47 protein-coding genes, 2 tRNA genes and 1 riboswitch (1 of these 50 only partly in view) are annotated in these 57,671 nt (G+C 45.5%); of the genes, 29 read left to right on the top strand and 20 right to left on the bottom strand.

Annotated features, from left to right (window positions below):
- Positions 1-1,307, top strand: the 3' portion of a protein-coding gene (locus JJ941_RS07430) for a DUF5686 and carboxypeptidase-like regulatory domain-containing protein (RefSeq protein WP_290963337.1). The gene continues 1,135 nt to the left of window position 1, outside the view; the window shows 1,307 of its 2,442 coding nt (coding positions 1,136-2,442); the start codon falls outside the window, past its left edge; the stop codon is at positions 1,305-1,307.
- A 402-nt stretch (positions 1,308-1,709) separates the two neighbouring features.
- Here JJ941_RS07430 and JJ941_RS07425 read toward each other — a convergent pair whose 3' ends face one another.
- Positions 1,710-2,615: an OmpA family protein gene (locus JJ941_RS07425; RefSeq protein ID WP_290963335.1), complete on the bottom strand. Its 906-nt coding sequence runs from the start codon at positions 2,613-2,615 to the stop codon at positions 1,710-1,712.
- Positions 2,616-2,765: 150 nt separating this feature from the next.
- On the opposite strand from JJ941_RS07425, the gene JJ941_RS07420 reads away from it, so the two are divergent.
- The 5 genes from JJ941_RS07420 to JJ941_RS07400 all read left to right on the top strand — a co-directional run bounded on the left by JJ941_RS07420 (position 2,766) and on the right by JJ941_RS07400 (position 9,913).
- Positions 2,766-2,839 (top strand) — tRNA-Ala (locus JJ941_RS07420).
- 167 nt (positions 2,840-3,006) lie between these two features.
- The gene (locus JJ941_RS07415; RefSeq protein WP_290963332.1) at positions 3,007-4,194 is read left to right on the top strand and encodes a hypothetical protein; all 1,188 of its coding nucleotides are present in this window, start codon (positions 3,007-3,009) and stop codon (positions 4,192-4,194) included.
- 8 nt (positions 4,195-4,202) lie between these two features.
- Entirely contained in the window at positions 4,203-4,946 is a 744-nt protein-coding gene (locus JJ941_RS07410; RefSeq protein ID WP_290963329.1) for a FecR family protein, read from the top strand.
- Positions 4,947-5,025: 79 nt separating this feature from the next.
- On the top strand, positions 5,026-7,752 hold the full coding sequence (locus tag JJ941_RS07405) for a hypothetical protein (RefSeq protein WP_290963327.1): 2,727 nt from the start codon (positions 5,026-5,028) through the stop codon (positions 7,750-7,752).
- Between the two features lie 4 nt (positions 7,753-7,756).
- Positions 7,757-9,913: an adenylate/guanylate cyclase domain-containing protein gene (locus tag JJ941_RS07400; RefSeq protein ID WP_290963324.1), complete on the top strand. Its 2,157-nt coding sequence runs from the start codon at positions 7,757-7,759 to the stop codon at positions 9,911-9,913.
- Between the two features lie 14 nt (positions 9,914-9,927).
- Here JJ941_RS07400 and JJ941_RS07395 read toward each other — a convergent pair.
- The 3 genes from JJ941_RS07395 to tilS form a co-directional block, all read right to left on the bottom strand.
- Positions 9,928-10,016, bottom strand: a tRNA-Ser gene (locus JJ941_RS07395).
- 137 nt (positions 10,017-10,153) lie between these two features.
- On the bottom strand, positions 10,154-10,723 hold the full coding sequence (hpt, locus tag JJ941_RS07390; RefSeq protein WP_290963321.1) for a hypoxanthine phosphoribosyltransferase: 570 nt from the start codon (positions 10,721-10,723) through the stop codon (positions 10,154-10,156).
- 1 nt (position 10,724) lies between these two features.
- A complete protein-coding gene (tilS, locus tag JJ941_RS07385; RefSeq protein WP_290963318.1) occupies positions 10,725-12,065 on the bottom strand; it encodes a tRNA lysidine(34) synthetase TilS in 1,341 nt (446 codons plus the stop codon).
- Between the two features lie 195 nt (positions 12,066-12,260).
- Here tilS and JJ941_RS07380 point away from each other — a divergent pair, with 195 nt between their 5' ends.
- The 4 genes from JJ941_RS07380 to JJ941_RS07365 all read left to right on the top strand — a co-directional run bounded on the left by JJ941_RS07380 (position 12,261) and on the right by JJ941_RS07365 (position 17,078).
- On the top strand, positions 12,261-12,785 hold the full coding sequence (locus JJ941_RS07380; RefSeq protein WP_290963315.1) for a DUF1643 domain-containing protein: 525 nt from the start codon (positions 12,261-12,263) through the stop codon (positions 12,783-12,785).
- A gap of 182 nt (positions 12,786-12,967) precedes the next feature.
- Positions 12,968-14,428, top strand: coding sequence for a serine hydrolase domain-containing protein (locus tag JJ941_RS07375; RefSeq protein ID WP_290963313.1), 1,461 nt, complete (start codon positions 12,968-12,970; stop codon positions 14,426-14,428).
- A 601-nt stretch (positions 14,429-15,029) separates the two neighbouring features.
- On the top strand, positions 15,030-16,328 hold the full coding sequence (locus JJ941_RS07370; protein ID WP_290963312.1) for a M24 family metallopeptidase: 1,299 nt from the start codon (positions 15,030-15,032) through the stop codon (positions 16,326-16,328).
- Positions 16,329-16,682: 354 nt separating this feature from the next.
- Positions 16,683-17,078, top strand: coding sequence for a hypothetical protein (locus tag JJ941_RS07365; protein WP_290963311.1), 396 nt, complete (start codon positions 16,683-16,685; stop codon positions 17,076-17,078).
- A gap of 295 nt (positions 17,079-17,373) precedes the next feature.
- Positions 17,374-17,490: riboswitch (SAM-I-IV-variant riboswitch) on the bottom strand.
- A 26-nt stretch (positions 17,491-17,516) separates the two neighbouring features.
- Here the strand turns inward: JJ941_RS07365 and JJ941_RS07360 are convergent.
- A complete protein-coding gene (locus tag JJ941_RS07360) occupies positions 17,517-19,493 on the bottom strand; it encodes a DUF2075 domain-containing protein (protein ID WP_290963310.1) in 1,977 nt (658 codons plus the stop codon).
- Positions 19,493-20,488, bottom strand: coding sequence for an HNH endonuclease (locus tag JJ941_RS07355; RefSeq protein ID WP_290963307.1), 996 nt, complete (start codon positions 20,486-20,488; stop codon positions 19,493-19,495). Before JJ941_RS07355 ends, JJ941_RS07360 begins: the two co-directional genes overlap by 1 nt.
- A 301-nt stretch (positions 20,489-20,789) precedes the next feature.
- On the opposite strand from JJ941_RS07355, the gene JJ941_RS07350 reads away from it, so the two are divergent.
- Entirely contained in the window at positions 20,790-21,614 is an 825-nt protein-coding gene (locus JJ941_RS07350) for a dienelactone hydrolase family protein (protein ID WP_290963304.1), read from the top strand.
- Positions 21,615-22,309: 695 nt separating this feature from the next.
- Positions 22,310-22,603, top strand: a complete 294-nt coding sequence (locus tag JJ941_RS07345; RefSeq protein WP_290963301.1) for a GIY-YIG nuclease family protein — start codon at positions 22,310-22,312, stop codon at positions 22,601-22,603.
- A gap of 236 nt (positions 22,604-22,839) precedes the next feature.
- Here JJ941_RS07345 and JJ941_RS07340 read toward each other — a convergent pair whose 3' ends face one another.
- The 5 genes from JJ941_RS07340 to JJ941_RS07320 form a co-directional block, all read right to left on the bottom strand.
- Positions 22,840-24,405: a Na+/H+ antiporter NhaC family protein gene (locus JJ941_RS07340; RefSeq protein ID WP_290963298.1), complete on the bottom strand. Its 1,566-nt coding sequence runs from the start codon at positions 24,403-24,405 to the stop codon at positions 22,840-22,842.
- A gap of 236 nt (positions 24,406-24,641) precedes the next feature.
- Positions 24,642-24,878, bottom strand: a complete 237-nt coding sequence (locus JJ941_RS07335) for a hypothetical protein (protein ID WP_290963296.1) — start codon at positions 24,876-24,878, stop codon at positions 24,642-24,644.
- 292 nt (positions 24,879-25,170) lie between these two features.
- On the bottom strand, positions 25,171-26,802 hold the full coding sequence (locus JJ941_RS07330) for a DEAD/DEAH box helicase (RefSeq protein WP_290963293.1): 1,632 nt from the start codon (positions 26,800-26,802) through the stop codon (positions 25,171-25,173).
- A gap of 407 nt (positions 26,803-27,209) precedes the next feature.
- Complete coding sequence (locus JJ941_RS07325; RefSeq protein WP_290963290.1) at positions 27,210-28,139, bottom strand: CPBP family intramembrane glutamic endopeptidase; 930 nt, start codon at positions 28,137-28,139, stop codon at positions 27,210-27,212.
- Positions 28,140-28,253: 114 nt separating this feature from the next.
- Positions 28,254-28,631 (bottom strand): GxxExxY protein, encoded by a 378-nt coding sequence (locus tag JJ941_RS07320; protein ID WP_290967728.1) that lies wholly within the window; start codon positions 28,629-28,631, stop codon positions 28,254-28,256.
- Positions 28,632-28,776: 145 nt separating this feature from the next.
- Between JJ941_RS07320 and JJ941_RS07315 the strand changes: the two genes are divergently transcribed.
- Complete coding sequence (locus tag JJ941_RS07315; RefSeq protein WP_290963285.1) at positions 28,777-29,460, top strand: SOS response-associated peptidase family protein; 684 nt, start codon at positions 28,777-28,779, stop codon at positions 29,458-29,460.
- Positions 29,461-29,529: 69 nt separating this feature from the next.
- Here the strand turns inward: JJ941_RS07315 and JJ941_RS07310 are convergent, their stop codons facing one another.
- Entirely contained in the window at positions 29,530-30,453 is a 924-nt protein-coding gene (locus tag JJ941_RS07310; protein ID WP_290963282.1) for a mechanosensitive ion channel domain-containing protein, read from the bottom strand.
- 97 nt (positions 30,454-30,550) lie between these two features.
- On the opposite strand from JJ941_RS07310, the gene secG reads away from it, so the two are divergent.
- The 3 genes from secG to JJ941_RS07295 all read left to right on the top strand — a co-directional run bounded on the left by secG (position 30,551) and on the right by JJ941_RS07295 (position 32,677).
- Positions 30,551-30,928: a preprotein translocase subunit SecG gene (secG, locus tag JJ941_RS07305; protein ID WP_290963279.1), complete on the top strand. Its 378-nt coding sequence runs from the start codon at positions 30,551-30,553 to the stop codon at positions 30,926-30,928.
- A gap of 276 nt (positions 30,929-31,204) precedes the next feature.
- On the top strand, positions 31,205-32,098 hold the full coding sequence (locus JJ941_RS07300; protein WP_290963276.1) for a carboxypeptidase-like regulatory domain-containing protein: 894 nt from the start codon (positions 31,205-31,207) through the stop codon (positions 32,096-32,098).
- 171 nt (positions 32,099-32,269) lie between these two features.
- Complete coding sequence (locus JJ941_RS07295; protein WP_290963273.1) at positions 32,270-32,677, top strand: SRPBCC family protein; 408 nt, start codon at positions 32,270-32,272, stop codon at positions 32,675-32,677.
- Positions 32,678-32,685: 8 nt separating this feature from the next.
- Here JJ941_RS07295 and JJ941_RS07290 read toward each other — a convergent pair whose 3' ends face one another.
- The 4 genes from JJ941_RS07290 to mnmE all read right to left on the bottom strand — a co-directional run bounded on the left by JJ941_RS07290 (position 32,686) and on the right by mnmE (position 36,437).
- Positions 32,686-33,450 carry a hypothetical protein gene (locus JJ941_RS07290; protein WP_290963271.1) on the bottom strand — a complete coding sequence of 255 codons (765 nt, stop codon included), beginning with the start codon at positions 33,448-33,450 and terminating at the stop codon, positions 32,686-32,688.
- Positions 33,451-33,543: 93 nt separating this feature from the next.
- Positions 33,544-34,281, bottom strand: coding sequence for a tetratricopeptide repeat protein (locus tag JJ941_RS07285; RefSeq protein ID WP_290963268.1), 738 nt, complete (start codon positions 34,279-34,281; stop codon positions 33,544-33,546).
- Positions 34,282-34,381: 100 nt separating this feature from the next.
- Complete coding sequence (locus tag JJ941_RS07280) at positions 34,382-34,942, bottom strand: hypothetical protein (protein ID WP_290963266.1); 561 nt, start codon at positions 34,940-34,942, stop codon at positions 34,382-34,384.
- Positions 34,943-35,072: 130 nt separating this feature from the next.
- Complete coding sequence (mnmE, locus tag JJ941_RS07275) at positions 35,073-36,437, bottom strand: tRNA uridine-5-carboxymethylaminomethyl(34) synthesis GTPase MnmE (RefSeq protein WP_366069245.1); 1,365 nt, start codon at positions 36,435-36,437, stop codon at positions 35,073-35,075.
- Positions 36,438-36,684: 247 nt separating this feature from the next.
- Here mnmE and JJ941_RS07270 point away from each other — a divergent pair, with 247 nt between their 5' ends.
- Genes JJ941_RS07270 through glpK form a run of 3 tightly spaced genes read left to right on the top strand, consistent with a single transcriptional unit; the run spans position 36,685 to position 39,766 of the window.
- A complete protein-coding gene (locus tag JJ941_RS07270; RefSeq protein ID WP_290963263.1) occupies positions 36,685-37,455 on the top strand; it encodes a hypothetical protein in 771 nt (256 codons plus the stop codon).
- Between the two features lie 3 nt (positions 37,456-37,458).
- Positions 37,459-38,247, top strand: coding sequence for a transporter (locus JJ941_RS07265; RefSeq protein WP_290963262.1), 789 nt, complete (start codon positions 37,459-37,461; stop codon positions 38,245-38,247).
- A 19-nt stretch (positions 38,248-38,266) separates the two neighbouring features.
- Entirely contained in the window at positions 38,267-39,766 is a 1,500-nt protein-coding gene (gene glpK, locus JJ941_RS07260; protein WP_290963261.1) for a glycerol kinase GlpK, read from the top strand.
- 58 nt (positions 39,767-39,824) lie between these two features.
- Here the strand turns inward: glpK and JJ941_RS07255 are convergent, their stop codons facing one another.
- The gene (locus JJ941_RS07255; protein ID WP_290963259.1) at positions 39,825-41,504 is read right to left on the bottom strand and encodes a peptide MFS transporter; all 1,680 of its coding nucleotides are present in this window, start codon (positions 41,502-41,504) and stop codon (positions 39,825-39,827) included.
- A gap of 235 nt (positions 41,505-41,739) precedes the next feature.
- Between JJ941_RS07255 and hutH the strand changes: the two genes are divergently transcribed.
- On the top strand, positions 41,740-43,227 hold the full coding sequence (gene hutH, locus JJ941_RS07250; protein WP_290963257.1) for a histidine ammonia-lyase: 1,488 nt from the start codon (positions 41,740-41,742) through the stop codon (positions 43,225-43,227).
- Between the two features lie 34 nt (positions 43,228-43,261).
- Positions 43,262-43,738, top strand: coding sequence for a DUF456 domain-containing protein (locus tag JJ941_RS07245; protein WP_290963255.1), 477 nt, complete (start codon positions 43,262-43,264; stop codon positions 43,736-43,738).
- Between the two features lie 306 nt (positions 43,739-44,044).
- On the opposite strand, the gene JJ941_RS07240 is transcribed toward JJ941_RS07245, so the two are convergent.
- Entirely contained in the window at positions 44,045-46,090 is a 2,046-nt protein-coding gene (locus JJ941_RS07240; protein WP_290963253.1) for a S9 family peptidase, read from the bottom strand.
- A gap of 147 nt (positions 46,091-46,237) precedes the next feature.
- On the opposite strand from JJ941_RS07240, the gene JJ941_RS07235 reads away from it, so the two are divergent.
- From JJ941_RS07235 to JJ941_RS07205, 7 genes are all read left to right on the top strand, one after another.
- Positions 46,238-47,665 carry an amidohydrolase family protein gene (locus tag JJ941_RS07235; RefSeq protein ID WP_290963251.1) on the top strand — a complete coding sequence of 476 codons (1,428 nt, stop codon included), beginning with the start codon at positions 46,238-46,240 and terminating at the stop codon, positions 47,663-47,665.
- Positions 47,666-47,893: 228 nt separating this feature from the next.
- Positions 47,894-49,360 carry a hypothetical protein gene (locus JJ941_RS07230; protein WP_290963249.1) on the top strand — a complete coding sequence of 489 codons (1,467 nt, stop codon included), beginning with the start codon at positions 47,894-47,896 and terminating at the stop codon, positions 49,358-49,360.
- An 81-nt stretch (positions 49,361-49,441) separates the two neighbouring features.
- A complete protein-coding gene (locus tag JJ941_RS07225; protein WP_290963247.1) occupies positions 49,442-50,230 on the top strand; it encodes a hypothetical protein in 789 nt (262 codons plus the stop codon).
- A 13-nt stretch (positions 50,231-50,243) separates the two neighbouring features.
- Positions 50,244-50,576, top strand: coding sequence for a TraR/DksA C4-type zinc finger protein (locus JJ941_RS07220; RefSeq protein WP_290963245.1), 333 nt, complete (start codon positions 50,244-50,246; stop codon positions 50,574-50,576).
- Positions 50,577-50,648: 72 nt separating this feature from the next.
- Entirely contained in the window at positions 50,649-51,554 is a 906-nt protein-coding gene (locus tag JJ941_RS07215; RefSeq protein ID WP_290963244.1) for an EamA family transporter, read from the top strand.
- A 95-nt stretch (positions 51,555-51,649) separates the two neighbouring features.
- A complete protein-coding gene (locus tag JJ941_RS07210; protein ID WP_290963243.1) occupies positions 51,650-52,093 on the top strand; it encodes a MarR family transcriptional regulator in 444 nt (147 codons plus the stop codon).
- A 65-nt stretch (positions 52,094-52,158) separates the two neighbouring features.
- Positions 52,159-52,536 carry a VOC family protein gene (locus JJ941_RS07205; RefSeq protein ID WP_290963242.1) on the top strand — a complete coding sequence of 126 codons (378 nt, stop codon included), beginning with the start codon at positions 52,159-52,161 and terminating at the stop codon, positions 52,534-52,536.
- Positions 52,537-52,539: 3 nt separating this feature from the next.
- Here the strand turns inward: JJ941_RS07205 and ppgK are convergent, their stop codons facing one another.
- Together ppgK and secA are read right to left on the bottom strand one after the other, a co-directional pair.
- Complete coding sequence (ppgK, locus tag JJ941_RS07200) at positions 52,540-53,301, bottom strand: polyphosphate--glucose phosphotransferase (protein ID WP_255134533.1); 762 nt, start codon at positions 53,299-53,301, stop codon at positions 52,540-52,542.
- 114 nt (positions 53,302-53,415) lie between these two features.
- The gene (gene secA, locus JJ941_RS07195) at positions 53,416-56,811 is read right to left on the bottom strand and encodes a preprotein translocase subunit SecA (protein WP_290963241.1); all 3,396 of its coding nucleotides are present in this window, start codon (positions 56,809-56,811) and stop codon (positions 53,416-53,418) included.
- A 543-nt stretch (positions 56,812-57,354) separates the two neighbouring features.
- Here secA and JJ941_RS07190 point away from each other — a divergent pair.
- Positions 57,355-57,654, top strand: coding sequence for an isoamylase early set domain-containing protein (locus JJ941_RS07190; protein WP_290963240.1), 300 nt, complete (start codon positions 57,355-57,357; stop codon positions 57,652-57,654).
- The last annotated feature ends 17 nt before the right edge of the window (positions 57,655-57,671 follow it).

Raw genomic sequence — 57,671 nt, 5'->3', positions numbered from 1 at the left:
AAATGGCCTATGAAAAAGTGGACAGCAACGCCACCCTTGAAAAAGCATTTAAGCCCACCGGTTTCTTTACCCGCTTTATTGACTGGGAAGAGGAAACGGAATCAGATGGTTCATCAACCACGGTAAGTGCCGGCAGTTCGGGTAGCTCAGGCGGTAATAATGGTTCTTTCTTTGCTAAACTGACTCGTAATCTTAGTCCACAGGCAAGGTTTAACCGTGTGGATGTTTTTTACGGCGGTATCAAGCATGAAAGGCGATATGTAGATAACCGGCTGTCATCAGAAGTTTTTGGCGGGTACAGTACCGGCTATGGCGATGGTACTTTCTCGTACGGGGCAAAAATGGGATGGTGGCCGCTTAAGAAAACCCGGAGGTTTGCGATGTCGCTGGCCTATAGCGCAACCACAGAAACCCGCTACAACTCCGACATGTACATGCCTTTAATGACCAGCATCCCCAATCTATTCGGCTACGCTGATTATTTTGACTATTACCGGAATGAAGGAATTGATTTCGTGGCTGCATATCGCCCAAGCGGAGTGAATGGTTCCATACGCTTTAATTATATGTACGAAAATCACGAAGCCATAAATTTCAGCAGCAGTTATGATATTGTAGGAAGAAACTTAATACAACGCCCCAACAGCTATATCGATGAAGGAACGTTGAGTGCAGTCAGGCTGACTTTCAGTAATGGAGAGGATAGAAAAGCGTTGGGTGCTATCGGTGCTGACGATTTCTCACTCAGTGTAGAACAGTCAGCGAAAGCAATCGGGAGTAGTTGGGATTATACCCGGTTCAAGATCGATCTGTATCGCAGGTATGAAACCTTTTATCAACGCCGGTTCTTTCCGAATACGCTGGATATGAGATTGAACGCCGGAACCTATATCGGAGATCTGCCCATCCAAAAAAATGAAGCTCTTGATGTTGCCCTGGGCGTTGTCACTCCATTTGGAGCATTCCGGGCCAAGCGATTTATTCCTTACGAAGGAGCGAGCTATGTATCACTGAATGCCGAGCACAACTTTAAGAGCGTACCGCTGGAAATGCTGGGGTGGAGAAAAGCCACTCAAACCGGGCTTAGCATTATCGCTTTTGGAGGAATCGGACGAACGTGGGTGCAGCAGGAGCAGGTGGATGAATTCAATACCCGTTACGGATTCCCCCCGGTTACTACCGACGACTGGCATATGGAAGCAGGACTTTCCCTGAGTAATATATTTAATCTCTTCCGCGCCGATGTTGCCTATCGTATTGACAACCCGGGAATTTATGTGGGCGTTAGTGTAGCCAGATTCTTTTAAGGCTACATTCGGTTTTTGTATTAACAAGTGTCTGTTGAAAAATTCGTCATTGCGAGGAGCCCGTGAAGTGATGAGGTTCCATTGGTTTAATCGACGAAGCAATCTCCATGACTAGTTCAGGATATTAATTCGGGGAGATCGCTTCGTCGGCATACATAACGACATACACTGACATTTGTACTCCTCGCGATGACAGATATGTTTTTATAATTAATCAAACAGAACGGTCAATTAAGATTAGGCGTGTCATCTATATATAATCTCCTCCGTGAAACACTTTCAGAACCGGTAGGTGCTGAAAGGTTGTCCAGATAGGGGCTAATTTTTCAAAATCACCCCAATAAAAAAGGCTCGCTGCATAAGCAACGAGCCTTAAATTTGTTGTCTGAAAATCAGCTCAGATTACATTCCCGGCTGGTATTTCAGGGTACTTACAGGATGTGATTCTGCACGTCGGTTTCTTTCGCAACCGGGTGTATTGGCATCCATTTCAGCTTCGGTACACTCAACAGGTGCTTTACCTAAACCACGAGATTCGATGCGGTCTTCAGAAATGCCGTTTTCTGTGTAGAAATCTACAACAGAAGTTGCTCGACGAAGGCTGAGTCGTAAGTTATACTGATCGCCACCCACGTGGTCAGTGTAAGCGTCAACGCGTACACGGAAAGCAGGAGCGTCTTTAAGAACTTCAACATTATCCATCAGTGCTTCGGCTGCATCAGCTCGGATATTAGAGCGGTCAAAGTCGAAGTTGATAGTAGTGAAAGAATCTTCAGTCAGGTAAACAGGGTCGCTGTCGTCGGTAGGGTTGGTGCCCATATCGATTTCCTGCATGTCGGTAAATCCGTCGCCGTCAGAATCTGCGTTGTTAGGATTCGTGCCATGAGTCATTACTTCATCATAGTCATTGAGTCCGTCACCGTCAGAGTCGGCATTGTTAGGATCTGTTTCGTGCTCGTTGATTTCATCGCCATCGCTGAGCCCGTCGCCATCAGAATCTGTACTGTTAGGATCGGTGTTATAAGAGTTAACTTCGTCACCGTCACTCAGGCCATCGCCGTCAGTGTCAGAGTTCAGAGGGTCTGTTTCGTAAGTGTTGATTTCGTCCGCATCAGTAAGTCCGTCGCCATCAGAATCCGCTGAATTAGAATCAGTACCTAATTCTGCTTCTTCGGCATCGGTAATTCCGTCGCCGTCAGTGTCTACAGGTTCCTGGACAACGGGTTCGTCAGAACCACAGCCATACTGTACTACGGTACCACCTACTAAGAAAAGTGTGAGAACGAGAAGATGGATAGTTCGCTTCATATTAAGATTTCTCCAATTCAATTAATTATTAGGGTTATAATATACACTATTTTGAATGAAAATAATGATACTGGGGTGTGTATCAAAAGAAAAATTAGCTAAAAAAAGTTAGCATAAGTTTCATACTACCGGTATCTTTGATATTCGTTTGGGGCTATAGCTCAGCTGGCTAGAGCGTCGCGCTGGCAGCGCGAAGGTCCGGGGTTCGAATCCCCGTAGCTCCACATAAGCCTTTTTCGCTTTGGAAAAGGCTTTTTTTATGCAATTCAGTAAAATATTAGGGTTTTTAATAAGCAGGTTCATAAACATTAGAGTTAACCGGATCGCTTGTTTGTATGCTGCTTATCCTTTAAAATGAGCATGATTTATAAAAACGGGAGTTACAATGAAAATGAACAAGAGATCATTAAAAATTTGTCTTGCACTTTTTGTACTTGCACTCATAGGTGTTGTTCCCAATAAATTTGCCTCAGCACAGGACGTCGCCTTAAATGTTGAGCCGAGTCCAATTTTGGATAATGCTCAAACACTCAGCCTTACCGGTTTAGGTATTGATACAGAAGGTAATGGGCCGGTATTGATATCCGCTACCATGGAGAATCTCTCCGATGAAACCATAGACAATCTGTACTTTGAACTGATTGTGTCGGCCGGCAAAATAGGGAACATCGTTGAAGTAACTCAAAATGCCTCCCGTCCGTTTTCCCTGAAGCCATTTCAGTCGGTTTACTTTACTAACAATGATTTAGCGAACGAACGCATTCCCGGGATTAACCAAACATTTTCTTTTACAGGGGGATTAACAACAGAAGGTGAAGATTTTCTGAGTGATTTATCCGGCTCTACTACTCTGCCCCGTGATACATATACGCTGGAACTGATTTTGTTCAGAGTAACGGATGCACAAGGAAGACAGAACCTGGCCAGGGATATAGCCGAAATTGGCGGGGGCAGTATGACCGGAGCTTCTTTTGAGGAAGGAAACATTTATCTGAAAACACCGGGCGATGTGGTGGGGACGGAAAGCGAAATCACAAACCCCTTTCCTCAATTCAGCTGGGAAGGAGAAAATAATGTTTCTTACCGGCTGCTGGTGGTAGAGCAGCGAGGACAAGACAGTCCCGAGTCGTTGCTTGCCAGCGCCAAAAGTTCGGCTCCCGTAGGTAATGGCGGCTCACTGCTTTCCTTCGAAAACCTGGATGTAATCGTTCAGGCCAATTCCTATCAGTTTCCTTCATCGGGCGTGCAGCCTTTGGAGAAAGGCAAAACCTATTACTGGCAGGTTGTAACCACGGTGCAATCCAGTGGAGACAGCGAGGAAGTATCATCAGAAATATGGAGTTTTGTACTGAAAGATGCCGGCCAAGCTACAGCAACAGCGCCTATTTCCACAGAAGTACGACGTGCAATTGAGCGATTAATCGGGCAGGATGCGTATCAAAGGTTGAAAGACAGGGGATTTACCCTGGAATCGATACAGTACGACGGGCAGGAGTTTACCGGTCCTGCTGCCTCATTAAAACTGGAAGAGTTGCTCCAGAAAATAAGAGATGAAGAAATTATCGTGGAAGGAAACTGAGGGATCACATGAGTATCATTAAAAAGAAATTGTATGCTTTTATCGTACTGCTTGTTGTAGCAGGGTTTGCACTGCCGGAAATTGCCCGTGCTCAATCGGAACGGCCAATTGCCATCGTAAAACGGTTCAAACCTGATGTTACACTTCAAAATCTTGAAGTTGATAAGTACATTGAGCTTAACCTCGAAGAGAACAAAGGTGAACGTCTTTTTGACGGGGACTCACTTACAACAAACGAAGAAGGTTTTGCACTGGTCGTATTTATGGATGCCAGCGTGGCTAAGGTGAAACCCAGTTCATTGTTGATTTTGAACGGTTCCGTAGCCACTGCTTCGAAGGCCATGAATACCCGGATTAATTTGAAGAACGGGGAAATATTCTTAAATGTGGAACCACAGGGAGGCAATGATTTTGAAGTGGCCACCAGCCGCTCGCTCGCTTCGGTTCAGGGAACTGATTTCGGTAGCCGCTTTGATGGTTTTGTATGGGTTGAAGAAGGACAGGTTGATGTAATGGCACTCAACTCCGGGGAAACCGTTTCGCTGTTTGATCAAATGTTTGCCCAGGTAGATGAGCAGGGAAACAGTGTTGAGTCGGGCACGCTGACATCGGAAGAATTGAGTGACCTGGGAGAAGGGTACGATGAAATGGAGAACGATCTCGTTCAGAAAGAAATCATCCTCAGGTTCAGAGACCAAAACGGACAGCTTCGGGAAGTAAGAATTGATGTGTTTGAGGAAAGTGATAATTAAATAGAGTTGTGCGTGGGTTTCGGATAGTTTAAGATTAATAAATACATATACAGTGATTGGGGTAGTAAAAAAAGGACTAATGCTATTGCTGTTTTTAACAGTATCAGGGGACGTGTGGGCACAATTCACCATACAGCACCAGGCGCCGGTAGCCGTTGAAAGAAATGTACAGAATATGCTGGAATTTCGGGTTCCCGGGATTTCGGAAGCTGATTTTCAACGAGCAAATCTATTCTATAGGTATGATGGTGATTTTGGATATCAGCAGCAGGAAGTGGAGTACAGAAACGGGGTTTTTCAGGCCTTATTCACCGTCCGAAATTCCAATGCCAGTTCACTGGAATACTATTTTGAACTGACACTTAATTCCGGAGAGCAACTTTACTATCCCAACAACCTGCCATCAGAAAATCCGGTTGAGGTAGAAGTTGTTGAAAGCCTGGAGGAGCAAAAGCCAAAGCTGGAAGGGGTCGATTATACGATTCTTTCTCCCCGGCCGGGTAATGGTGTTACAAGAGATGATGTAGTAATAGCCATCGCCCTTTTTTATGAGAAGTCGGACCTGGAGCCCGGAGAATTTCAGTTGCTGATTGACGGGCAGGATGTGACCTCAGAAGCCGACACCTCCGCATATTATATATCCTATGTGCCGGATGATTTATCCCCCGGTCCGCATACCATATCCCTTGAATATAAAACGGAAGATCAGAGCTATTCAGTTACCGACTGGAGATTTGCAGTGGTTGCACCGGGGCAGGCTTCCTTTAGGGGATTTGGCCCGAGCCGTGTTCCGCAAGGTCAGGTTGAGCTGACGGCCAGAAACCAGGTGATAGCCGGTGACATAAACAATGCCTACACCGGAAGGACAAGCATTTCAGGAGCGTATGGAAAATTCCGGTATTCAGTGAATGGGTACCTGACTTCCCAAGAATCGGTGCGACTTCAGCCCCAAAACCGGTATGGTATTGATTTAGCCTATGGAGACTGGTGGGACTTTGAAGCCGGGCATGTATATCCGGTATTGAGTCAGTTTACAATTTCTGGCCGGCGGGTTCATGGGCTGAATACATCACTGCATTTGCTGAATGATAAACTGAATCTGCAATTTATATATGGGGAACTGGATCGGGAAATTACCAATCAGTACGACAGTCTCGTTGTTGAAGAGGTAACCATCGGGGCTGATTCTGTGGTTGACCGTAATTATTTGTTGACCTATCAGGATGGTGGAAGAGGAACGTTTCAGCGAAGGGTTGTGGGGGGAAGAATTGGAATTGGAAACGAAGAAAAGTTTCAGCTTGGGTTCCACCTGTTAAAGGCACATGATGACACCACATCCATATTTAATGTGCGGGATTACATGGACCTTGTTAACTCAAATGTGCTTCTGAACAGCAATCTCGATCAGCCTGCAAGGGATACACTCCTGGCTAACCCGGATCGGCTGGATGTACGTGGTGGAAATATCAAACCTCGCGATAACCTGGTGGCCGGAACTGATTTAAAATTAGGCTTCAACAATAACCGAATTCGGTTTGAGTCGGAAGCGGTGATCAGCGCACTGAATAACAATATTTATGACGGTCCGCTTACTGTGGAACGAGCGGAGGAATTAGGATTTGATGTTGATCAGGGTATGGCAGATTTACTGGAACAGCTGTCATGGCTCATCATCGTCAATGAAAACATGAACACGCTGCCCTTCAGAATTTCCGAAGATGAAAACGGGGATATTTCAGGAGATGCTTTTTTTCCAACCAGTATTTTAGCGGGCAACAGCGAGCTTTCATTCCGCTACCCCAATAACAATTTCAGAGCGCAATACCGATGGATTGGTCCCGGTTTTAATTCCCTGGCTAATTCTACCATCCGAAAAGATGTGGCTGGGTTCACCCTCACCGACCGGATGAACTTCTTGGCTAACCGCTTGTACCTGACGCTGGGATATGAAAACCTGAACGATAACGTGAGCGGCACCCGCGATGCCACCACCAATACCATCACCTACCGAACCAATGTAAGCTGGTACCCGGTTGACCGTAAACTGCCGAGGGTTAGTGCCGGCGTACGGTATAGAACACGAGACAATGGCATTGAACGCCAGAATTTCTTACTCCCCGATGATTTAGTGAAAGCCGCCGTGCAAAATATACGGCAGGAAACCAGAACCATTAATGGTCAGGATACACTGATCACCCTGGTTACTCCAACGCCACGATCAAATTATACCGTCAATATCAATACATCGGTGACACAACAGTTTAACTGGATGAATGCCCGAAATGATGTATCTCTAAGCTTTTCGAACCTCAAAACCACGGACGAAGTATTTGCCTACGGAGATGTATTAAGTACCTCATTTTCATTGAGCCTGAACTCCCGCTTTTCTGAATTGCCACTGGAAACACAGTTTGGTATCACCACCAACAGTACGGAAGCGGGCACAGGCCAAAACGATATAAATATATTCGGAATTTATACTTCCGGTAACTACCGGCTGATGGAAGACAATCTGATTTTGAACGGCCGGCTGGCCATCACCCAGAATAAAACAGCATCACGAATGATTGAAATTCGGGATGACCCTAATTCCGAAGTCCTCAACGACAATCCGCGCGATAACTATTTTGTGCTGAGTGATGAGGTTACCAAAAACACTTATTCTACATTTGTTTTACAGGCTGGAGCACGCTATAATTTCAATGAGTATCATGCTTTGGTTTTTGATGCCAATCTTACCAATGTAAGCGGCCAAAACCGGGCAAACGATCGCATTGTACAGCTCAGATATGTATTCAGCTTTTAACTAAATGGCCCCCAAGAAGAAAAGACTTACTTCCGTTGCTCTTATTGCCATTGCTGCGTTTGTTGTGTCTTTTGTGCTCATGCTGATCAGGCCCATTCAGGTAACAGAGCTCAAGTATTATGATCAGCTTTTTGAGTGGCGCGGTCCTCTGGATGTGTCGGACTCTCCTATCGTTTTGGTAGCTATTAGTCAGAAAGCCGATGAGGATATCCCCCAGAAATTTCCATGGCCTACCAACCTTCATGCCCGGCTTGTTGAGAACCTGAACCGTGCCGGAGCCAAAGTGATCGCCTTTGATGTGGTATTTAATAATCGGGATTTATACGACTATAAAAATGATACCACCTTTGCGGAGGCTATCAAAAAGCATGGAAATGTGATTCTGGCCGGCGACCTGCAGCGAACGGTTTCTGAGTTCTCGGACGAAATATCCACCTTGTTTCCAACACCGGTGCTGCGCGTCAATAATCCAAACCGGGTAGCGCTGGTGAAAGTGCATCCGGACATAGACGGCGCTATCCGTTCTTACCGCTTTGGGCAGGAGCATCAGGGGGAAGACTATTACCGGTTGGGACTTGAAGCACTGAGGTTATACCATGGAATTCCCTATGAAGAGATTGACCCCATCGGGCCAAATCCTGGCAGCGATTACTTTACATTTGGTCCTTACGAAATTCTGAAAGACCGGCCGAACTCTTTTCTCATCAATTATTATGGGCCGGAAAGTACATTCCCGGAAATTTCTTATGAGGAAGTGATTGACGATACCGGCTACACCACCGTATTTGAATCTGAACTGGGTGGGGTGAATACCTTTGATGATCCCGACTTCGGACATTTAGCCAAGGGTACTTTCGAAGATAAGATTGTGATTGTAGGCGCCACTATGCCCTTGCTGAAAGATTTCTATACCACTCCTTTTGCGAACGAAGGCAACAATCCGCGGCCGGGATATCAGGTTCATGCCAACGCTATTCAAACCGTTTTAGATGGCAACTATATCGAGCGGTTTCGAGGATGGTACACGCTGCTAATTATGTTTTTTCTGTGCCTTGGAATTACTTCTGTGAACCGGGTTGCGGGAGCTTCCTGGGGCATTACGGCTTCGGTGGTATTGGCGGCCGGTTATTTTGGGATTACGTACTGGGCATTTATGAGCCACAATGTGTTGATGATGATCACCGGTCCGCTGATTGCCGTTATTATAACCCAGGGTGGTATGGTAAGTTATGAATATTATATCGAGCAGAAGGAGAAGCGGCGGATTAAAGGGATGTTTGCTTCCTATGTTTCTCCGGAGTTGGTTGACCGTATGATTGCCTCGGGTGAAGAGCCTCAGCTTGGGGGCGAAGAAACGCACATGACCGCCTTTTTCAGTGATGTGGTAGCCTTTTCCACCTTCTCCGAGCAGCTGGAAGCCAAAGAGCTGGTAACCCTGATTAATGAGTACCTGAGCACTATGACAGACATCCTGAACAGTCGTGGCGGTACGCTCGATAAATATATCGGCGATGCCATTGTGGCCTTTTTTGGCTCGCCCGTCCCGATGAAAGATCATGCTTACCAGGCGTGTGTGGCTTCTCAGCTCATGCAAAAAGAATTGAGTGAACTGCGGAAGAAGTGGGAGAAAGAGGGATGGTCGGATTTAGTGGCGAATATGCATCAGCGTATTGGCATGAATACCGGGGTGATGGTAACCGGAAATATGGGTTCGTCCCGGCGCTTTAATTATACCATGATGGGAGATAACGTAAACCTTGCTGCCCGTTGCGAAAGCGGGGCCAAGCAATACGGAGTGTACACCATGGTAACGGAATCGACCAAAAAAGAAGCCGAAGAGTACGGGGATGATTGCCTGTTCCGGCTGCTGGATAACATTGTGGTGAAAGGAAGAACCCAGCCGGTGAAAGTGTATGAAATTGCCGGCTTACGCGCTGATGCCGGTCAGGAGCAGCACGACTGTATAGGGTTGTATGAACAAGGATTGGAGTACTACTTTAAGCAGGAATGGGATGCAGCAATAGAGAAGTTCAAAGAGTCCCAAACGCTGGAGCGCTATGAGAGAAATCCGTCGGGAATATTTATTCGGCGTTGCGAATTGATGAAGGAAGAATCACCGGGCGATGACTGGAACGGCGTGTTTATTATGAAGAGAAAATAGACAAGCAAAAAATGCGGAGAGGGAGGGATTCGAACCCTCGATACCTCGTTAGAGGTATACTCCCTTAGCAGGGGAGCGCTTTCAGCCACTCAGCCACCTCTCCGTTTTTGAAGGGCAACAAATATAGCGACCTTTCCACACTAATAGCAACCCTGATAAAGCTTTAATCTGAGTGTTTTCGGGAAAGGTTTTTTTGCTTTTGAAGCCTTGTTTCAAAGTTGAAATACGATGATAACTACTCTACTTCTCGTCAGAATCTAACACATAAATTTGAGAGAGATTTCTCCCTTCCTGTGCATAATCGAGTCCATACCCCAACACAAAAGCATTTGGAATCTCGAAGCCCACATAATCGAGCTGAACATCGTGATGGGTGGCTTCCTTTTTGTGGAGAAGCGTACAGACAGCCACTGAAGCCGGGTTGTTTTCTTTAATCCGCTTCACCATATAGTTCATGGAAAGACCGGTATCCACAATGTCTTCTACCAGGATCACATGCCGCCCTTCGATTTTGGCATCAATGTGCTTCAGCTCCGTTACCTGTCCGGATGAAACCTTCTTATCGCCATAGCTGCTGAGCTTCATGAAATCCACCTCACAGTCGATGCTCACATGTCTCATGACATCAGCAAGGAAAATAAAAGCCCCGTTCAGGATGCCGATAAAAATAGGTTTCTTACCCTCATAGTCCTTATCCAGCTGATTGCCAAGTTGGTTCAGGCGTTCATCGATCTGGTCTTTGGTAATAAAAATTTTGAATTGTTCACCGTTACAAGTCACTGTATCCGGTTGGTAAAAAGTAGAACTCATACTAACTGAAATTTATCGTCAAAAAAGTAGTTGATGTGGATTCGCATTTAGCCAATTCAGAGATGGCTCCCTGCTCATTATTAGTCGCGGGAACAGGATATAGAATAGCATAAATAGTACTATCTGATCCGCACAATACCAAAGCTTTTTCTTTAAAATGTGAGGGGATTTTCCGGTTTGTCAGATGGTCGGATACTTTCTGATGCCCGGCCATCCCCAAAGGCTGTAAGGCATCGCCATCGCTCCAGCTTCTCAGCGTCAACGGCCAGGAAAGTTTGGAGGCATCCAGCTTCAGCGCGGATTTGACGGACGGCTTCTTTGTTTTTTTCAGGGTGACGCCATTCAGCCTATAGCCTTCTCGTGCATTTTCTTTCGAGATTTTTTGGGAGACGTCGTCAATGCTTTCATCTTTCTGAAGGTGAATCCCGTTCCGTTCGCGAGTCAAAACGAGGTTTCCGACTTTCATGCTTTTTCCGGGTTGCAGAAATTCAAGTTCCGTTAATGTTTCAAGCTGACCTTTGGAATAGACGCCCTCCAGCCCGAACTGATCAAGCAGTGTTTTGAGCACAGCCGGCTTCAGGATTTGCGGAAGCTGAGCGTATTTCTTCAGGTTGATGCTGTTGTTGTTCGTCACCTGCTCAGTGATTTCCGTGATACTGGCTTCAAATAATTTGCCCTGTTCCGGGAGGTTCAGAATGTTTTGCTTCCAGCCGGGGAGCAGGTTGTCCATTTGTTGGGCGAATTCATTTCGGATAAAATTTCGCGCATAATCAGAACTTTTATTGCTTTCATCGGTGCGGTAGGGAATAGCTTCTGCTTCGCAAAAAGCGAGAATATCTTTTTTATCAAAATTGAGCAGGGGGCGAAATAGCTTGCCATCCCACTCTCTCATACCCTGCCAGGCAGCCGGACCGCTTCCCCGAAACAGCTTCTGTAAAATAGTTTCCACCTGATCATCCTGATGATGAGCCGTAACAATAGCTTCAGCTTTAAAGTCGCCCTTCAAATCCCGAAAAAACTGATACCGTTGTGTGCGCGCCCAGTTCTGAAAGTTCTCGCCTTCTGCCTCTTTTGGATTCAGCCGAATGGAACAGCACTCAAATCCCCACTGAAAAGCCAGCTGCTCTACCAGTTCCTGATCTTTGTCTGCCTGCTTCCCGCGCTTGCCATAATTGACATGAACCACCAGCGCCTCCCGCTCCAGCAGATGAAAAAGATAGAGCAAAGCCATCGAATCGGGCCCGCCGCTTACACCCAGAATGAAAAAGGTATCCGGTTCAAAATAATCGGCGAGGCTCTGAGAAAGGTGCTTCTGAATTTTTTTGGAAATAGATTTTGCCATAGAAAAAAGTAGGAAGAAATTAGGAAAGATGAACACCCAACAAGGAACATCCAACTTAGAAGTTCAAAGGCTTGTATGAAGTTATCTTCTCTTTAAACGTTCGGTGTTCCTTGTTGGGTGTTTCGCACAGGCTTGGAACTTGGAATGTAAAACATCGATATTCCCATCTTCAAAAATCAAATTCAAACCCGACCAATGTACCCCAACCGCCCCTGGATTTACCATCACGATGAACCACTGACCCGTTACTCGCTGGGACAGGAAGGCGATAATCCGCTGATTTGTTTTGGGGTGAATCCCTCCACGGCCAAGCCGGGAGATTTGGATCCCACCGTGGCATCTGTAGCCCGATTTGCGATGGAAAACGATTATGACGGCTGGCTCATGTTCAACCTCTATCCGCAGCGGGCCACCAATCCGGATAAAATGCACAAAAACTTCCAGAAGAAAATTCACGAGAAAAACGTGGAAGTGATTGCGGAACTAACTGACGATCTGTCCGCCGACATCTGGTGTGCCTGGGGAACGCTGATTGAAAAACGACCGTACCTGTCGCGCTGCCTGCAGGATATTTACGACGCCATCTCAGGCAACGGCAACCGGTTCTTTACCCGCGGACGCATCTCCAAAGCCGGGCATCCTCACCACCCGTTGTACCTGAGGAAAACGGCTCCCATGGATGAATTTGATGTGCAGCGATATGTGGAAGAAGTGATTTAGAGGAAATTCTAAATTCCAAGCTCCAAGTACCAAATCCCAATATCCAAATCTCAGCAACTCTGCCTCAATTCAACATTGAATGTTGGATGTTCCTTATTCAATGTTCCGGAGGAGAAGTTCTTGCAAAAACGGTTATAATTGCTTCAATTCCATGCATTCAACACTAATCTAATCCGGGGATCATGGGAAAGAAAACAATACTGCTTCTTTGTCTGCTAACAGCGGGCAGTGGACTATATGCACAGGAAAAAGAAAACGGGGAAAAAGAGTCCAAAACAGACTACACAGAGGCCATTGTTTTGGTGGAAGTGTGGATGGACGCCATGCAGAAGTTTGATGAAATACCCGGCATCAGTGCCATAGCGCTGGAAGACCAGGAGGTCATTTGGAAAGGGGCCTACGGAGAAGCAAATCCGGATGAAGATGTGAAAATGGAAACCAACACCATTTGCAGCGTGTGTTCTATTTCCAAGCTATTTACTTCCATCGCAATTATGAATTTATATGAAGATGGAAAACTGCGACTGGATGACCGGCTGGAAGACGTGATGCCCGGTTATGACCTTGAACAGCAATTCGAGCTCAGCGGCCCTATTACCATTCGTAATCTACTCACCCACTCTTCGGGATTGCCACGCGAAAATGCTTATTCGCACTGGACTGATCCCAGCCTTGAATTCCCGAGCAAAGAGGAAATACTCTCATCGCTGAATGAACAGGAGACACTATATCCCTCGTCCACTTACTTTCAGTATAGCAACCTGGCAAAGACTTTACTGGGATATATTGTGGAAGAAGTATCCGGGCAGACTTATGATGAATATGTAACAGAACACATCCTGGAACCATTGGAGCTGGATGATACCCGACCCGATATGCCGGAAGATTTATGGGGAGGTCAGCTTGCTGTTGGATATACCGTTGAAACTATGGAAGGCAAACAGCATAAGCTGGATTTATTTGACCCCAACGGGGTAACCCCGGCAGCTGGATTCAGCTCTACAGTAGAAGACCTGGCGGATTTTGCTGCCTGGCAGTTTCGCCTTTATGATGCGGAAGAAGAGGAGATCCTGCATCCCTCCACCATTAAAAACATGCACAACATTCACTGGATGGATAGCGATTTTGGAACCAGCTGGGGACTGGGGTTTTCTGTGTATAAAGGTCCCGGCGACAAGAAATGGGTTGGCCATGGAGGGTATTGCCCCGGTTACCGAAGCACACTGATGATGAATCCGGAATCAAAAAGAGCCTACTCGGTGATGACTAACAGCAATAATCCCAGTCCCGGAAAATACGCACGGGGCATCCATGCTATTTTATCCAAAGCAGGGAGTATAGAAGCGGCCGATGAAGAACTGGCTATGGAGCTGAAAGCATATGCCGGTTATTATGAGGGACAGGTTGGTCGAGGCATCAGCTATGTAGGCACCTGGGGAGATAAACTGGTGAGGATGGGACTTCCGGCCGATAACCCGGGTGAATTTTCCAAATACCGCCGGGTGGATAAAGACCATTTTGTACGTATCCGGGATAACGGAGAAGATGGCGAAAGCATGCGCTTCATCCGCAATGATAAAGGTGAAGTCATTCATATGAAGTACTACGATAATTATATGTCAGATAAAATAGAGCTGGAGTAAAACCCGGGCTTAAAAAGTCTAATTTAGCCCCCTGCGTCATCCCGGGCCTGCCTATGCCGGCAGGCAGGTGAAGTGTAACGCAGATTCGGAATCTCCTATTCTTAGCCACCAACTAACCAAGGCGTCCTTTCCCCTTAACCAAAGGGGAAAGACAGAAAGGGGTCCGCCTGCTAAGGACAACACTGGTCAATTAAAGTCTCCGCTACACAGCATCAGCGATCGATTTTCTGATTTGCGAATGATCGATAGACCGAATAACCGATTTGCGAATTTGTATTCTAAGACCATAATCACGATTAACCACAGCGAAGGGTTGAAACCCATTCGCTTGTGTAAAGGAATACATCCTGCCCTCATAACCCGGAATCCCGGGGGTGCCTTTGCAAAAACTTCAACATTCAATGTTGGATGTTGGATGTTCGGTGTTCCACCGGCAGATCCTTCGCTACGCTCAGGATGACAATTGCACACTCGGGCTTTCTAAGCTGCCCTGCGGGCAGTCATTTTCCTGCGGACAATTCATCCTTTAAAGTTGGATGTTCCTTGTTGGATGTTCATATTCCCTCATTCTTCAACAATCTCAAACTCTATAACACAAGCCATGCTCCGCTATTTTTGTGCTATTCTGATTATTGCAACTGCCTGTACTTCTGAAACCAAGCCGCCGATTGAGTGGGGCGAGTCGCCATGGCCCGAGATACGGAAGGAGCGGATTTCTACCCTGTTACCGCAGGCCATGGAAGCAGCCGGAGTAGATGCGTGGATCGTCATCTGCCGGGAGAATAACAATGACCCCATCGCCGATCACATTGGCGGGGAGAATGCCGGAGGTACGGCGGCCTTTCTATTCTATCGGGATGAAGACGGTTTTCATTCGCGGGTATATTCGCCCGTTGGGGAAGCTACCGCCCTGGATGAACTGGATATTCATGATGAGGTAATTCCGGTAGAGCGGGGCCGGTCCGCTATGGAGCAGGCAGCAGATTTCATCCGTCAGAAGGATTTCGAAACCATTGCGGTAAACTCATCTGCCTCCAACGCCCAGGCCGACGGACTCAGTTTCACTCAGCGGCAGGCACTGGAAAAAGCATTGGGTGCTGAGCTTTCCGGCCGGCTGGTTTCATCGGAAGAGCTGATTTATGAGTGGCTGTCGGTGAAAACGCCCCGTGAGGTAGAGATCATGACCAAAGCTGCAGAGCTGACGGCTCAATGGCAGCTGGAAGCTTATGAAATCATTGAGCCCGGGGTAACCACCGATGCCGAGGTAGCCGCCTTCCTGGATGCGAAAATGGAAGAGTATGGAGTGGGAGAAGCCTGGAACCCTACGCAGAATCCAAATGTAAACTCAGGAGCCGACCGCGGACATTCCCACGCCACCGACAAAGTGATTATGCCCGGAGATGTAATCCAAACTGATTTCGGCATTAAGTTGTATGACCGGTGGGTGAGTGACATCCAGCGTTTTGCTTATGTATTAAAAGAAGGAGAAACCGAAGCCCCGGAAGACATTCAGTTTTACTGGGAGTCGGCCAAAGCCGGAAACCGTGCGGCTTTCAACGCTATGAAACCCGGCGTGCGGGGCGAAGACGTGGATGCCGCCCAGCGAAAGCTGATGGAAGAAAACGGATCGGAATATGTGATGTGGAGTACCGGTCACCCGGTGGGGTATGTAGCTCACGACACCGGACCGAATTTAGGCGGTTCCCATATCCCGGGGCAGCGCCCCTCAGCCCAGAAGCTCCTTAAGCCGGGGATGGTGTTTGCCTTCGATGGTTTCCACAGCTGGCCGCTCACCGACAGCACCTATAAAACCATATCGGTAGAGGAAATGGCGGTGATAACGGAAGACGGGGCTGAGTTTTTGATTCCTCCTCAGGAAGAGTGGATTTTGGTGGAGTGAGTTGAAGTTCAAATTCCAATGACCAATGATCAGTGATCAGGATCGAGGTTTATGGGTTTTATAATACCAGTCATTGCGAGGAGGCGGTTGGGTATGATTGGTTTGGGATGTATAACGACGAAGCAATCTCCCTGATTAGGATCAAAGTTCGTTACAGTCCCTTTGCATTAAACCCATTCGCAAATCGCAAATCGGTCCATCGATCATTCGCACATCAAAGAGATTCTTCGTTAACCGCTATGTTCTCGTTGTTCTCGTTCCGAAGGTCCACCTTCGGAACGCCATCCCGGAAGCTCCTGCTTCCCTTCCCTTGCTTCTATTTTTATTTTAAGACTCTACCATAACGCAGAAAATGTGATTTCCCACAAGCCGGAATATTACTTCCTCCTCCGGGGGGTGACCGAACAACAGGATTGGGAATCCTGGCTCATTTTCATGTTAAAGGCCGTGGAAGTAACCGCCGAAAAAACCATGAAGCGGATCGATGACATACGCATCCTGCTGGATGGAATCCTGGAAGAAGCCAAACACAAGCTGCCCGACCGGGTGTATTCCAAGGAGTTGATTGAGTTGCTCTTTGAACAGCCTTATTGCAAAGTTAAATTCCTGGTAGGCCGAAACTCGGCCAAGCGGCAAACCGCTGCCGACTATTTAAAAGAACTGGAGTCGGCCGGAATTTTGAAGAGCAAACAGGTGGGACGTGAAATGTTATACCTGAATACGCGCCTCTACGAGCTGCTTTCCTCCTGATATGTCGATGATTTCGACACGTTGCCGGAATATGTCGATGAGCCAATTTTGAACAAGGAACGCCGAACTTTCTGGGGGGTGTTTAATCGATTAATAGAATCACTAATCGCTCTATCGATCATTCGCAAATCAAATGGTGTTCTTTTGATACTAAATAAGTTTATGATTTAAATAAATCGGTGAGGTAGTTTGGGAAAGTAATTCCTGTTCCGTTCTTAGTATAGCTCATGTGTGTAACGATGGATTGGTTAAGGTTGATCGGTTTTGTCGTTACACCAAGATCAATGGGTAAAAGATGAGACTCGCTGTTTGAATGATGAATACTTTAATCGATCCCACATCATTGAACCACCGTGCCCGAATGACTGGTCGGTTGGTAATCCGCCGATGGGCGGATTTCTTGATGTTTGTAAAAAACAGAGCTTAAAAGCTGAAAACCTAAATTGTTTTGATGTTCAAGCTTTTTAAATATTCAAATGTTGGGTCATAGAAATCAGACTTTCTGGTATGGTCTTCTGAATCTCCCTCTGGCACCACAATAATCATTCCTTGTCTTGCTCTTGTTAGTAAAACGCGATAGGCATTAACTAAATAATCCTGCCTTTCCTTTTTAAGAATATTCTGCCATTTGCTGCCTCTGAAAGAGTTAAAGTCCCATCCATTTTTCGAGTATCGTAAATCCCCATCCCAAATCAGACAAGTCCAATCTAATTCAAGTCCTTGAATATGAAATTCTGTGGCAACTTGTTCCAAATAGTAAGAAGACCGCACATCATCTTTACCATTTAAAAACCAGTGAATTGGATTCATTGGAGATTTAACATCAACTGCATATGGTTTCAACCTTTCTGCCTGTGATGATACGATTAACCCATACCTTTCACTTCCTCTGGCTTTTTCTTTCAACCATTTTTTGGCAGCCTTTAAATCACGAGTTAAGACAATTGGATAATCTACTGGGATACTTTCTAATGCTTTTTGAGCCTTTTCAACATTTAGGTCTAAAAGATGTTTAATAAAAGCTGAAAGATTTTCTGCTCTATATGAACGTAATGAAACAGATAAATGAAGGTCTTTGTTTAGATGTACTTTGGTAATTTCACTTAACTGCTGAATAGACTCTACCGCATCATATTCTGAATCCGTTAAATTGGGTGATATATAAACTTCCCAATCTGTGAAACGATTTTTAATAGCTCTCAACCATTCTGAAATTCCTGCTTCACCAGTATTGATTTCTTGTCCACCACCAACCAAGCAAATAATCACGGCCCAATCATCATGCCGATCTAAACATGAAACCAAGAATTCAGGTTCTGATGAATCAAAATCATCAATTCCTTTCCTTCTTTTCATAAAGCTTACGGTTTGTTTCTTAGTCCACGCTCGCTGAGCTTCATCAAATATTGCCACGTGGTCTACAGGAGGTTTAGGATCTCTGATGTATTCATCTCTATAGTGGTGAATATTTTGAATGAATGTTTTTACACTGGATCTTGCCCGCTTTTTAGTCAGCTTGTTTCCTTTTGCTCTCTCCCTTTTTACCCGATCTCTGGCAAGAGCTTCTTGCAGAATATTTACTAAGGGGCCATTTCCTGATAGATACACGCTTGCATCACCATTTTTATGATCGAGGTGTTCAGTTGCAACATTCAGCCCAACTAATGTTTTACCTGCTCCTGGGACTCCCGTAACAAAGCAGATCTTTTTTTTCCTTTGTTTTCGTGCTTCATCAATTAGTTTTGTGATTACATCTGTTGTCTCTGACAGGTTTTTGGCGCTAGCATCACTTCTCGTGATTTCATCAACAGAGTGAGTGTTGTATAATGAAAGAGCTGCCTCAACAATTGTTGGTGTTGGAGCATATCTTCCTGCTGAATATTTTTCCCCATCTATAACTTCATTTTCACTTAAAAAGTCGAGTGTAAGTTCAATTGATTTTCTTAACTCTGATTTATTGGCCTTTATGGGGTTAATAAGATTATCGTTGTGTGAAGTGGTAGTTATATCGAGAAAAGAGTTTTTAGCCTCAGTGGCTACTAATATTGGAACTAGTACGGCTTGATGACTAGGTTCATGAAAGTTTTTCAAATCAAGTGCATAATCCCAAGCTTGATCGATGTCGTAACTTAAATACTTACTTTCACCTACTTTAAATTCAATCACAAATATGACATCCTGAATTATAAGTAGGACATCAACTCGACTCCCCATTCTTGGGATTGAAAATTCAAAAAATAATTCTCCTTCAAAGCCCTTAAGGGTTTCCTTAAGTATTGAGATTTGGATTTCCCATGCTTTGCTTTGGGTATTTCGCGTATCAAAGTTATCGGAATGGGCAATTTCTCCTAGTATTGTTGATGGAGCTTTTTTTAAAAATGCAGAAATAGAATCTTTGTAGAAATAGTTAAGCATCAAAAACTCTCCTGAAATTCTTCAAACTTCTCATTATGATATTCCAAAGCCTGTCCTGAGGGACGAAATGACTCTTCCGGTAGCAGAATGGATTGATTGTTCAGCTCCCAAAGTTCTCCGATTTCATTTCTTTGGTCTTTCAGCCAGCGGGAAAACTGAATTTTAAAATTCGGATTCACAGTAAACATGAAGGTATCAAACATCCAGTGATGTGAACGGCATAGGGAAATGCCGTTTCTTGGATCGTCATTTCTGCTTTTGCTCCAGGGAATGATGTGAGCTCCTTCAACCAGTGTTTTTCCTCCAGGCGTAACAACCCGGTTTCTGCAGAGGGCACAGGTATAGTTATAATTACTTCTTACAATTCTTGAAAATCCCTGTTTTCTGACCTGATATTTACCCGTCCGGTATTTCTGTTTATCGGTTTTATCTCCATGAAACTTTACGAAAGGGTCGGCGGCAATTTCAACCAGTCTTCTCGTGTATTGATATGACTGAACGTTGGCTGAACTAATCTCTAAAACTTCTTTGGCTATCTCATCAGAAAAATAGGTGTCGGCAAGAAAAGAATGCAGCTGATGGTTCGTCTCTGAATTAAGGAATAACTCAAAAACGCCGGGGTCAATCACGGCATGGGAAACACGTTCCTGAAGTCCGCCAAGCGACGGGGCATTTGAATATTCAGGATAACCCTGATTGTATTCAAGCTGCCAGAAATCCTCACTTTTCATATAAAAGAAAGGCAAAGCGAGGGTTGTTGACCGGTCTTCACCCATGATGGCATTCCAGTACGTGAAAAAAGTTTCGATCAGCTCCTGAGTCAATGCTATCTGATTGCTTGCAATCCATCCCTGTTCTGTTCCATCCAGAATACTAAGGAGTAAAAAGGGTTTATGTGGAGCCCTGCCTTTGGTACGTTCATTCCAGTATTTAGGGTTTTTATCGCTGTTGAGATTTCCAAACAGCTCTAATATGTGAGCAGGGATTTTTTCCATGTGCTCAATGATAGCTTACTGTTTTCAAAAAGGCTAAATCTTATCTGAAAAAATCATCAAGACTTTTGAAAATTTCTATTTAGAAGAAAATTTCAAAACGTATAGACGATAATATTTTTTTATATAGATGATTTTGTAAAAGCATATAAGGGTTTTTGAAAAGAGTATAGATTGAGTTGCTCGTATCCCATCACCCCCATAAACAAAGCCTATGACACGGCCGGAACCATTCTTCCCCGAATACTTTTATACCCATCAACAATTCAAACGAAGAATACCAAACGAACCCCGGATTTACGAGATGAAAAAATTATTACTGCTTGCACCTGTTTTATTTTTGATAGCAGCGTGTGGCGATAGCAAATACAGCACCAATGATAAAAATGTAGTAGGGCAGGAGATCAGCTACTCCACCGATGAGATTACCATGAATGGGTATATCAGTCAGGACGAAAACAACTTTGCCAAGCGCCCGGGGGTGCTGGTGGTGCATGAGTGGTGGGGCCATGATGAGCACGCCCGCAGGGCAGCGGATGAACTGGCCAAGCTCGGCTATGTAGCCCTGGCCGTGGATATGTACGGTAACGGCAAGCAGGCTTCCCATCCCGATGATGCCATGAAGTTCTCCAATAACGTGATGAGCAATTTCGACACGGCCAAAGCACGGTTTAATGCTGCCCTGGAAACCCTCAAAAACCGGGGCAATGTGGATTCGACTAAAATAGGAGCTATCGGCTATTGCTTTGGCGGAAGCGTGATCCTGGCCATGGCCAACTCCGGCTCCGACCTGGATGGCGTGGCTGCTTTTCATGCCGGACTCCAACTCCCCGTGATGCCTCAGGACACCCTCTCCTCCCGCATCCTGATCTTAAATGGCGCCGATGATCCCTTCGTGACGGAAGAGCAGGTGACCAACCTGACCGGTGCGTATGAAGAGCTGGGCGCAGACTATCAATACATCAATTACGACGGCGCCCAACATGCCTACACCAACCCCGCCGCTGATTCCCTCGGCCAGAAGTTTGACCTCCCGCTTGCCTACAACGCCCAGGCCGACAGCCTGAGTTGGGAAGAGATGAAGGGCTTTTTGAATGAGACCTTTTCCGGCAATGAGGTGGAGAAGTAATAGAGCTGTTACTCAACGAGTAACGTCCGCCTGGAGGGCGGCTAAGAATACATAACAACGCCCAGTCATCCTGAACGTAGCGTATGCGGATTGAAGGATCTGCCGGTGGAATATTGAACATTCAATATCGAACATTGAATGTCGAAGTTTTTGCAAAGGCAGGCCCGAATGATTGGTGATGAGGGGAGGTTGCATTCCTTTACTCAAGCGAATGGGTTTCAACCCTTCGCGGTAGTTGATCGTGGCTATGGTCGTAGAAAACCAAATCGAAAATCGGCTGTCCGGTCTATCGATCATTCGCGAATGAGGGGCGTTTGGGGGTCTTTAATTGAAGGGTTTTGTCCTTCGCTGGCGGACCCTATCCCTGCCTTTGCCGGCAGGCAGGTCTGTCTCTTTCCCTCCGGCGAGTGTGTAAAGGATTTTTGCAGGTATCTACCGCCGCAGGGAAAGAGGACTCCTTGGTTAGTTGGTGGCCAGGAATTCGACTTCGCAAATCGGTTGTTCGGTCTATCGATCATTCGCGAATCACAGAGATCCCTCAGTTGTTCGCTAGGCCTGCCTTTGCCGGCAGGCAGGCTCACGCCTTCGGGATGACTGGGCTTATTCACACATTCCTTACGCCCCGTACCGGTGCGATGACGATTATTGCGTCATATTTTTTGTAAGGAATTGGTTTAGTGTGGCTCTGACTGTGTATGAAAACCTATTTTACCTATATCACAACAAACCGAAAGTATGGGGTGCTTTATACCGGCATGACAAATAATCTGATTGTCCGTACCAGTCAGCATAAAGAGAAAATGTTTAAAGGCTTTTCTTCGAAGTACAATACTGACCGACTGGTATGGTTTGAAGAATTTCAGTGGGTCCATAATGCGATCATCCGGGAGAAAGAAATCAAAGGCTGGAGGAGGGAAAAGAAGATTGAGCTTATCGAATCTATCAATCCGGAGTGGGAAGACTTGTATCCAAAATTACTTGGAAAGTAATGCCCGCCTGAAAGGCGGCTTAGAATAGTCGCCAACGCCCCTGTCATCCTGAACGTAGCGTATGCGGAGTGAAGGATCTGCTTGAATAAGCTTGATGATGTTAAGGAAGTGCCTCAGCATATCAAGGAGATCCCTCAGTCATTCACGTTGTTCATTCCTTCGGGATGACAGGGCGTTATCACACATCCCTTACGCCCCGCAGGCGGGGCGATGCCGCGATGCGCCATTTTCATTTTTTAGACAAATAAAATCACCATGGCGGCGTAGGAAATGACAGCCAGGGTTCCGGCGAGGATGGCCAGGGGGAATTGGGTTTGCACGTGGTCCATCAAATCACAGCCGGTGGCCAGGGAGGAGAGGATGGTGGTGTCCGAAATGGGGGAACACTGGTCTCCGAAAACAGATCCGCCGATTACCGCTGAAAAGCATAGGGTTAGGAAAAACACATCCGGCACCACGGCCCAGGCCAGCGGGATGGCGACCGGAAATACAACCGCATAAGTTCCCCAAGAGGTGCCGGTGGAAAAGGCGATGAGCATGCAGAGGATCATCAACAGTCCGGGCAGGAGGAAGGCCGGGATTACATCGCCGACGGTATCAACCACATAAGCGGCGGTTCCGACTGCATCGGCTACCTCTTTAAGGGTGACGGCCAGGGCCAGGATAATCGCTCCGATGGTAACGCCTTTACATCCGTCAATAAAGCCATCAACAACCTCCTGCAGGTTCATGCCTTTGGCTAAGGCGATTCCAAATCCAACCAATACAGCAAGCACAAAAGCCTCGGCAATCAGCAGCATGGAGTCTTCGCCCATATCCAGGAAAAAATAGGTGACAACATAGGGGATGATGGCTACTCCAAGCAGGGTTCCAATTGGACCAAAAAAGTCGATGAGTCCGGGGTTGTAGTCTTCGGGAACAGCACTTTTGGTAAGTTCATCGGCAGCCATAGGCGTAGCTCCTTCACGATCGAGGCCTTGTCCGGAACGGGCGCGCTTGATGGCGGCTCTCATTTTCTTTCCGGGTACGAAAGGGAACTTGTCCCACGCGAAAGCAAGGGTGAGCAGGATGGCGAAAATCGCATAAAAGTTATAGGGCAGGGCAGTGAAGAAGAAGGCGATACTCTGCTGAGTCGTTTCCAGAAAAGGGAGGGTTCCGATGATGAGTCCGCCCACGTAAAACGGCCATACGTTGAAGGGGATCAGGGTGGCGGCCGGGGAAGCGGTGGAATCAACCATGTAAGCCAGCTCTTCGTGCGACACCCTGTGTTTGTCGGCCACAGGCCGAACCGTAGCTCCAGTCAATACGGTACTGATGGTTCCTCCCTGGTGGAAAACGAGTCCCATCAGCCAGGTGAAGAACTTGGCGGTTTGAGGTCCGCGCACCATTTTCTTACTGGCCCAAACGGCAAATTTCTCCGCACCGCCGGTTCGCGTCCAGATGCCAATTAATCCTCCCAAAGCCCATAAGTACACGATGATAATCAGGGCAAAACTTTCGGTTCCAACGGAGGGAATCAGGAAATCCTGTACGATATTGAGCTTGCCGGAAATCACACCGCCCAAACAAATCCCGATGAACAGCGAGCTAACCACTTCGCGGGTATAAAATGCCAGAACAATGGCTACCAGCGGCGGCATGATGGACCAAAATCCGTAATGTCCGCTTTGCTCCGGGAAAACCTGGTTCACTCCGGCATACACCCCGGCGATAATCAGCGCGATGAATGCACCAACACCTATCCTGCGGCGGGTTTTGGGATCTTTCCACTTCTCTTTGGTTCCGGCAAAATCATTACTCATAGGCTGGGTTGTTTGTTTAATATCGCAATGGATGGTACCGAATGAACACTGAACATTCAATAAAGAACCTGAGAACATCCAACAAGGAACTTCCTTCGGAACATCGAACAAGGAACATTCAACATTGAATGTTAAAGTATTGGAGAACCGGTTTATCGAATCTATCAACCCCGGCTGGGAAGACCTGTATCCAACATTGCTTGGAAAGTAATGCCCGTCCGCCACCTGGCGGACGGCTAAGGATGTATAAAAACGCTCCTGTCATCCTGAACGTAGCGTATGTGGAGTGAAGGATCTGCTTGCATAAGCTTGATGATGTTAAGGAAGTGCCTCAGCATGTTCGGATGCATGACAGGGAGATCCCGGATCTTCGTTGCACTTCGCCTGCCTGCCGGCATAGGCAGGTCCGGGTTGACGGGTGGGTAGGGTCGTGGAAACCAAATCGCAAATCGGCCGTTCGGTCTATCGATCATTCGCAAATAAGGGGCGTTTTGGGGTCTTTAATTGAAGGGTGTTGTCCTTCGCTGGCGGACCCCTTTCTGTCTTTCCCCTTGGTAAGGGGAAAGGACTCCTTTAATGGTTGGTTGCCATAAAAAAGAGATCCCGGATCTCCGTTACACTTCGTCAGGGATGACGGGGCTTGTTCCAGCATTTCTTACGCCCCGTACCGGGGCGATGTCGCGTTGCGCCATAAAAAAGGCGCACCTGATAATCAGATGCGCCTTAAGTTTGTGGTACTAATAAATCACAAAAGCTCTGCGATCATTAGTTGAACAGCTTCTTAATCCAGCCGAAGGCTCCGTCGGATTTGCTTGGACTTGGACGTTTGCCGTTGCTATCTCCTTCTTTTCCACCGGAAAGTCCGTCATAACTTGGACGGGGAAGTCCGTTAGCGGATTTCTTCTCTTTCGGCTTTTTACGTCGCTTGCGGTCGCGGTCGTCGTTTTTGCTTTTCTTATTTTTATTGCTGCTCTTTTTCTTGGAGCTTTTATCTTTCTTATCCGACTTCTTGCTTCGGCCTTTTTTCTCCTTCACTTCTTCAGGAAGGGGAATTTCAGTGGGGGCATAGCCTACTTTCTTCACAATCTCGTCGATGTCATCTTTATCCATTTTGGATACCAGCGACACCATACGGGCAGCTTTCCCATTTCCGACCAGCTCCGCGCGATATTTATATTCTTCCACTTCGTTAGGCACGTCATAATTGATGACCTGCTTCACTTCATTCAGTTCTATTTCAGTGGCAGAAAGTCCGCCAACCAGCAGAATCTTCATGTCGCCGGAAGTAAACTTTCCGAAGCGTTCGTCATAATACTCCTGCTTCAGTCCTTCGTTGATGCTTACTACACCCCATCCTTTTTTACGGATGATGCGGAACAGACGGTCGGTAGTGCGCTTGGAAGCAGCAAATACCACGATTTTATCCGTCAGCGTATCTTCAAGGTGAGCAAGCAGGGTAGAGATTTTCGCTCTTGGAGGAACATAAATGTATGCCTGGGTCAGGTCTTCAGGAACGGTAGGCTCTTCTTCATTATCGGAATCAGCCTTAGCTTCCTGCTCGTCCTCTTTTTCCTCTTCCTCTTTATTTTCTTCCGGGTTGAGCACGACGCTTACACTGGCCTCGTCCAGTTTGCGGTTCACTTCTTCCTGATCCAGCTCAAAATCTTCCGATTCTTCTTGTTCCTGTTGATCAGATGGTTGCTCTTTAGATTCTTCTTTTGCTTCGGATTTTTGTCCGGAGTCGGAATCAGAGTCAGACGCAGCTTCCTTAACATTGGATTCATCAAACCCATGAACCACAGGGTCTTTCAGGAAAGCAGAGGAAAGCTGTTGGGTAGCTTTGTTGTTGGATTCAGAGAAAATAAGCGTTTGTGGCTCACCCTCGGTTAACTGCATGATGTCCTTCACCCGGTTCACCAGGTTATAGTTCTCCATGCCGTGGGCTTCGTCAATAATGACGAGATCCACTTTGGGAAGCTTCAGCTTATTCTTATCCAGTATTTCAATCAGCCGGCCGGGGTTTGCCACCACAACCGGTGCTCCATCTTTAATAGCTTCTTCCTGAGCGGTGCGAATTCCTTTCATGGAAAGCGCTGCACTACTTATTTGAGCATGGTAGCCCATGGCCCAAACTTTTTCGTCTATTTCCTTAACTCGCTCAATAGATGGTGTTAGTATTAAAACTCGTATGCCAGAAACCTCTCCGTTGCTTGTCAGTTTTTGCAATGCAGGTATCAAAAATACACCGTCATCACCAGCTTCATGTTTTACAAGCATATGTCTGCCTTGTAGTGCCGGTGGTATAACTTCAGTTTGGAGAGGTGTGGGTTTTTCAATTCGTACGTCGGCCAGCCCACTCATTAATTCGGGGCTAAGGCCAAATTCTTCAAAAGACAATGGTTACACCTCATTCAATTTTGGCGTTATAGTTCAATTTTCAAAGATCGTGTCTTTAATCAAAAGACTTCACAATATACAAAAAATGTATATGAAGCTCAGGGATTTTGAACATCGAACAAGGAACATCGAATTTTGAACGTTTTAAGGGTGATTCTTTAGCGATGGTTGTTGATGAAAACGAAATCACAATTCGGTTAATCGGTCGTTTGCAATTCAGGGAGATCCCTCAGTCATTCGCTATGCTCATTTCTTCGGGATGACAGGTGGTAGAGTGATGCTGGGTTGAGGCAGGTTGTAATCAATTATCCAAGCGAATGGGTTTTAACCCTTCGCGATGGTTGGTCGTGGTTACTACAGAATACCAGTTCGCAAATCGGTTAATCGGTCCATCGATCATTCGCAATTCAGGGAGCTTCTTCCGCGATTGTCTTCTGCTCTGTAAAAGTATTCGAAAAAAGATCAGCATAACCTATTCTAACACCGCTTTGTTTAAGATAAAGAACGGTCAACCCTAAAATCAGAAGGATGCCCAGCACTCCGATCAGTCCGGCTTCGGGGCCAAATGAGCCTCCGGTCCACCAATCGGGGCCTCCTTGCTGAATTTGTATCAGTGAGTTGCGCACTTCCATTCCGCTTACCCGAAAGCCGAATATCCCCCCCTGGAAAAAATTCCATGAAAAGTGAATACCGATAGACAATCCCAATCGTCCCGTTATGATAAAAGGCACGGCCAGCATCACCCCGGCTAAAAGGATGTTAACAACGGCAGTGATGTTCGCATTGGGGTTTCCGGCATGACCAAGCCCAAACAGCGCGGAGCTGATGATAACAGCGATAACAGCCGCTTTTTGTGGGGTGATGTTGCCTAAAGTGAATCCTTCGGTGATGTTGGGCAACAAATATCCCCGGGCCATTACTTCTTCATAAAAGCCGACAGAAGCCATTTGTACAAAGAAGATCAAAAGCGGGATCAGCCAAAAGGTTTCCCCGCTACGATTCCAGCTAAAACTCGTGATTTCGAGCCCGCCGGTTTGCCAAAGGGTAAGAAATATAAGTCCCATTGTCACCGCAGCAATAACAATCCCGGCTGCACATTCCATAAACCAGGTTCTATCTAAGTTTAATCCCGAGAAGCTCCATGGACGCCCATCCACATAGCGGAACATGATGTAAAACAGCCCAAGGGTGAGTATGGATCTGCCTATGTAGTCCAGAGCTGTGTAGGGGATCAGGGATGGAATTACCATCATAAAAACAAACAAGAAGATAAACAGGAGTACCCGAAATAAAGATCGAAGCCGGTTTTCTTCCGAATTAAAAAATGGATTTTGCATGGGTAATGGTTGATATAATGTTTGGAGGAAGGTAATAAAAAAAGTGTGTATTTAACGCAGAGGGCGCGGAGAGACACGCAAAGCTCGCAGAGGGAATCGCAAAGGGCGCGGAGTTTATAGTTTGTTTACCACTCGATGTATCCCTTCTTTTAAGAGCTTCACATTGAAGTTTATGAGCAAGCCCAGCTTTTTATTCGATAGTTTTAAATAAGTGAGTAATTGTGAATAATGGACCGGTGCTAAACTTTCTACAGCCTTAATTTCTATGATAACCCGGTTATTTACGAGCAGGTCTAATCTGTAAGCAGTTTCAAAGTGCATCTCTTTATACAATAACGGAACTGAAACCTGACGTTGAACATGCAACCCCTTCTCATTTAATTCAGAAAATAATACTTCTTCATAAACTGATTCCAAAAGCCCGGGGCCAAGCTCCCGATGAATTTCAATGCAAGTTCCTATTATTATTTTTGATAATTCATTTTCTATCATTCCTGATTTAAGCATTTATTCCTGAAAGAGTCAACATAGAAGGCTCAGCATTCTCTGCGAAATCTTTGCGTCTCTGCGTTAAAAAAATGAACAATACCTCAGGCTTTTTTCGTTAACCCTATAAATCAAGCTAAATAATGGATTTATGAAGAGATACGTATTAGAAGCCGATAAATTTATTATTGAGGAAGCTTTTGGTGGCCAGACCGATGCTGAAAGCCTTTTCAATCCAAATTATAACGTCATCCCCGGTAATACGATGCCTATTGTTGTGAAGGACGGGGATAGCCGGGCGGTGGTGAGCTCGGTATGGGGACTGAAGCAGGAAGAGGCTGACGATGACTTTTTTGAAATAGGGCAGGAAGAATTTGCTGAAAATAAAAACCTGAAGCAGCTTGCTAAAACCTCTCCCTGTATCATTCCGGTATCCGGGTTTTATAAGTGGAAGGAAACCGTGGACGACCCGCTGCCTTTCTACCTGCGGGTGCTTACAACAGAAGTGACCGGTTTAGCTGGAATCTGCACTTCATTTGAGCAGGAAGACGGCCGCCTGATCCACTCATTTGCAGTAATCACGATGCCGGCGAATGCCCTGGTTGAACCGTTGGATGACCGTATGCCCGTTATACTGGAAGAAAAAGATTACGGACGCTGGTTGAATGGAAATGCTCCTGAAATGTTAGAAAATGGGTTCTCAGGTAATCACCTGCTGCCGGATATGTCTGTTTTTCGAGTTCCTGAGTTAGTGAATGACCCTTCCAACAACTCCAAAGAGCTGGTGCAGCCAATCCCAAAACTCCGCAACTACGACGGGCCGGAAGACGATTGAAGAATTAAAAATGTTAAATTCAAAATGAAAAATGAGTTCATGCTATTCTCAATTTTTCATTTTGAATTTTTAATTCCCTGAAGGAGTTGTGCCGGGTTTGCCTTCGGTGGGGTTGTCGTAGTAGCGGATGGTTGGGTAGGCAAAATCGATGTCGTCGTGCTCATCAAAACGGTCGAGAATGGATTCCCAGATAGCCTGAGAAACGCCCCTTCTTCGTCTTGGATCTGATAAATACCGTATGGAAAGGTTGATGCCACTGTCTTTAACACTGGTGTACACAATGGGAGTCAGATACCGATACTGAATGAGATAGGATTTTTCTGCTTTTTTGACTTCCTCCCGGGCCTGTTCCACAAATTCATGCATATTCTCCTCAACCACCTCTTCCAGGATTTTCTTGGCTTTCTTCCAGTCGCTTTCAAAGGTGACGAGTACGCCCATCTCATTCCAGATAAACTCAAAGTCGCTGGTATAGTTGGCGAGGTCTTCGGTAAATACTTTGTGATTGGGAATGTGAATGACCCGCCCCGTGCTTTGATCGGCATCCACCCAGTTTCCTATTTCCAGGATAGTGAATTTAAACACCCGAATATCAATGACATCCCCTTTGGAATTCCCTACCTGGATACGGTCGCCGATATCAAAAGGCTTTCGCCATATTAAAAATAGCCAGGCTGCGATGTCGGTTACCGGATCTTTAAGGGCAATGGCGATACCTGCAGAAAGCAGCCCCAGAAAAGTCCCCAGGGAGCCCAGCGCCAGAAACCAGATTTGCCCGATGATAAGCACGCCGATAAAAAAAGCGATGTAGGTAATGTTCTTCCGCCATTTATAGATGGCTTTCTTGTCTTCTACATTTCGCTGAAGAACACGGACGGCAATAATGCGGACAACCCAGAGGATGAGGATGATGGCAACAGTTTCCACAAGTTGTACTGCTATACTGGGTGAGCTTGCAATGAAATCGGCGATTTGATCTGTGAAGTCTTGCATCCGTGTTATTTAATTAATTTTGATGTCCCAATGCTTGGGATAGTATGTAAAAATGGATATCTTTGCACCCTTCTCAAAAAGATAAGAATCTAATTACATGCTTTATAATATTATTGTAGGAGTTATTGCTGTTATTTGCTTCCTGTTAATCGTGGTTGTTTTACTGCAACCGGGACAGGGACAAGGAATTTCCGGAATGGGTGGCGGAGGCGGCCTCGGTGGAGGCGGTGGTCTCGGAGCCCGGAGAACAGCTGACTTACTGTCGAAATCAACATCGGTACTTGCAGCCCTTTTTCTGGCACTATGTGTGCTCGCTAACTTCGCGATTGATCGCGGGGAAGTAGAACGGAGTATTTTACAGGAAGGCGGAGGTGTAAATGCACCTATTGAATCTCCTTCCCAATCAGCTCCGGCTATTCCTCAGCAGCAGCAGGATAACAGCCAGGACAATTCCGAAGACAACGGCGATAACTAACAGCCGGTTACTTCAAGAAATTTAAAGCCTCGTTCTTAGTTGAGCGAGGCTTTTTTTATTGGCACCATTATATGGCGTGATCGCTTTCCTCCCCTCAAAAAAAGTCTTGCTTTGTGTGGCAGATTTGATCCTTTTTTCTATTTTATTTCGCATTGTAAAACAGAGGCAGCTCTTAAATTTGAAAATAAACGGAGATTGACAATGAGAAGGGTTTTAGGAATAGTGTGTGTGGTATCGACACTAATAATTACAGGTTGCATGATGCCGGGGGCAGAAATGCTAAACAAAGTACCCATCAATTCAGTGACGGTGGAAGTACTGGATCAGGAAGGTAATCCCATTCAGGGGGCACAGGTAGAAGCTTCAAATGGCCGGAAAACCACCACAGGTGCAGACGGTACAGCAAAAATCAGGTTCGGTTCGTTGGGTATTCACAATATTTCGGTATATGCTGATAACTATATGCCGAATAATATGATTGTGACCATGCCTGCTGATAACAAGAAAACGGTTACCGCCCGGCTGACGGGAGAGGTGCAAATGGCTTCCCTGAATTTCGGGATTAACATGAACGTGAATATGTACCCGATGATGTTTAACTACTTGTTTACGGGATACGGGTATGAGCTGGAGGTAGAAGATTACCCGGAAGGCGGCTGGACCCAATGGCAGGTTTCGGATGGGGATGGTGATGTTGGTACCATCATGAAAAAGGGATTCCTGAAAGAGCTCGAAAACGGTCAACAGTGGTGGCAAATCGTGATGTTTGAGGAAGATGAGGACGAACCGGTTTATATAGCGGAAGTTCTGTTTTCGGACGAAAGACAACAAATTGTACGATTGCGCGAGAAGATGGGAGATTCCGAGCCCCAGGAAAAGCCGGTATCAGAAGGCTGGTATTCACAACCTCAAAAGCTGACACAGGAATCAATTGAGGGAGCTGTTGCAGCAAAAGGAGTATCAGTTCAGGTACCCAAAGGCACCTTTACGGCCGACCTCATAGATTTTGGGGTAGCTCCCGAAATTTCTCTGAAGCTCTGGAGAGTGACTTCAGAAGCTGTGCCGGGTGGAGTGGTAAAATCGTCAACGATGGAAGGTGAAGAAGTGATTTCCTCACTGGAACTTATTGACTTCGGAACCGACGCCGAAACCATGTTGAATAGCTTCTGAAAAACTAGTTTGAGATAGTTTGGTGAATCAGTCCTGTGTTAGCGCACAGGACTTTTTTTATTCAGCTTTTTTAACACAAAACTGTTCCGAATGACCGGTTAATTTTCTTTATTAGGCTAAAAGTGCCAATTAAATTCAAACAATGATGTTTGAATGCTAAAGGAGAGCGGTATGAAAATCACTATAAAAGCTACGGTTGATGCGGATATCCGCAAGGTGTGGGACTTCTGGACGTTACCGGAACACATCATGAACTGGAACTTCGCTTCTGATGACTGGCACTGTCCAAGCGCTGAGAACGATTTGCGCCCCGGCGGTACGTATAACGCCAGGATGGAATCTAAAGATGGTACCATTGGCTTTGACTTTGAAGGAGTTTATGATGAAGTGATCGACCAAAAGAAAATCAGCTATACGCTTGGAGATGGCCGAAAAGTAGTCACCGACTTTGACCAGGAAGAAGGCAAAACGAAAATAACGACGGTTTTTGAGGCTGAAACCGAACTTCCTGTTGATATGCAAAAGGAGGGCTGGCAATCTATTCTGAATAACTTTAAAAAATATACCGAGGCCGGATAGCTTCAGAGTTAAAAATTAAAGTCCAGCTCAATCTGCCATTCCCCGGATTCCTGTTTCTCCCATAAAATCATATATAATCCGCCATTTCCTCTGCGTTCAGCACCGGTAAAATACCGGCCAATTTCGAGCACGTTGCCTTCAGAGATTCTCCAAAACCGTTCCTTTTCAAGATCCACCTGGTAATTTGGGTTCTCCATGTAGGAATATCGCTCGGCAATTTCCTGGCGTCCTTCTGATTTTTGCCCGTTCCCAAAATAGGTAGCGTCTTCGGTATAGCTGACTTTGATGTGAGCTTCCGGATTGTGCTTGTTTGCAAGTTCGACCCATTTCTTACGTTCCTGGTCAAATAACCGGTCTGATACAGAGCTAATCTGAGTAGTTTCACTTTCTAAAGTCAGAATAACATCAATTTCCTTTAGCCAGCTTCCCTCCACTTCGCGCCAGCCGGTTAGCAGCATTAAAGAATCCGCTGAGGTGAAGAGCTTGCCAACGGTTATATATCTGGATTTATCATGTTGAAAGCTTTGAATGGGAAAATATCCCTGAAGGTTTTGAATCTCTTCCTTTTTCAAGACTTGAATTATGCTTTCCGCATCAGCAGTCTTTATTTTTGAATAGATAAGACTCCGGTCATCCCAATAAAAGCCGGCTGTTGAGTCGCCCATTTTGATTGCATCTACCCATTCCTGCTGAAGGGATTGAAGGTCGGGCTGGGCTTCCGCCGTTATTCCTGCCAATAAAAACAATAGAAACAGAAAGAGTGCTTTTTTCATCACGGGATAAGTTAATTATACTATCTGATTAGTATAGTCACCCCCTTTTTAAATACCAAATGGCTTCAAACTGGCAAAAACTCTCTATTTCGGTTATTTACAATGATCCCGAAGCAGCTCATCAGCAGTGTCACTTCCCAGCTGTTTTGCCGTGGTGAAATTAGAGCAGGCGCTGCCGTTTTCATTAAGCTGAAGGAAGGTTTTGCCCCGGTTGATGAATACTTCGGTATTGCCGGAATCCAATCTTGTAGAAAAATTATAATCAGAAATGGCTTCGTTGTAATTGCCCAAACTGTCGTTGGCCTGTGCCCGCATATAAAATGATTGGGAAAGAGTAGAATCGAGTCCGATAGCATACGAGAGGGTATTGATGGCTCCCTGAAAATCACCGTTTTCAAACTTGGCTTTGCCCAAAAAGAAGAAACCACCGGGATTGGCCGGTGCCATGGTTACCAGCTTCTCATAATCGCGAATAGCTCCCTTGTAGTCATAAGAATATAACTTGGCTTCTCCTCTCAGCGCATATCCGTATGGGTTGTTGGGGTCGGCCTCAATGGCATTATCCAACAGGGGAATAGCGTCCTTAAAGTTCTGTACATAATAGGCTGCACTGTCTTCTGGAAAACTGCGGGTTTTGGTCAGGCTTAACCCAATGTAGGCTTTGTTGTAATCATAGCCGGATTTCAAAGCGTTTGTAAAAGCCGTTTCGGCTTCCGGAAACTTATCCTTATCCAAAAGCTTATAGCCCTGACGTAAATAATTAACCCGGTCTTTTTCTTTGGCACAGCCGAATGTTACGGTAAGCGCCAGCAGCATTATGACTAATCTCATTGATCTATTATTGAATGGATGAACAGTGGATGATAATACGGAATAGCTGAAAGGTTGGATGTTAGAAAGGGCTTACTTGATCTGAAAAATGTGAACCAAATTATCGGTTCTTTTCTATTTCAATATCACCGTGAGCTTCTTTAATAGGCAAGCCGAAAAAAGTTACTTTGTTATTGAAAACAGAAATTCTCAAAGCATCTCTCGCACATCCTTGTGAACAGAATTCTGAAGAAAGTTTAAAATCTAACGCTATCTCATTTTTATCTCTTCCATCAGGATAGAAATACAATTTAAGATTCTTTCCAACTTCAAGATTGGGAGTAGTAGTAGATACTGAACCAAACTTATTAATCTGGTCATTAGAATCATATTTATTATTCAAGTACCATGAACCCATGTTCTTTATCCAAATTTCAGCTCTTTCACCCACTGTTGCATCTTCTCTTAATTCAACCATAAGATTCAATCTTATTGACTCGTTTGTTTGAGTAAATGCTGTTCTCTTTTCAGGGAGTTCATTATTAGCAGCCTGAATTTTTGGATCTTGGGATTCAGTACTATCACTTTGAAATTTTGATACACCCCAAAACAAAAGTATCAGACCCAATACGACTAAGTAAGCATTTCTCCTTCGATCTTTAAAAACTCTTTCACTTCTCATAATTGCACGATTTATATGATGGTTTTATAAGATAAACAAGTTAATTAAATATGGATAAGTATATGTAAAATAGATCATTGTCGTTGTAATAATTTGCTCTGGTGTGAGTTGAGTTAAAAGAAAGCATTTACTACTTCCCGATACAAAACCGGGAGAAAATAGAATCCAGCACATCTTCATTGGTAATTTCTCCGGTAATGGTTCCCAGCTCTTTCAATGCCGCCCTTAAATCTATGGACAAAAAGTCGCCGGTCATGCCCAGATCCAAAGCTCGCAGAGCGGATTGCACATGATCTTTGGTTTTTTGGAGAGCATCGCGGTGGCGGGTAGAGGTGACAAGCAGGCTGGAGGCATCGTAATGCTTGTTCTCCAACGCGCGGTCTTTAAGCAGCTGCTTAAGTTCTTTGATGCGCTCTCCCTCCAGGGCCGAAATCTTTAAATCAAATTCGGTGCGCCATTCCTGCTCTGCTTCAATATCTGCTTTGGTGCCAATGAGGATAAAGGGAGTATCTTTTGCCCGGGATTGAAAATCCGCAATTTCCTTCCGCTCAGTTTCTGAGAAAGGTTGAGATAAATCTTTCAGGTAAATCACTAAGTCGGCCTGTTCAAAAGCCTTTTGGGAGCGTTTTACCCCTTCCGCCTCCACAACATCTTCGGTTTCCCGGAGTCCGGCGGTGTCAATGAGCTTGAATAATAATCCGTCGTAACTCCAGTCGGCATCGATGGTGTCGCGGGTGGTTCCGGCAATTTCGGTCACAATAGCCCGGTCACTTCCCACCAGGGTATTCAGTAAGGTGGACTTCCCGGCATTGGGCCGACCTATGAGTACCGTTTTAACGCCATCTTTCACCAATCGTCCGGTTTCATAGGTCTCAAGGAGCTCCGTGATTTCGGCATCCAGCTCTTCCAGTAGTTTTTGAAGCTGTTCTTTGTTGGCAAACTCTACATCCTCCTCTATAAAGTCGAGCTCGAGTTCCACCATGGCGGTGGCATCAATAATTTGCTGCCGGAAACTTTTGATATGTTCACCCAAGCGCCCTTCCAGCTGCTGGTGGGCGGCATCCACCGCTTTTGAGCTTTTGGCATGTATGAGGTCGGCTACGGCTTCGGCCTGATCCAGATCCAGTTTGCCATTCAGGAAAGCGCGTTGGGTAAATTCTCCGGGTTCGGCCGATTTCACCCCGAGAGCTAAAATGGTTTCGAGTACCGACTGTGTAACCAACACACCGCCGTGACAGGATATTTCTACTGCCTCTTCACCGGTGTATGATTTTGGGGAATGAAACAGAGTCACCAGCACCTCATCCACAGGCAGTCCTTTACTGTTCATGATCTTCCCGAAATGAACGGTGTGGGAGTCCGGTTTTGTTAGGTCTTTGCCTTTAAAAGCCTTATTTACCAATGCAATAGCATCTTTGCCGGAAACCCGGATGACAGCAATTCCGCCTTCGCCAACCGGTGTAGCTATAGCAGCTATTGGTGTTTTTTCTGAAATTTTTTTATTCATTTATTCGTTCTTTTGGATACAACAAGCTAATTACATATAATTAAGTATGCTTGCAAAGAAAGAAACTACACGAAAATACTATCCGAAGTTGCATTACACTAAGAAGGGAGCAGTTTATGCAAATCCTAAGGATATTATTACGAGTGGTTCTGCTCAAAAACAAATTAAAGAGCTCAAGGATTCTAATCTTGTAAAAAGTATAAAGTCGAGAAGAAGTCGAAAAAAACAATAAAATTTGACTGGTACATCATACGGGTTACTGATATTGCCACTGCTCAGTGGTTTTATATTTATAAAAACATCTCAGTACTATAGTTTTAAAATTTATAGATATAGCAATCAAGAACTTTTCTTATTGTCAGGAGTTTGGGGAACGTTACTTTTTATTCCAGCATATTTATTATATCTCTATATTTTAGAAGGATTTCCAAGTATTATTGAACGTTGGGATGATTTTATCAACATTAGCTATTCACTCCCAGTCTTCTCAACACTTTTTATAGGGTATTTATTTGGAAAATACACCAACTTTTTGACCACAAAAGAAGAAAGGATTGGTCAGTTAATTTATGAAGACAACGATGCGATAGAAATTCTTTTAATGAAAGCTCTAAAAGAGGCTAAATTAGTTTCAGTAACACTAAGATCTGATAAGGTTTATGTGGGATTTGTATCAAACAATTTTGTATCTCCTAATTTTGACACAAAATCATTCAAATTAATCCCATATTTGAGTGGTTATAGAGATAACAATAAAGAACTTATATTCACAAATTACTATGAAGAAATAACAGCCAAAGTTGAGGATGAAATTAAAGGGCAACTTGATGGATTTGAGTCGAGTGATTTTGAGATTGGAATAGTCTTCTCGGAGGTAATTTCAGTAAATATTTTTCACCCAAGTGTTTATGATTTATTTCATGCTAATGAAAAAACAGATGATGATATCCCAAATCTTCTGGATTTAATAAGTGATGGAATATCTTACTTACGAACTTTCACCTGAACAATGGATAAATTTATCTCAAGCTTTTTTAACCTAAAATCAGCGTTTGTAATACTAACAACATTACTAACTTCCAATTATATTTTCGCCCAGGAAAATTACACCCCCGACAGGCCGGGTATTGGCAATGGCTCTTATGTGGTAGAAGCCGGAGTTTTTGGCCTGGAAACGGGCGTTCAGCTTTCAACGGGGAATGCCGTCAATCAGTTTGACATCGGGCAAATGCTGTTGCGCTTTGGGGTGATGGAGAACCTTGAACTTAGAGCCTTGCTGAATTCCTATTCCACCCAATACTTTGACCGGACCGATGCCGTTAATTCAGGTTTTCAGGATTTAGGCCTTGCTGCGAAGTATAAGTTATATGAGGCTGAGGATGGACAGACGAGGATTTCAACCATCGGTAAAATCAGCGTGCCGGTGGGGGCGTCTGCATTTACGAACGATGAAATAGTACCCACTCTGTTCCTCGTGGGCGACCAATCCTTAACAAATAACCTGAGTATTTCATCGAACCTGGGTTATACTTTTGGGGTTGGAGACCTCAGCGATAATTGGTTGTTTACACTGACTCCGGGATTTAGCTTCCCAAATCAACAAAATTTAAGTGCGTATGCGGGTTATGCCGGAATCTATGACGGAAACAACACCAACCTGCATTATGCAGAAGCCGGGTTGGCGCTTGTGGTAAATGATGGAGCCCAGCTGGATCTCAACGCCGGCTATGAGTTTGAACGGGAGTCGTTTTTTATCGGGATTGGTTTTGCCCAGGGGTTTGCCACCGCTCGTAACTAATTAACAAACCGGTATCGGTATGGAGCAATTTGTATTAGCATTGGATCAGGGCACCACCAGTTCAAGGGCTATGCTTTTTAACAAGAAAGGAGAGATTGTTTCCGTAGCCCAAAAAGAATTCAGGCAGATTTATCCTGAACCGGGCTGGGTTGAGCACGATGCTTTGGAAATTTGGTCAACACAGGCGGGGGTGGCAGCTGAAGCGGTTGCTTCAGCCGGAGTGAATGGAAAAGCTATTGCCGGAATCGGGATCACCAATCAGAGAGAAACGACGGTGGTTTGGGACCGTGAAAGCGGAAAGCCGATCTACAATGCGATTGTGTGGCAAGACCGCCGGACCTCCGATTACTGCGACAGCCTGGTCGAAGCCGGCCACGCAGATATGATTCAGGAGAAAACCGGCCTGATCGTCGATTCTTATTTCTCAGCCACCAAAATAAAGTGGATACTTGACCATGTTGAAGGAGCCCGCGATAAAGCAGAACGTGGAGAACTCGCATTCGGAACCATCGACACCTGGCTGATTTGGAAATTTACCCAAGGAGCTTTGCATATCACCGATGTCAGTAATGCTTCCAGAACCATGCTGTTCAATATTCATTCCATGCAGTGGGATGATGAATTGCTGAAACTCATGAACATCCCTAAAAACATGCTGGCGGAAGTAAGGGATTCAAGTGAAGTGTATGGGGAGACTAAAGCCAGCCTTTTTTCAAGCACTATTCCAATTGCCGGAATTGCGGGGGATCAGCAAGCGGCCCTGTTTGGGCAAATGTGTACGGAACCGGGAATGGTTAAAAATACCTATGGAACGGGCTGTTTTATGCTCATGAACGTTGGAGAAAAACCGGTGCAGTCCGAGAATAACCTGCTTACCACCGTGGCCTGGAAAGTGAATGGGAAAATTAATTATGCACTGGAAGGCTCGGTGTTTATTGGTGGAGCAGTAGTGCAATGGTTGCGGGATGAGCTGGGCATTATTCAGGAAGCCAAAGACATTGAGTACCTGGCGAATAAAGTGGAAGATTCCGGTGGAGTATATCTGGTGCCTGCTTTTGCCGGACTTGGCGCTCCATACTGGAAACAACATGCCCGGGGTATGATGGTGGGGATGACCCGCGGCACCAACCGTTCTCATTTGGCACGGGCCGCCCAGGACGCGATCGCTTATCAGGTATTGGATTTGTTACATGCAATGAAAGCCGATTCCGGAATCGAGGTAAAGGAATTGCGGGTTGATGGTGGAGCTACCGCAAATGATACTCTGATGCAATTTCAAAGTGATCTTCTGCAAGGGGTTCCAGTTATCCGACCGGAGGTAACCGAAACCACAGCATTAGGAGCCGCTTATCTTGCAGGACTGGCCGTAGGCTTTTGGGAAGACATCGAAGAAATCCGTGAGCTGTGGAAGGCAGATAAAAAATTCAATCGTCAGAAAGACCCGGCTGAAGTTGAAAAATTAACCAGGGGCTGGAAGCGGGCAGTAAAAGCAACCATCGCCTGGGCAGATGATCGCTAAATAAAAAAGGCTTCCTCAATTGAAGAAGCCTTTTTGAATAACGTCTTGTTTCAGGGTTCTATTCGATATCCCCCATCAATTTCTGAACCGGTGGTGCTGCAAGAAGGGCAACAATACCACCACCTCCAACAATCAGTGCAACCATCTGGAAGAGACCGGATGGCGCCAGGTTCTCGAGCTGACCTGCAACAAGTCCGGCCATCAGGTTACCGAGAGCTGTAGCCACAAACCAGATTCCCATCATCTGAGATACACGGTTTTTGGGAGCCAGCTTTGTCATGGAAGAAAGTCCAACCGGCGACAGGCAAAGCTCACCAACGGTATGCAGGAAGTAAGTTACAATTAACCAAGCCGGAGAAACCAGGCTGGTTGATGAAGCATTGGCAGATCCCCATGAAAGCACAAAGAAACCGGCGGCAAGGCCTAACAATCCAAGTCCGAATTTAACCGGAATGGAAGGGTTGGCTTTTCTGGAAGCCAGCCAGGTCCAGAGCATCCCAAAAATAGGGGCGAAAATTACGATAAAGGTTGGGTTAATGAGCTGGAGGGTACTTGCCGGGATAATCCACCCATTACCTATTTGTGTAAATAACCAGTAGAAAAAGGCAAGCAAGCCAACACTGGAAACAGCGACAGCCACTTTTGCCATAACCCAAAGGTCTTCCCGCTTAAAGGTTTTGAAAGCATACCAGCCGATGGGAACAGCCAGAATAAGAGTGAGTATCAGTGATCCCATTCCACCTAAAAATTCACTCGGACCGGCAGCACGATCAGTTAAATCGGCCGCAAATAGGTTAAGAGAAGAACCCGCCTGCTCAAAACCACTCCAAAACAATGCAGCCAGGATAAACAGCCAGAAAATAACACCCAGTCTTTTCTTTTCCTGTTGGGTGTGCCCGCCAAAGAAAATGATGTAGATAAAGAAAATAAGCGTAATGATTACCGCCACAATACCCAGGTTCTGAGCAAGTGCTTCAAGAGCTACGTTGATGGCGCCTGAACTTTGCAGGAATCCAAAGATTACAACTGCAGCAGCAAGGAATGATGATATTCCGTAAAAAAGTCTGCTACGTTTTTTAATCTGCTCATCGGTAAAGCTTTCATCAAGGTCGCCGGCACCTTCCAGATATTTGTCGCCTATTTTATAGGATACCAGTCCCAATAACATTCCAAAACCGGCCAGAGAGAATCCGTAATGCCAGTTGTAGCCTTCACCCAGCAGTCCGCAAAGCAGGGGCCCTAAAATAGCACCGAAGTTAATTCCCATGTAGAAAATGGAAAACCCGGCATCACGACGTGCTCCGCCTTCCGGGTATAAATCGCCGACCATGGAGCTTACATTCGGTTTCAGCAACCCGGTTCCGACGACAATTAATGCCAGTCCAATAAAGAAAAAGGTGGTGGTGGGCACGGCCATGCTAAAGTGACCAGCTGCGATGATACATCCACCCACAAAAACAGCTTTTTTCTGTCCCCATATATTATCGGCTACCCAGCCGCCCGGAAGAGAAAGTACGTAAACGAAGAAGGTGTAAATACCATAAATAGCGGCTGCTTCCCCTACACTGAATCCAAGTCCGGGATTACCTCCTACCGCTTCTGCCGTCATGAAAAGTACGAGAAGGGCGCGCATTCCGTAATAACTGAAGCGCTCCCATAATTCAGTGAAAAACAATGTCGATAAGCCACGCGGATGTCCAAAGAAGTCGTTAGTGGTGGCTGGGTTCCCGTTTGCCATAGTTTATAGAGATTGGTTAAGGGTTTAATAATCCATAAAGTGCGTGATGATACCTAAAGAGCTACTCGGTTGCAAGAATGGATTGAATTCAATGTGATATCTAACGACTTTGAGACTCTAAATTAACTGTCAACTTTTCCAAAGTTAGATTGGGAGAATGTTTGAAGTTTCTTCTCCTTAATAACTTTGGAAAAGTTATGTAAGGCAGGTAAAAAAGGAATCTAAAAAGGAAAACATGCATAAAATTAAGATCAGCAGCTTATACAAGGATATTGAACGGTCTTTAAATCAGCTGAAGAAAGATCCTTCTCCCGTTTTGGATGCCCGGGCGGTGGTGGATGATGCCCTCACCAAAAATGAAGCCTTTTACGGTATTAACACCGGTTTTGGCATCCTTGCCTCTAAACGAATTGGAGACGACCAACTTAAACAGCTGCAACGAAACCTGATTTTATCTCATGCGGTGGGAACCGGAGACCTGATCCCCAAAGAGATTTCCCGGCTGATGCTTCAGCTCAAAATTCATGCGTTGGGAATAGGTTTCTCCGGAATTTCTAAAGAAACCTTTGACCGACTCATGTATTTCATTGATCATGATATGATTCCGGTTATCCCTGAAAAAGGCAGCGTGGGGGCTTCAGGTGATTTAGCTCCGCTTGCTCATATGTCGCTGCCGCTGTTGGGTTTTGGTTCTTTCTGGAATGAGGATGGAACCGATACGATTCCAGCAGATCAAGTTCTGAAAAAGCATAACCTGCAACCGATTGAGCTTCAGCCCAAAGATGGACTATCCTTAATAAACGGAACTCAGTTGATGAGCGCTTACGGGGCATTTGTACTGGAGAAAGCTCTAAAACTATTGAAAAGTGCGGATCTGTTGGGAGCAATGAGCCTGGAAGCATTGCAAGGCAGCATCAAACCTTTTGATGAGCGTATTCATGAAATTCGCCCCCATACCGGACAGCAAACTGTAGCCCGGAATGTTCGTCATTTGCTTCAGAATAGTGAGATTTTGGAATCGCACCGAAATTGCGGGAAAGTGCAGGACCCATATTCTCTTCGTTGTATTCCACAGGTTCATGGAGCCAGCCGGGATGCCATCGCTCATTGTATTTCCACGGTTCAAACCGAAATAAACTCGGTAACGGATAATCCACTGGTTTTTCAGAACGGAGATATTATCAGTGGGGGCAATTTCCACGGACAGCCGCTGGCACTGGTGCTCGATTATGCCGCTATAGCATTGGCAGAACTGGCAAGTATTTCGGAGCGGAGAACGTACTTACTGCTTGAAGGACACGATGGGTTACCTACCCTGCTTATGGAAGAAACCGGGATTAATTCCGGCTTTATGATTCCGCAATATACATCAGCTGCGCTGGTGTCGGAAAATAAGGTACTGTGTCATCCTGCATCCGTTGACTCTATTCCGACCAGCCTCGGACAGGAAGATCATGTAAGTATGGGAAGCATCGGGGCACTGAAGTTGCTGAATGTATTCAAAAATGTAGAGCAGGTGCTGGCTATTGAGTTGTTTACGGCATCCCAGGCCCTTGATTTCCGAAAACCGCTGAAGCCGGGAGCTGGCGTGGATCGTGCGCACAAATATATACGTGAGCAGATTCCGCATGCGCAGGAAGATCATTTTTTTAAGGATGAGATTAACGAAGCGGTGCAACTGCTCATGCAATCTGATTTACTGAATCCGCTTGGGCTGGAATGATGAAACTTAAAGGCTTCAGAATCGTGTAGCACCCATGGAACTTATTATACTTATTATCGGTGCATTGTTAATGCTAATTGGTTTGGCCGGAGCTTTTCTGCCGGTCGTGCCCGGACTTCCTTTCAGTTATGTGGGGTTGCTGATTCTGCAGTTTTTGTATGCCCCTTTTTCTCTAACATTTCTACTGGTTTGGGCAGTGATCGTAATTGTAGTGGGGTTTGTGTTGGATAACGTGATCCCGGCCTGGGCAACCAAAAAATTCGGTGGATCTCCCTATGGTGTCACCGGCTCTGTAGTAGGCTTGGTTGCCGGACTTTTCTTTCCACCCATCGGTTTTGTGCTGGGCCCTCTGGTTGGTGCTTTTCTTGGTGAACTTATCGCCGGAAATAAATCCGATAAAGCCCTGAAGTCTGCTTTAGGTTCGTTTGTAGGATTCATGGCCGCAACCGGTTTAAAAGTGATGGCAGCCGGAGTAATGGCCTATCACTACTTTGCGAATGTCAGTTTTTAGTTAACCGGTGAGTATGAACCTGAGTTCGATTAATATTGAGTCAAAAAAAATAACGCGCTTATACTAAAGAAAAGGCCAGTAGTGTCATCTGAGAAGCCAAAGGATCTTAGCCTGAAAATAGTTGGGATATTTTATACTACTTAACCCTTCCAGGGTTATGCCTCTTTGCCAGAGTAAGGATAATTGCTGTAATCCTGGAAGGGTTATTCAGGCAATGCAAGGCTTATAGGACTAATCTAACCCTGGTTATGAATAAAAAACCCGCACATTAGATATGTACGGGTTTTTTTGTATTGAAGTGTTTTCTTAGTTCTCAATCGTCATTTCCTCTACTTCCAGTTCGGTGTCAGGACGCTGATTTTCATCTCCTTTCAGGTACTCATTAAACCATCGCATCATCCGTAGGTTATAGTCAAAGCGAGCGGTTGCGTGGCGGTTACCATGTCCTTCTCCCGGATAAAGTACCAATCGAACAGGAGTATCAGTCCGTGTTTTGATGTGGCGGTAGAGCTCATAAGACTGTCCGGGATCAACCCTTGTATCTTCCTTTCCATGCATAATCAGCAGCGGGGTTTTTGCATTGTCCACATGGTAGATAGGGCTGCGCTCAAGGTATCCCATATAATCTTCCCAGATTCGCTTACGGGCATGCACGTAATACAGCTCTTCAGGAATATCACTGGTTCCCCATTTAGACAGGTTGTTGCTGATACCGACAAACATCACTCCGGCAGCAAAACGATCGCTGTATTTGGTGCTCATCCATGCAGTGGCATAACCGCCATAGGAACCGCCGGTTACACCGACCTTAGCTTCATCGGTCACACCTTCTGCAATCAGGTAATCAACCCCTTCCACGATATCATCGAACTCGGCTCCGGCTAAATCGCCCTGGCTGCTCATGGCGTACTCAATCCCGCGTCCGGTACTTCCGCGATAATTGGGATAAAATACGACAAAGCCTTCTGCAGCACCCATTTGTCCGGCCATGGAGTAGGAGGTCAGCCAGCCGTTATCGTAGTGAGCTTCAGGTCCGCCATGCACCACAGTGATGGTTGGGTAACGCATTTCTTCTTCATAACCCAGCGGGTAAATAACAATTCCTTCTACTTTCATCCCATCTTTGGTGGTGTAAGTAACCGCTTCTTGGTTTCCTTTTGGAACTTCGTCAAGCCATGGGTTGCTGTTGGTTACTCTTTGGGGCTGCTTATCTCCTTTCTTCATCAGGTACAATTCACCGGGATGATCAGGAGTGTTGGCGTTGAAAACATGAGTTCCGTTTCCGGCATGGGCAAATGAATTCAGAATAGCTCCGCCGGTAGGGACAATCGCTTTCATCTGGCTCCCGTCACTTTTAATGCTACCGAACTCTGACCAAACACCTTTACTGGCTAAATAGTGAATGGTGGTGGCGTTCGCCCATTCTATTTGTTCGAAGCTGCCCTTGAAGTCTTCTTTAAGTAAAGTAGTTTCGCCGGTGGCAGCATCGGCAATCTTAAGTCGGCCCGCAATAGGATCGTTGATGGTGGCAGCTGCAATCATAGCCAGTTTCTTGCTGTCAGGGCTCCAGGTAATTTGTCCGAGCTTCCCTTCATGGTTAACTTCGGCAACTACATCACGGGTTTTGTGATCAATAATTACCACTTTCTGGCTCATGTAGAAATCATCAACCAAAGGAGTAGGAGCAACGGCTACAGCAAGTTTTTGCCGGTCCGGACTCCACACGGCATCATATACAGAACCTTCAACCGGAATCCGGTGGGGTTCATGTTCTGCCATGGCAACATTTTGGATGTATGCCCAGGTGTTCGTCAAATTCTCTTCATAAACTTCCGGGCTGTAAGGGAGCGGCGACTCGCTTTCATCTTTAGGTTCTGCAGACCTGAATACGATGTGATTACCATCAGCAGCCCAGCTGTATCCGGCAATATTACGTTCAAAGGAATACAGCTTCTCAGACTCTCCGGATTCAGTGTTCAATTCATACAATGAAGTGGTTTCATCTTCTTCTTTTTTAGCCAGGTAGGTGATGTTAGTGCTTCCGGGCCTGAAGGCAATGCCACTTACACTCATGTCGGTAATTAGGGGTGAAGTCTCCCCGCTCGAAACATCCATCATGTACAGATGAGTACTGGGCAAAGCGTTTTCTTTCATGGGGTCGGCCGGCACGGAAAGCGTGTAGGCGGCAGTGCTTCCGTCAGCTGATAAGTAAACAGAGCCGACATTTTTAATTTTGGCAACTTGTGTTGGGGTGAGGCCGTTTTGGGCCAGCCCAAGCTGCATAAATCCAACCGTAAACGCCAGGATAAGCGTTGTTAGATAGCTCGATTTTCGGAATGAAGAACAAGTCATTGGTTACCTCCTGATTGTGATTGATTGAGTTGATGGAATATACTTAATAAGCCCGCTCATCTAAAGACTTAGGTGAAAATTGAGTGCAATTTGTAAAGCTGATTTTAAATGCTTAAATCCGGTCAAAGATCAATTTTGGAGAACGTTATGAGATACAGTACATGGATTTTTTCAGCATTAATAATAGGGGTGATTGGTTTTGCCGGTTGTACCGAATCAGATCCTGATAAAAAAGTAACGGTAATTTCGGGAGCTACTTTATTTGACGGAACCGGCGCTGAAGCCATCCGGAACAGCATGGTGGTAATAAGGGGGGGAGAAATCGACTGCGTGGGTAAAGATGGAGAATGCTCTGTACCGCTGGGGGCAGAAGTAATAAATGCAGAAGGAAAATTTATCACTCCCGGACTAGTAGATGCACACATGCATTTTTTCCAAACCGGTTTTTTTGACAGCCGGCCGGACGCAATGGATATCACCGACGTATATCCATTTGCAGAAGTGGCGGCCTATCAAAAGCAAAACCCTCAGCGATATTACAATTCATACCTCTGTTCAGGAATTACCGCGGTGTATGATGTAGGTGGAATGAGCTGGTCTATCGATTTTCAGGAAGAAGCCGAAAATAATCCCAAAGCCCCACATGTAGCGGCAGCAGGTCCATTGATTACTCCGGTACCCGGCGCTCCTTTTGATCTTCCTTCAGGCAAAGTATTGGTCACTCTAGATTCCGAGGAAACAGGAGTAAAAACGGTTCAGTACTTATCCGCTTTAGGAAGTACAGGAATTAAATTCTGGACTTTTGATGAAGACAGCGATGAATATATGCAGCGTGTAGAAGCCACAGCTGATGAAATTCGCCGGCAGGGAAACCAAATGATTTCCCATGCCACAACCCTTGATCAGGCTAAAGCGGCATTGCGTAATGGAACCAGGCTGTTGGTACATAGTGTGCAGAATACGGAGGTCGATGACGAGTTCATCAAATTGGCGAAAGAAAATGGTACGTACTATAACCCGACCCTGATCGTAAGTGCGGGGTATATGCTTGCATTTCGTGCAGCAGCAGATATTGCCCCGATTCCGGTTACAGATCCCAATGGCTGTGTGGATTCCAAAACCATGGATCTCATTACTTCGGCAAGTCAGTTTCAGGACCATTCAAGATTATCCGGAAATATGAAAAACCGGCTTCAGTCATTTAACTCTGAAACCGACATGACCCGGGAGATGCTTTTAACGAATCTTAAGAAAGTGTATGAGGCCGGTATTCCCATTGTTGTAGGGACAGATGCGGGTAATCCGGGAACTCTCCATGGGGTTTCTATTTTTGATGAAATGGAATACATGCAGCAAGCCGGTATCCCGGCCAAAGAATTGATTGTAATGGCCACAAAAAACGGGGCCGAATCTATGCGTCGCGGGGATGATTTCGGAACACTTGTATCCGGGAAGCTGGCTAACCTGATTTTACTTGAAGAAAACCCCGCCGAGGACATCTCAAATATGCGGTCATTAACCCACGTGATGATCAAAGGAAAGCTGATGGATGTGGGGGAGATTCAGACGGAATAGCCTCCGAAAGTAACTTTTCCAAAGTTATAATGAGAAGTTGTTGTATTGATATAATGGTTTAACTTTGGAAAAGTTATTACGGGCTGATGATTTTATCGCATACCTTAACCTTTCCAAAGTTGTTTAAGGTAAAATGTAGTTCCAGAATATTAGCTTAACTTTGGAAAGGTTAACTAAGGGCAGCATCTTTTGAATATCAACAATCGCAGTTCACCAAATAGTAGAACCATGAAAAGCCATCTTTCTTTACTTCTGATTATTCCCCTGTTCCTTTTTTCGTTTGACGCAATAGCTCAGGATAAGCTGTTGGGTAAAATCGACTTTCCAAATTCCGGAGCGGAAGTAGCGCAGGCTGATTTTATTGAAGGCGTAAAGTTTCTTCATAATTTTGAATACGAGGATGCCGCCCGTGCTTTCAGGCGAGCTCAGGAAAAAGATCCCGACTTTGTGATGGCTTATTATGGGGAGGCCAAGTCTCACAACCATCCCATCTGGATGCAGCAGGACCGGGTAGCAGCAATGGCCATTTTAAGTAAGCTGGGTGAAACGGTTGCGGAAAGGCAAAATAAAGCAGCAACGCAAAGGGAAAAAGACCTGCTTATGTCGCTGGAAGTGCTTTACGGAAATACCGAGGAAACAAAGAACCTCTCCAAAGAAGAGCGGGATGATTTGTACATGGAATTCATGCAGGAACTACATGAGAAATATCCCAATGATCACGAGATTACAGCATTTTACGGGTTGTCTATTTTGGGAACCGCACATGAAGGGCGCGATTTTGCCATTTACATGGAAGCCGCCGCTGAGCTGTTTGACGTATGGAATGCCAATAAAGAACATCCCGGTGCCGCGCATTATCTCATTCATTCTTTTGACGATCCTGTTCATGCTCCGCTTGGCTTACCGATGGCAAAGGCGTACTCTGAGATTGCTCCGGCCGCGGCACATGCCCAACATATGACCTCACATATTTTTCTGGCTTTGGGCATGTGGGAAGAAACCATTGATGCAAATATTGTTGCTCGCGATGTTCAGCAAAATCGTCAAAAAGAACTCGGGGAAAACTTAACCGTTTGCGGTCATTATACCTGGTGGTTACAATATGGATACCTTCAAGCCGGAAAAGAAGAAAAAGCCCGCCAGGTTCTGTTAAACTGCTACGACCGAATTCAAAAAGAACCGACAGGCGGAGAAAAATGGCACTTTTCTGTGATGCGCGGTCACTTTATTGTAGATAGTGAAAGCTGGATGGAGGCAGGGGAATGGACGGCAGATTATGATGAAGGAAACAGAGCCGGGCAAAACTATTTCTTCACATCTGCGCTGGCAGCCATAAAAATGGATAACCTTGATAAAGCCCGCCAAAACCTGGATAAGTTGATGGAAGTTCCGGAAAGCCCGGATCGAAATATCCAGATGAATCAGATAAAGAGTTTACTGCTGATTGAAGAAGGAAAGAATGAGCAGGGACTTCAACTGTTGAAAGAAACGGCTGTGGCCGAGTCTGAATTACCCATTGACTTTGGCCCACCAACTATTGTAAAACCATCCTATGAGTTATTAGGTGATGTGTTGCTGGACATGAATAAATACGAAGAAGCCATGGTCGCTTACGAAAAACAGCTGGAGCGCACGCCCAAACGCCGGAGGTCAGTACTCGGTAAGGAACGTGCTAAGGGGCTGGCTTCGCGGTAAATCTACTCAAAACACCTTTCTAACTTGAAATTTTGCCGCATTATTATACCTTAGAGTAAGGGTTAACAAATGGAGTGCGGTATGAAAAAGGTTGCTTTGCTTACGTTCGTGTTAGTTTGTGTGATGGCTGTGACAGGATACTCACAGACTAAAGAAGGGGCCTATCTTAATGTAGACTACCTGAAGGTTGAAACTGAAAACTTGGCCAAATTTGAAAAATTATTTAAATCGCAGTGGGAGCCTGTACTAGAAGCAAAAGTATCTTCCGGAAATTTAATTGGCAGCTATTTTTATAAGATTTTGTATCCCGGCGGCAACCTGAGTAAATATAATTATGTGCTGGTGAGAACCTACCAGGATCTGGATGCTGTAATGGCGGATGGAGAGAGATTAAACGAACTACTGGCAGGCGGAGGTAAGGGCGTCTTGTCTAAGTCTCTGGCACTGGCAGATTTTCAGTTTTCTGAACTTTGGAGAACCGAAGCCGGAGTTATGAATATCATGGATACAGAGCCTGGTGCTTTTGCAATTGTAAATTTTATGAGGGTAAAACCGGGAATGGAAAATCAGTATCTCGCCCTGGAAAATGATATTGCCCGGCCATTGCACGAGGAGCGGATTAAGCAGGACCAGATGCACAACTGGCGAACTTATTCCTTAATGAAGCCTGGTGGTTTAGAATATAGGTACAATTTTATTACGGCCGATTTCTATGATGTTATCAGTAATATGGAATATGGATTCTCCAATGAAATCATGCAGAGTGTGATGCCGAGGGCTAATTTCACTGAAACTATGAACGCTATCATCAATACCCGTGAAATCATGAATAGCGAACTGTGGAAATTATTAACTTATCAGAAAAAATAGTCAGTTCCCTAACATGACAGACTCCGAAAAAGCGAAGCTTCGAGAGATCATACTTTCAAGAATTGAAGAGACAAAAGAAGAAATTGCTGAGCTTCAGGAGCTGGTGAAACCCATTCCGCTGGATGCTTCGATAGGCTGGGTTTCGAGGATGGATGCCATTAACAATAAGAGCATAAATGAGTCATCGCTGAGAGAAAAAACCCAGCAGCTCAAAAAGCTGGAACGCGCTAAAGAGAATGCAGAAGCCGATAATTTTGGCCTTTGTTCACGATGTGGGGAAGAAATTCCATTCGGCCGTTTAGAGTACATGCCTCATACTACCCGGTGCGTGAAGTGTGTGGGTTAGCCGTTCGGCTTTCTTACAATTTTTGAGTGATACTATTGCTAAATATTAGCCGGTTAAGTAACATCGGCAGCTTTGAAAAATGTAATTCTATATCTCATACCGGCCCTGATCTGGGGCTCCACCTGGTTTGCCATCACCTTTCAGGTTGGGGAAGTTGACCCTATTGTTTCGGTAAGCTACCGGTTTTTGTTGGCCGGATTGATATTGCTGGGATATGCTAAAATCAGGAGATTAAATCTTATCTACAGCCTGTCCGAACATAAGTTCATATTTCTTCAGGGTGTGTTTTTGTTTGGATTTAACTACTGGATGGTATATCTCGCCGAGCAGACACTTACAAGTGGGTTGGTAGCTCTTGTTTTCTCCACCATGCTGTTCATGAATATTTTCAACAGTCGTATCTTTCTGAAAAATGTTATCCCCTGGAAGGTATATGGCGGGGCAGTTCTCGGGTTAATGGGTATTGTGATGATTTTCTACCAGGACCTGCTGAGCTTTTCTTTCTCTGACTCCGCTTCCATTGCGCTGTTGCAAGCGGTTGGCGCAGCATATATTGCGTCTTTGGGTAATATCATTTCGGCAAGGAATCAGTCAGCGGGTTTGCCGGTAATCCAAACTAATGCTATAGGTATGACCTATGGCGCAATTGCAATGGCTGCGGTTGCTTTGTTAGCTGGATATGAATTTTCGTACAGTGCAGCCTTCTCCTTTAGTCTTTCTCTGCTGTATTTGGCGGTGTTTGGATCCGTTTTTGCATTCGGGGCTTATCTGAGTTTGATAGGTCGAATTGGTGCCAGCCGGGCGGGATATGTTCAGCTGGTAGTTCCTATCATCGCCCTCATATTATCCACCATATTTGAAAACTATAGCTGGACGATAACAGGCATCGTGGGGGTGGCTTTCATTATCTCCGGTAACTTTATTGTACTGGAACGCGGCAAAACGAAGCAGGCGCCTCTTGCCTCTGAATCTATATAGCTGCCAGAACAGCCTTCAGTGTAAATTTGTTTGAACATTGATGTTCAGACATTATATTGAGCGCAATTATATCATCTGCAATAAAAACTGATTATATGAGTGCTAACGCTACTGCAACGGCTCTAAAAAACGTCTGGCGCGAACTGAGAACGAACATCTTTGAAACGGAAGTCTGGCTTCGGGCGGCCATAAAGGAGTTCCTGGATGAATTCGATTTAACACCGCAACAGCTTTCTATACTCAGAATATTGAAGGCAGCCAATAATGAACCGATGTCCACCAAGCAGATTCAGGAGGAAATGATGGACAAAAGCTCGGATACTTCCCGCCTTGTGGACAGGCTTATAAAAAAAGACCTGGTCCGTAAGCGTAAAGATCCCAACGATGGTCGCTTGATTCAGGTATTCATCAAATATGAAGGCCTTCGTTTATTGGCACAGATCGAAGATCGTATTCATACCCTCGATGAAAAGTTCACACTGATTTCCGAAGAAGAAGCCGAGCAGCTGAACTTGTTACTGGAAAAAGCGCGTTCTTGAATTTAACCCCGTCATCCTGTACTATCGGTCAATTATTTTAAAATTCAGGCGGAGGAATGTATTAGATGAATAATGCGATAAACTGGTTCGAGATACCGGCCAACGATATTGACCGGGCAAAAAAGTTCTACGAAACTATCTTTGAGTTTGAAATGCCGGAACTTGATATAGGAGATGGTTTACGTATGGCACTTTTCCCTGCCACTACGGGAACTGTGGGTGGCACAATCATCGAGAATAAGGAATGGTACTTTCCGAGTGATAGTCACGGCCCTCTTTTATACCTGAACGCCAATCCCAATTTACAATCCATACTTGATCGGGTGGAAGAGGCCGGGGGGAAAGTCATGATCCCCAAAAGACTTATCACCGAAGACAATGGCTATATGGCCGTGATACTGGATAGCGAAGGTAACCGAATAGCGCTTCATTCCAACGAATAACACCTACCGGTAGAACTCTTTATTCTTAAGCTGAACCGAGGCCGCGTAATAAGCCGCGCCCACAATACTTGCATTATTAAGCAGGCTGGCAGCCTTAAACTTGGTCTTTATTTTGATGTAGGGAAAGGTTTTATCGGCTTTCTTGGAAAGCTGCCCGCCAAGGATGAAAAGATCGGGATGAAAAAGCCGCTCATACTGCTCTAATACCAGCTGTAGCCGTTTGCCCCAGGTTTTCTTTCGGATTCCTTCTTCTTTTCGGACCCGGTTCGAGGCTCTTTCTTCAATGCTAATTCCCTTTATTTCAACCTGGCCTAATTCAGTGTTGGGAACCAACGTGCCATCCACAAATATGGATGAGCCAATTCCGGTACCTACCGTTAATACAATTACGGTTCCGCGCTGTTCTTTGCCCACGCCGAATTTCATTTCCGCCAAGCCTACAGCATCCGTGTCGTTAATCACGCTTACGTTACATCCGGTGATTTCGGTAAACAGATGGTCGGCATCGGCATCCACCCAGCCTTGGTCCATCCGGGTGGTGGAGAGTACGATTCCTTTGCTGGTTGCTGCCGGGAAGGCGCATCCGATCGGGCCATCCCAGTCAAACTTCTTAACCACCTTGTGCAGTTTTGAGATGAGCTTATGCGGGCGGGTATCATCAATTTTATCAGTTGTACGTTTCTTGGATACAATCTCTCCTTTGTCTGTATCCACGATGGCACCTTTGATGCCGTAACTTCCAATATCGATCCCTAAAACTTCCACAAATCCGGTGTTTAATTAGTTCGGGACAAACATAGCGAAAAAATGATTAGGTACATAGTAGAGTCACAAAATCTTGTGACTCTACTATGTTATCTGCAATGAAGGTTGAAGGAATTATTTCTCTACAACTACCCAGCCTTCTTCATCTACCATCCGTTTGGCGTATTTCCATTTGATCTCTTTGGTTTCGCCGCTGCTCATGTTTTGGACAGTTACATAATCATTTCGTCCGGGTTCATCGGCTACTTCAACCGGCTGACGTTTGGCATTGCCACCCTGTGGTTTCTGCCCCCCATTTTGTTGAGGCTGAGCCGGCGCCTTGAGTCCCATACCGGTAGAATCGGCGTGCTGGGTTTCCATCGAAGAAGTGTCGAAGCGTGACTTCTGCTTCTGGGCTTTCTCAAGTTTGGAATCCTCGGCCTGCACTTCTGGTACCGCCTTCCATATCAATGAAATAGCTTCCTGGTTGATGTCGTCGAGCAACATCTTAAACATGTCAAATGCTTCACGCTTGTATTCAAGCAGCGGATCTTTCTGCGCAAACGAACGCAATCCGATACCTTCTTTAACGGAGTCCAGTTCCCTCAAGTGCTCCATCCATTTTTGATCGATAATGGAAAGGATGGCGCTTTTCTCCAGGGATCGTGCAACTTCACGTCCTTCATTTTCAAGAGCTGATTCCACATCCACCACAATGCGCATGCGACGAATTCCATCGGTGAAAATAACCTGAACTTTATCGGGGCGATTTTCCGGATTGGCTTCCGTAATTCGCTTCATTACCTCGTAAAGCGGTTTGGCCATTCGTTCTTCTTTCTTACGATAAGCAGCAATAGCTTTATCGATAATGTGGTCGGTGAGATCCCGCTCGTTCATGTTGAACCATTTCTCTCGGTCATAGTCCACATCTACGGCAAGGTGACGTAATACCGACTCATGAAGTCCGTCATAATCGCCGGCAGCTACATGTTCTTCCACCATCGACTCGATCAGGTCATCCAGCATGTCCATGATGTCTGTTCGCAGCTGATCCCCGGAAAGAGCGTGCTTTCTTCGGGCATAAATCACGTTACGCTGATTGTTCAACACGTCATCATATTCCAGCTGTCGCTTACGGATGCTGAAGTTATTTTGCTCTACTTTACTTTGAGCTCGCTCCAGCGACTTGGTAATCCATGGATGAGTAATAACCTCGCCTTCTTCAAAGCTGAGTTTATCCATCACATTGGCTACCCGGTCGCTCATAAACAAGGCCATCAGGTCATCTTCCAGCGACACATAAAACTGTGATTCGCCGGGATCACCCTGACGACCGGCACGTCCGCGAAGCTGTAAGTCAATACGGCGCGATTCATGCCGCTCGGTACCCAAAATAGCCAGTCCGCCTTTTTCCTTAACCCCTTTGGCAAGCTTAATATCGGTACCACGACCAGCCATGTTGGTAGCTACGGTTACGGCTCCGATTTCACCAGCTTGCTTTACAATTTCACTTTCCTTGGCGTGCTGTTTCGCGTTCAAAACATTATGCGGAATGCCGGCGCGTTGCAGCATACGGCTCAGTTTCTCAGATACATCAACACTGGTGGTACCCACCAATACCGGCTGACCTTTTTCATGGTATTCGCGGATTTTCTCAACCGATGCGTTAAATTTCTCCCGCTTGGTTTTAAAAACAAGGTCCTCTTTGTCATCGCGGGCAATAGGCTTGTTGGTGGGGATGACAACCACATCAAGTTCATAAATCTCGTTAAACTCACCCTCTTCTGTTTCCGCGGTACCGGTCATACCGGCAAGTTTGTTGTACATTCGGAAATAATTCTGAAGGGTAATGGTAGCATAGGTCTGTGTGGAAGCCTCAACTTTTACTTCCTCCTTAGCCTCAATCGCCTGGTGCAGGCCATCGGAATATCGGCGTCCGGAAAGTACACGACCGGTGTGCTCATCCACGATATTTACCTTGCCATCCTGAACAATGTATTCCTCTTCCCGCTCAAAGTTGGTGTAAGCCTTCAGCAGCTGATTTACGGTGTGGATACGATCTCCGCGTTCGGCAAATAACCGGTGCAGATCGTTGAACTTGCGCTCTCGTTCCTGCCGGACTTCCTGCTTGGCCTCTGCTATTTTCTTCTCTTTATACTCTTCACTGAAATCGTCATTATTCTTGATTTCATTCAGCTTCTCTTCTTCGAGCTCTTCAATTTCTTTTTCGATGACGGCCGTTTCTTCCCCTAAATCCGGGATTACGAAAAAGTCTTCATCTTCTCCTTTTTTGGTGATGAATTCCCGGCCTTTCTCCGTCATCTCGATAGAGTTCATCTTCGGGTCAACCGCATAGAACAAATACTCATCCACCACAGGCATGTTTTTGGCGTTATCCTGCAGGTAGAAAGATTCGGTACTCTGAATCAGTTTCTGAATTTTAGGATCCTGCTGAAGTTTTCGCAGTTGTGAGTTTTTCGGGAAACCGCGAACGGCACGAAAGAGAGCGAGTCCGGCTTTTTCTTCATCGCCTTCATCCAGCAGCTCTTTTCCTTCTTTCACAAGATTGGCAACCAATTTCTTCTGAGCATTAACCAGCGATTCCACACGAGGCTTCATTTCCACGTATTTCCCGGACTTGTTGTCCTGCGGAACCGGACCTGAAATGATAAGTGGAGTACGGGCCTCATCAATCAGGATGGAGTCAACCTCATCAATAATGGTGTAGTGATGTTCGCGCTGAACCAACTGCTCCTGTTCAACTACCATGTTATCGCGGAGGTAGTCGAAGCCAAATTCGTTATTGGTTCCGTAGGTGATATCCGCTTTGTAGGCTTTTCGTCGCTGTTCGGTGCTGGGTTGATAGCGGTCCACACAATCCACATGCAAGCCGTGGAAATTAAAAATAGGTTCATTCCACTCGGCATCACGCATGGCAAGGTAGTTGTTCACCGTCACAACGTGTACGCCTTTTCCGGCAAGTGCATTCAGGTAAGCCGGGAATATGGCGACCAGCGTTTTACCTTCACCGGTTTTCATCTCAGCGATGCGGCCCTGGTGCAGTACAATCGCGCCAATCAGCTGTACATCATAAGGCACCATTTCCCAGGTAATTTCATTGCCGCCTACTTTCCAGGACTTTCCGACAAATCGTCGGCAGGTATCTTTAAGCACGGCAAAGGCCTCGGGCAAAATGTCATCCATAACCTCTTCGATGATGTCCAGCTCCTGCTGTTCCAGCTCTTCCAGGTGCTCGGCCATTTCACGGTGTTCGCCGGGACCGATGTTCTCAATATCATCAAGCTGTTTTTTTATCTCTTTTATCTCGGCAACCGTTTCGGCCGTAGCATCTTTGATTTTTTGCTTAAACTCTTCCGTTTTGCCTTTAAGCTCATCATCGCTGAGCTGCTTCATTTGCTCTTCGTAGCTCTTGATTTTATCTACGATAGGCTGAATCTTTTTAATGTCCTTCTCACTCTTGGAACCAAAGACTTTGGTAATCACCTTACCAACTTTATCTAATATATCCATAATGGGGTACTCGTACTCTGCGAATAATTTTTAATGTGAAGGTTGAAGTTAACCTTATATAAAGGGCGGTTCAACTGTTTACACGTTAATGATTACAAATATCCTGCCATAATTTATTTTGGCAGAACTATTCAGGTAAAACAGCCTATCTGTTCGGTGTAAGTTTGATCTCGTTCCCAACGCCCCGTTGGGAATGCCTGGTTGAACCTCTGGTTCAGAGGGGTTGCTATAGGTAAAACAGTGCCATAAACAAGGAACCAGAGGTTCTGTCATGTATGACGAACCGGAAGTTTGTAACGAGGAAAAGATTAACAAAAAGCCATTCCGGTGATTTTATTTTCTTAATCCAAACACCTTATGATGGACAATTGCTTAGTTATAGAATCGCTTCCGATATTTTATTATTTATACAATTTTATAATTCTGACTAAATAATTAATGTTCATTAAAATAATAGCGTTCAAAAATATTGCATTAGTATTGTATAGATTAAATTTTATAAATAGATTTAAGTGTCTTTAACCTTCATAAAACTCACTTGTCATGATTTCAAAAGAATTCACTCCAAAAAGAACAGTATGTAAAGTAACACTTACGATCCCCGCCGAATGGGCCGAAAAGGAAGTGGCCGTTGCCGGCGACTTTAACGACTGGGATACCGCTTCTGAAAAACTGGAAAAGAAAAAAGATGCCTGGACCACCACGCTTCGCCTGAAGCCTGAGAACGAGTATAAGTTTAAATACTTTATTGATGGCGAGCGCTGGGAAAACGACGATGCCGCGGACAAATACGTGCCTAATGAATTTGGTACCGAAGATTCTGTAGTCTCGATTGGGGAGTGATAACAGATCCCAATTTT

Source organism: Gracilimonas sp., assembly GCF_017641085.1.
GTDB lineage: Bacteria > Bacteroidota > Rhodothermia > Balneolales > Balneolaceae > Gracilimonas.
The sequence above is the reverse complement of the archived record's forward strand: the minus strand, read 5'-3'. Positions and strand labels throughout refer to the sequence as shown.

Coding starts and splice junctions, on each gene's coding strand:
- JJ941_RS07425 (WP_290963335.1), bottom strand. CDS start 2,615: ATGAAGCGAACTATCCATCTTCTCGTTCTCACACTTTTCTTAGTAGGT.
- JJ941_RS07415 (WP_290963332.1), top strand. CDS start 3,007: ATGAACAAGAGATCATTAAAAATTTGTCTTGCACTTTTTGTACTTGCA.
- JJ941_RS07410 (WP_290963329.1), top strand. CDS start 4,203: ATGAGTATCATTAAAAAGAAATTGTATGCTTTTATCGTACTGCTTGTT.
- JJ941_RS07405 (WP_290963327.1), top strand. CDS start 5,026: ATGCTATTGCTGTTTTTAACAGTATCAGGGGACGTGTGGGCACAATTC.
- JJ941_RS07400 (WP_290963324.1), top strand. CDS start 7,757: ATGGCCCCCAAGAAGAAAAGACTTACTTCCGTTGCTCTTATTGCCATT.
- hpt (WP_290963321.1), bottom strand. CDS start 10,723: ATGAGTTCTACTTTTTACCAACCGGATACAGTGACTTGTAACGGTGAA.
- tilS (WP_290963318.1), bottom strand. CDS start 12,065: ATGGCAAAATCTATTTCCAAAAAAATTCAGAAGCACCTTTCTCAGAGC.
- JJ941_RS07380 (WP_290963315.1), top strand. CDS start 12,261: ATGTACCCCAACCGCCCCTGGATTTACCATCACGATGAACCACTGACC.
- JJ941_RS07375 (WP_290963313.1), top strand. CDS start 12,968: ATGGGAAAGAAAACAATACTGCTTCTTTGTCTGCTAACAGCGGGCAGT.
- JJ941_RS07370 (WP_290963312.1), top strand. CDS start 15,030: ATGCTCCGCTATTTTTGTGCTATTCTGATTATTGCAACTGCCTGTACT.
- JJ941_RS07360 (WP_290963310.1), bottom strand. CDS start 19,493: ATGCTTAACTATTTCTACAAAGATTCTATTTCTGCATTTTTAAAAAAA.
- JJ941_RS07355 (WP_290963307.1), bottom strand. CDS start 20,488: ATGGAAAAAATCCCTGCTCACATATTAGAGCTGTTTGGAAATCTCAAC.
- JJ941_RS07350 (WP_290963304.1), top strand. CDS start 20,790: ATGAAAAAATTATTACTGCTTGCACCTGTTTTATTTTTGATAGCAGCG.
- JJ941_RS07345 (WP_290963301.1), top strand. CDS start 22,310: ATGAAAACCTATTTTACCTATATCACAACAAACCGAAAGTATGGGGTG.
- JJ941_RS07340 (WP_290963298.1), bottom strand. CDS start 24,405: ATGAGTAATGATTTTGCCGGAACCAAAGAGAAGTGGAAAGATCCCAAA.
- JJ941_RS07335 (WP_290963296.1), bottom strand. CDS start 24,878: ATGATCGATAGACCGAACGGCCGATTTGCGATTTGGTTTCCACGACCC.
- JJ941_RS07325 (WP_290963290.1), bottom strand. CDS start 28,139: ATGCAAAATCCATTTTTTAATTCGGAAGAAAACCGGCTTCGATCTTTA.
- JJ941_RS07320 (WP_290967728.1), bottom strand. CDS start 28,631: ATGATAGAAAATGAATTATCAAAAATAATAATAGGAACTTGCATTGAA.
- JJ941_RS07315 (WP_290963285.1), top strand. CDS start 28,777: ATGAAGAGATACGTATTAGAAGCCGATAAATTTATTATTGAGGAAGCT.
- JJ941_RS07310 (WP_290963282.1), bottom strand. CDS start 30,453: ATGCAAGACTTCACAGATCAAATCGCCGATTTCATTGCAAGCTCACCC.
- secG (WP_290963279.1), top strand. CDS start 30,551: ATGCTTTATAATATTATTGTAGGAGTTATTGCTGTTATTTGCTTCCTG.
- JJ941_RS07300 (WP_290963276.1), top strand. CDS start 31,205: ATGCTAAACAAAGTACCCATCAATTCAGTGACGGTGGAAGTACTGGAT.
- JJ941_RS07295 (WP_290963273.1), top strand. CDS start 32,270: ATGAAAATCACTATAAAAGCTACGGTTGATGCGGATATCCGCAAGGTG.
- JJ941_RS07290 (WP_290963271.1), bottom strand. CDS start 33,450: ATGAAAAAAGCACTCTTTCTGTTTCTATTGTTTTTATTGGCAGGAATA.
- JJ941_RS07285 (WP_290963268.1), bottom strand. CDS start 34,281: ATGAGATTAGTCATAATGCTGCTGGCGCTTACCGTAACATTCGGCTGT.
- JJ941_RS07280 (WP_290963266.1), bottom strand. CDS start 34,942: ATGAGAAGTGAAAGAGTTTTTAAAGATCGAAGGAGAAATGCTTACTTA.
- JJ941_RS07265 (WP_290963262.1), top strand. CDS start 37,459: ATGGATAAATTTATCTCAAGCTTTTTTAACCTAAAATCAGCGTTTGTA.
- glpK (WP_290963261.1), top strand. CDS start 38,267: ATGGAGCAATTTGTATTAGCATTGGATCAGGGCACCACCAGTTCAAGG.
- JJ941_RS07255 (WP_290963259.1), bottom strand. CDS start 41,504: ATGGCAAACGGGAACCCAGCCACCACTAACGACTTCTTTGGACATCCG.
- hutH (WP_290963257.1), top strand. CDS start 41,740: ATGCATAAAATTAAGATCAGCAGCTTATACAAGGATATTGAACGGTCT.
- JJ941_RS07245 (WP_290963255.1), top strand. CDS start 43,262: ATGGAACTTATTATACTTATTATCGGTGCATTGTTAATGCTAATTGGT.
- JJ941_RS07240 (WP_290963253.1), bottom strand. CDS start 46,090: ATGACTTGTTCTTCATTCCGAAAATCGAGCTATCTAACAACGCTTATC.
- JJ941_RS07235 (WP_290963251.1), top strand. CDS start 46,238: ATGAGATACAGTACATGGATTTTTTCAGCATTAATAATAGGGGTGATT.
- JJ941_RS07230 (WP_290963249.1), top strand. CDS start 47,894: ATGAAAAGCCATCTTTCTTTACTTCTGATTATTCCCCTGTTCCTTTTT.
- JJ941_RS07225 (WP_290963247.1), top strand. CDS start 49,442: ATGAAAAAGGTTGCTTTGCTTACGTTCGTGTTAGTTTGTGTGATGGCT.
- JJ941_RS07220 (WP_290963245.1), top strand. CDS start 50,244: ATGACAGACTCCGAAAAAGCGAAGCTTCGAGAGATCATACTTTCAAGA.
- JJ941_RS07210 (WP_290963243.1), top strand. CDS start 51,650: ATGAGTGCTAACGCTACTGCAACGGCTCTAAAAAACGTCTGGCGCGAA.
- JJ941_RS07205 (WP_290963242.1), top strand. CDS start 52,159: ATGAATAATGCGATAAACTGGTTCGAGATACCGGCCAACGATATTGAC.
- secA (WP_290963241.1), bottom strand. CDS start 56,811: ATGGATATATTAGATAAAGTTGGTAAGGTGATTACCAAAGTCTTTGGT.
- JJ941_RS07190 (WP_290963240.1), top strand. CDS start 57,355: ATGATTTCAAAAGAATTCACTCCAAAAAGAACAGTATGTAAAGTAACA.